Source organism: Brevibacterium linens ATCC 9172, from assembly GCF_900169165.1.
Lineage (GTDB): Bacteria > Actinomycetota > Actinomycetes > Actinomycetales > Brevibacteriaceae > Brevibacterium > Brevibacterium linens.
Map to the genome: position 1 here is coordinate 115,049 of NZ_FXYY01000006.1, position 51,999 is coordinate 167,047.

General features: G+C 66.6%; 48 protein-coding genes (1 of these 48 running past the window's edge). 25 read left to right on the top strand and 23 right to left on the bottom strand.

The genetic code is table 11. The annotated features are described in order from the left end of the window. The 3 genes in view from BLIN9172_RS07080 to BLIN9172_RS07090 are tightly spaced (at most 11 nt apart) and all read right to left on the bottom strand, a layout consistent with a single transcriptional unit that may run on beyond the window. Positions 1-1,185, bottom strand: the 5' portion of a protein-coding gene (locus BLIN9172_RS07080) for a hypothetical protein (RefSeq protein WP_101554415.1). It extends 333 nt beyond the left edge of the window; the window shows 1,185 of its 1,518 coding nt (coding positions 1-1,185); its start codon is at positions 1,183-1,185; its stop codon lies beyond the left edge, outside the window. A gap of 11 nt (positions 1,186-1,196) precedes the next feature. After that, complete coding sequence (locus tag BLIN9172_RS07085) at positions 1,197-1,958, bottom strand: hypothetical protein (RefSeq protein ID WP_101554416.1); 762 nt, start codon at positions 1,956-1,958, stop codon at positions 1,197-1,199. Then, positions 1,955-2,200 (bottom strand): hypothetical protein, encoded by a 246-nt coding sequence (locus tag BLIN9172_RS07090; protein ID WP_101554417.1) that lies wholly within the window; start codon positions 2,198-2,200, stop codon positions 1,955-1,957. Before BLIN9172_RS07090 ends, BLIN9172_RS07085 begins: the two co-directional genes overlap by 4 nt. Before the next feature lie 251 nt (positions 2,201-2,451). Between BLIN9172_RS07090 and purB the strand changes: the two genes are divergently transcribed. Next, positions 2,452-3,885: an adenylosuccinate lyase gene (gene purB, locus BLIN9172_RS07095; protein ID WP_101554418.1), complete on the top strand. Its 1,434-nt coding sequence runs from the start codon at positions 2,452-2,454 to the stop codon at positions 3,883-3,885. Between the two features lie 74 nt (positions 3,886-3,959). Here purB and BLIN9172_RS07100 read toward each other — a convergent pair whose 3' ends face one another. Then, positions 3,960-4,778: a transcriptional regulator gene (locus BLIN9172_RS07100; RefSeq protein ID WP_101554419.1), complete on the bottom strand. Its 819-nt coding sequence runs from the start codon at positions 4,776-4,778 to the stop codon at positions 3,960-3,962. A gap of 167 nt (positions 4,779-4,945) precedes the next feature. After that, positions 4,946-6,325, bottom strand: a complete 1,380-nt coding sequence (locus BLIN9172_RS07105; RefSeq protein WP_101554420.1) for an MFS transporter — start codon at positions 6,323-6,325, stop codon at positions 4,946-4,948. 146 nt (positions 6,326-6,471) lie between these two features. Between BLIN9172_RS07105 and BLIN9172_RS07110 the strand changes: the two genes are divergently transcribed. Next, positions 6,472-7,356, top strand: coding sequence for an alpha/beta hydrolase family protein (locus BLIN9172_RS07110; RefSeq protein WP_101554421.1), 885 nt, complete (start codon positions 6,472-6,474; stop codon positions 7,354-7,356). Between the two features lie 69 nt (positions 7,357-7,425). On the opposite strand, the gene BLIN9172_RS07115 is transcribed toward BLIN9172_RS07110, so the two are convergent. Together BLIN9172_RS07115 and BLIN9172_RS07120 are read right to left on the bottom strand one after the other, a co-directional pair. Further along, on the bottom strand, positions 7,426-8,796 hold the full coding sequence (locus BLIN9172_RS07115) for a D-arabinono-1,4-lactone oxidase (protein ID WP_240811989.1): 1,371 nt from the start codon (positions 8,794-8,796) through the stop codon (positions 7,426-7,428). Continuing rightward, positions 8,793-9,992 (bottom strand): amino acid deaminase/aldolase, encoded by a 1,200-nt coding sequence (locus BLIN9172_RS07120; RefSeq protein ID WP_101554422.1) that lies wholly within the window; start codon positions 9,990-9,992, stop codon positions 8,793-8,795. The genes BLIN9172_RS07115 and BLIN9172_RS07120 overlap by 4 nt, the downstream gene beginning before the upstream one ends. A gap of 49 nt (positions 9,993-10,041) precedes the next feature. Between BLIN9172_RS07120 and BLIN9172_RS07125 the strand changes: the two genes are divergently transcribed. Continuing rightward, positions 10,042-11,643, top strand: a complete 1,602-nt coding sequence (locus BLIN9172_RS07125) for a succinic semialdehyde dehydrogenase (RefSeq protein ID WP_101554423.1) — start codon at positions 10,042-10,044, stop codon at positions 11,641-11,643. A 182-nt stretch (positions 11,644-11,825) separates the two neighbouring features. Here the strand turns inward: BLIN9172_RS07125 and BLIN9172_RS07130 are convergent, their stop codons facing one another. The 4 genes from BLIN9172_RS07130 to BLIN9172_RS07145 all read right to left on the bottom strand — a co-directional run bounded on the left by BLIN9172_RS07130 (position 11,826) and on the right by BLIN9172_RS07145 (position 18,576). Continuing rightward, entirely contained in the window at positions 11,826-13,775 is a 1,950-nt protein-coding gene (locus BLIN9172_RS07130) for a penicillin-binding transpeptidase domain-containing protein (protein WP_101554424.1), read from the bottom strand. Positions 13,776-13,833: 58 nt separating this feature from the next. After that, a complete protein-coding gene (locus tag BLIN9172_RS07135; protein ID WP_101554425.1) occupies positions 13,834-14,568 on the bottom strand; it encodes a response regulator in 735 nt (244 codons plus the stop codon). 55 nt (positions 14,569-14,623) lie between these two features. Continuing rightward, positions 14,624-16,501 carry a sensor histidine kinase gene (locus BLIN9172_RS07140; protein WP_101554426.1) on the bottom strand — a complete coding sequence of 626 codons (1,878 nt, stop codon included), beginning with the start codon at positions 16,499-16,501 and terminating at the stop codon, positions 14,624-14,626. 158 nt (positions 16,502-16,659) lie between these two features. After that, positions 16,660-18,576: an MOSC domain-containing protein gene (locus BLIN9172_RS07145; protein ID WP_101554427.1), complete on the bottom strand. Its 1,917-nt coding sequence runs from the start codon at positions 18,574-18,576 to the stop codon at positions 16,660-16,662. A 113-nt stretch (positions 18,577-18,689) separates the two neighbouring features. On the opposite strand from BLIN9172_RS07145, the gene BLIN9172_RS07150 reads away from it, so the two are divergent. The 3 genes from BLIN9172_RS07150 to BLIN9172_RS07160 all read left to right on the top strand — a co-directional run bounded on the left by BLIN9172_RS07150 (position 18,690) and on the right by BLIN9172_RS07160 (position 21,556). Further along, positions 18,690-18,983, top strand: coding sequence for a metal-sensitive transcriptional regulator (locus BLIN9172_RS07150; protein ID WP_025779107.1), 294 nt, complete (start codon positions 18,690-18,692; stop codon positions 18,981-18,983). 87 nt (positions 18,984-19,070) lie between these two features. Beyond that, complete coding sequence (locus BLIN9172_RS07155) at positions 19,071-19,283, top strand: heavy-metal-associated domain-containing protein (protein WP_101554428.1); 213 nt, start codon at positions 19,071-19,073, stop codon at positions 19,281-19,283. Then, complete coding sequence (locus BLIN9172_RS07160; RefSeq protein ID WP_101554429.1) at positions 19,283-21,556, top strand: heavy metal translocating P-type ATPase; 2,274 nt, start codon at positions 19,283-19,285, stop codon at positions 21,554-21,556. The genes BLIN9172_RS07155 and BLIN9172_RS07160 overlap by 1 nt, the downstream gene beginning before the upstream one ends. A 166-nt stretch (positions 21,557-21,722) precedes the next feature. On the opposite strand, the gene BLIN9172_RS07165 is transcribed toward BLIN9172_RS07160, so the two are convergent. Further along, positions 21,723-22,004, bottom strand: coding sequence for a hypothetical protein (locus BLIN9172_RS07165; protein ID WP_101554430.1), 282 nt, complete (start codon positions 22,002-22,004; stop codon positions 21,723-21,725). Positions 22,005-22,162: 158 nt separating this feature from the next. Here BLIN9172_RS07165 and BLIN9172_RS07170 point away from each other — a divergent pair, with 158 nt between their 5' ends. From BLIN9172_RS07170 to BLIN9172_RS07185, 4 genes are all read left to right on the top strand, one after another. Continuing rightward, positions 22,163-22,918 (top strand): hypothetical protein, encoded by a 756-nt coding sequence (locus BLIN9172_RS07170; RefSeq protein WP_025779101.1) that lies wholly within the window; start codon positions 22,163-22,165, stop codon positions 22,916-22,918. Further along, positions 22,918-23,877 carry a response regulator transcription factor gene (locus BLIN9172_RS07175; RefSeq protein WP_101554431.1) on the top strand — a complete coding sequence of 320 codons (960 nt, stop codon included), beginning with the start codon at positions 22,918-22,920 and terminating at the stop codon, positions 23,875-23,877. The genes BLIN9172_RS07170 and BLIN9172_RS07175 overlap by 1 nt, the downstream gene beginning before the upstream one ends. Positions 23,878-23,881: 4 nt before the next feature. Then, a complete protein-coding gene (locus BLIN9172_RS07180) occupies positions 23,882-25,168 on the top strand; it encodes a sensor histidine kinase (protein ID WP_101554432.1) in 1,287 nt (428 codons plus the stop codon). 225 nt (positions 25,169-25,393) lie between these two features. Further along, complete coding sequence (locus BLIN9172_RS07185; protein ID WP_101554433.1) at positions 25,394-26,452, top strand: M15 family metallopeptidase; 1,059 nt, start codon at positions 25,394-25,396, stop codon at positions 26,450-26,452. A gap of 4 nt (positions 26,453-26,456) precedes the next feature. Here the strand turns inward: BLIN9172_RS07185 and BLIN9172_RS07190 are convergent, their stop codons facing one another. Beyond that, positions 26,457-27,065 carry a DUF1990 domain-containing protein gene (locus BLIN9172_RS07190; protein WP_101554434.1) on the bottom strand — a complete coding sequence of 203 codons (609 nt, stop codon included), beginning with the start codon at positions 27,063-27,065 and terminating at the stop codon, positions 26,457-26,459. Between the two features lie 168 nt (positions 27,066-27,233). Here BLIN9172_RS07190 and BLIN9172_RS07195 point away from each other — a divergent pair, with 168 nt between their 5' ends. Then, entirely contained in the window at positions 27,234-27,686 is a 453-nt protein-coding gene (locus BLIN9172_RS07195) for a MaoC family dehydratase (protein ID WP_101554435.1), read from the top strand. A gap of 108 nt (positions 27,687-27,794) precedes the next feature. Here the strand turns inward: BLIN9172_RS07195 and otsB are convergent, their stop codons facing one another. Together otsB and BLIN9172_RS07205 are read right to left on the bottom strand one after the other, a co-directional pair. Continuing rightward, on the bottom strand, positions 27,795-30,440 hold the full coding sequence (gene otsB, locus BLIN9172_RS07200) for a trehalose-phosphatase (RefSeq protein WP_101554436.1): 2,646 nt from the start codon (positions 30,438-30,440) through the stop codon (positions 27,795-27,797). Positions 30,441-30,475: 35 nt separating this feature from the next. Further along, positions 30,476-31,312: an HdeD family acid-resistance protein gene (locus tag BLIN9172_RS07205; protein WP_180956949.1), complete on the bottom strand. Its 837-nt coding sequence runs from the start codon at positions 31,310-31,312 to the stop codon at positions 30,476-30,478. 124 nt (positions 31,313-31,436) lie between these two features. On the opposite strand from BLIN9172_RS07205, the gene BLIN9172_RS07210 reads away from it, so the two are divergent. From BLIN9172_RS07210 to BLIN9172_RS07225, 4 genes are all read left to right on the top strand, one after another. Then, a complete protein-coding gene (locus tag BLIN9172_RS07210; RefSeq protein WP_025779088.1) occupies positions 31,437-31,979 on the top strand; it encodes an ArsR/SmtB family transcription factor in 543 nt (180 codons plus the stop codon). An 86-nt stretch (positions 31,980-32,065) separates the two neighbouring features. After that, positions 32,066-33,226, top strand: a complete 1,161-nt coding sequence (locus tag BLIN9172_RS07215) for a serine hydrolase domain-containing protein (protein ID WP_101554437.1) — start codon at positions 32,066-32,068, stop codon at positions 33,224-33,226. Beyond that, the gene (locus tag BLIN9172_RS07220; RefSeq protein WP_101554438.1) at positions 33,223-33,600 is read left to right on the top strand and encodes a hypothetical protein; all 378 of its coding nucleotides are present in this window, start codon (positions 33,223-33,225) and stop codon (positions 33,598-33,600) included. Before BLIN9172_RS07215 ends, BLIN9172_RS07220 begins: the two co-directional genes overlap by 4 nt. An 84-nt stretch (positions 33,601-33,684) precedes the next feature. Then, the gene (locus tag BLIN9172_RS07225) at positions 33,685-33,915 is read left to right on the top strand and encodes a hypothetical protein (RefSeq protein ID WP_101554439.1); all 231 of its coding nucleotides are present in this window, start codon (positions 33,685-33,687) and stop codon (positions 33,913-33,915) included. Positions 33,916-33,981: 66 nt separating this feature from the next. Here the strand turns inward: BLIN9172_RS07225 and BLIN9172_RS07230 are convergent, their stop codons facing one another. After that, positions 33,982-34,440, bottom strand: a complete 459-nt coding sequence (locus BLIN9172_RS07230) for a Rieske (2Fe-2S) protein (protein WP_101554440.1) — start codon at positions 34,438-34,440, stop codon at positions 33,982-33,984. A gap of 215 nt (positions 34,441-34,655) precedes the next feature. Between BLIN9172_RS07230 and BLIN9172_RS07235 the strand changes: the two genes are divergently transcribed. The 3 genes from BLIN9172_RS07235 (at position 34,656) to kynU (ending at position 39,604) form a co-directional block, all read left to right on the top strand. Continuing rightward, positions 34,656-35,897 (top strand): MFS transporter, encoded by a 1,242-nt coding sequence (locus BLIN9172_RS07235; protein WP_205751029.1) that lies wholly within the window; start codon positions 34,656-34,658, stop codon positions 35,895-35,897. A 419-nt stretch (positions 35,898-36,316) separates the two neighbouring features. Then, the gene (recQ, locus tag BLIN9172_RS07240) at positions 36,317-38,152 is read left to right on the top strand and encodes a DNA helicase RecQ (RefSeq protein ID WP_101554441.1); all 1,836 of its coding nucleotides are present in this window, start codon (positions 36,317-36,319) and stop codon (positions 38,150-38,152) included. 150 nt (positions 38,153-38,302) lie between these two features. Continuing rightward, the gene (kynU, locus tag BLIN9172_RS07245) at positions 38,303-39,604 is read left to right on the top strand and encodes a kynureninase (protein WP_101554442.1); all 1,302 of its coding nucleotides are present in this window, start codon (positions 38,303-38,305) and stop codon (positions 39,602-39,604) included. A gap of 75 nt (positions 39,605-39,679) precedes the next feature. Here kynU and BLIN9172_RS07250 read toward each other — a convergent pair whose 3' ends face one another. Both BLIN9172_RS07250 and BLIN9172_RS07255 read right to left on the bottom strand, forming a co-directional pair. Next, a complete protein-coding gene (locus BLIN9172_RS07250) occupies positions 39,680-40,444 on the bottom strand; it encodes an MOSC domain-containing protein (RefSeq protein ID WP_240811988.1) in 765 nt (254 codons plus the stop codon). 67 nt (positions 40,445-40,511) lie between these two features. Further along, complete coding sequence (locus tag BLIN9172_RS07255; protein WP_240811987.1) at positions 40,512-41,855, bottom strand: MFS transporter; 1,344 nt, start codon at positions 41,853-41,855, stop codon at positions 40,512-40,514. Between the two features lie 94 nt (positions 41,856-41,949). Between BLIN9172_RS07255 and BLIN9172_RS07260 the strand changes: the two genes are divergently transcribed. Beyond that, on the top strand, positions 41,950-42,519 hold the full coding sequence (locus tag BLIN9172_RS07260; RefSeq protein ID WP_101554444.1) for a cysteine hydrolase family protein: 570 nt from the start codon (positions 41,950-41,952) through the stop codon (positions 42,517-42,519). A 44-nt stretch (positions 42,520-42,563) separates the two neighbouring features. Further along, complete coding sequence (locus BLIN9172_RS07265) at positions 42,564-42,986, top strand: OsmC family protein (protein ID WP_101554445.1); 423 nt, start codon at positions 42,564-42,566, stop codon at positions 42,984-42,986. Between the two features lie 64 nt (positions 42,987-43,050). Here BLIN9172_RS07265 and BLIN9172_RS07270 read toward each other — a convergent pair whose 3' ends face one another. The 4 genes from BLIN9172_RS07270 to BLIN9172_RS07285 form a co-directional block, all read right to left on the bottom strand. Then, positions 43,051-43,911 carry a PPK2 family polyphosphate kinase gene (locus BLIN9172_RS07270; protein ID WP_101554446.1) on the bottom strand — a complete coding sequence of 287 codons (861 nt, stop codon included), beginning with the start codon at positions 43,909-43,911 and terminating at the stop codon, positions 43,051-43,053. A gap of 59 nt (positions 43,912-43,970) precedes the next feature. Beyond that, on the bottom strand, positions 43,971-44,819 hold the full coding sequence (locus BLIN9172_RS07275; protein WP_145997933.1) for a hypothetical protein: 849 nt from the start codon (positions 44,817-44,819) through the stop codon (positions 43,971-43,973). 104 nt (positions 44,820-44,923) lie between these two features. Further along, complete coding sequence (locus BLIN9172_RS07280; protein ID WP_240811986.1) at positions 44,924-45,631, bottom strand: trimeric intracellular cation channel family protein; 708 nt, start codon at positions 45,629-45,631, stop codon at positions 44,924-44,926. Positions 45,632-45,811: 180 nt separating this feature from the next. Next, the gene (locus tag BLIN9172_RS07285) at positions 45,812-46,315 is read right to left on the bottom strand and encodes an OsmC family protein (protein WP_101554448.1); all 504 of its coding nucleotides are present in this window, start codon (positions 46,313-46,315) and stop codon (positions 45,812-45,814) included. A gap of 109 nt (positions 46,316-46,424) precedes the next feature. Here BLIN9172_RS07285 and BLIN9172_RS07290 point away from each other — a divergent pair, with 109 nt between their 5' ends. The 5 genes from BLIN9172_RS07290 (at position 46,425) to BLIN9172_RS07310 (ending at position 51,139) form a co-directional block, all read left to right on the top strand. Beyond that, the gene (locus BLIN9172_RS07290; protein ID WP_101554449.1) at positions 46,425-48,002 is read left to right on the top strand and encodes a molybdopterin-dependent oxidoreductase; all 1,578 of its coding nucleotides are present in this window, start codon (positions 46,425-46,427) and stop codon (positions 48,000-48,002) included. 154 nt (positions 48,003-48,156) lie between these two features. Next, positions 48,157-48,849 carry a fasciclin domain-containing protein gene (locus BLIN9172_RS07295; protein WP_101554450.1) on the top strand — a complete coding sequence of 231 codons (693 nt, stop codon included), beginning with the start codon at positions 48,157-48,159 and terminating at the stop codon, positions 48,847-48,849. A gap of 228 nt (positions 48,850-49,077) precedes the next feature. Then, the gene (locus tag BLIN9172_RS07300) at positions 49,078-49,653 is read left to right on the top strand and encodes a sigma-70 family RNA polymerase sigma factor (RefSeq protein WP_101554469.1); all 576 of its coding nucleotides are present in this window, start codon (positions 49,078-49,080) and stop codon (positions 49,651-49,653) included. After that, positions 49,650-50,501, top strand: coding sequence for an anti-sigma factor (locus tag BLIN9172_RS07305; protein ID WP_101554451.1), 852 nt, complete (start codon positions 49,650-49,652; stop codon positions 50,499-50,501). Before BLIN9172_RS07300 ends, BLIN9172_RS07305 begins: the two co-directional genes overlap by 4 nt. A gap of 47 nt (positions 50,502-50,548) precedes the next feature. Further along, positions 50,549-51,139: a class I SAM-dependent methyltransferase gene (locus tag BLIN9172_RS07310; RefSeq protein ID WP_101554452.1), complete on the top strand. Its 591-nt coding sequence runs from the start codon at positions 50,549-50,551 to the stop codon at positions 51,137-51,139. Between the two features lie 276 nt (positions 51,140-51,415). On the opposite strand, the gene BLIN9172_RS07315 is transcribed toward BLIN9172_RS07310, so the two are convergent. Beyond that, positions 51,416-51,999, bottom strand: a 584-nt coding sequence (locus BLIN9172_RS07315) for a transposase (protein ID WP_180956946.1), incomplete at its 5' end; no start/stop codon positions are given.

Consider the following 51,999-nt stretch of genomic DNA (forward strand, 5'->3'; position numbering starts at 1 on the left):
GTCGATTCCCTCATCGATGGCGAAGTCGGAGACCGGAGCGCCCACCGTCATCAGTGCCGTGACGTTGACATCGTCGAGAAAGGCCGGGTCCGCAGCCAGAGAACCTGCGGTGATCCCTCCCTGCGAATAGCCGACGAGCATGACCTCGGCGTCGTGCCCGATACCGGCGTCGGCGATCGCCTGGCGCACCATTTCGCGCATCACGGTGTCGTTGCCGGCCATCCCCTGCACGTTCGTCGTCAGGTCGGTCGTATTGTCTCCCGGCTTCGGCGACCAATCCGTGGTGGCCGGCACGTAGACGATATAGCGGGTCGTCCCGTCGGGTCCGACGATCTCCTCGATGCGGACCTGTCCGGAATCGGCTCCGCGGTGGCAGTTCGCTTCGCGGAGGAAGAGGTCGTCGACGTCACGTGGCGGCTCTTTGTGCGGCGGCGTCAGTCCTTTCGCCCTCCATACCTCGACATCGGAGGGCAGCAGCAGTCCGAATGCATTCGCACCGGCCAGGACCCAGATCGTCATCGACGTCGAATCGTGCGGCCAGAACGCGTGGTCGCCTTCGGAATCGAGGACGAACGGAGGCAGCCCGAGGAATCCGACGATGAAGCCCGGAAGCACGTGCTCGATGACGGCTCCCGTGACATCCGACTGTTCGAACACGAACGTGATCAGCGCTTCCTTCGCTTTCGCCTTCGTCTTGCCCAGGTCGATTCCGAACTGTTTGGTGATGACGTCGTCGAGTCCGGTCACGTCGAGGATCTTCGTGACCGCAACGACCTGAGCCCCGACCACGAGTGCGACGGGGATGATGACGGGCAGGCTGAGGGCGAGGACCCGTCCGGTTGCGTAGCCGAGAGCGTCGAGCAGTCCGCCGAAGACCTCGCTGAGGCCCTTCTCCGCCTGACGGTAGGCGAAGGCTGCGGACCGAACGGCGAGCAGGGTCGCCTCGAGCTCGAGCACCGAGGCGGTCAGCTGGCTGTGGAATCGGATCCGGCAGGCATCGAGGTTGAGCGCTGTCACAGGGGCCGGGACCTGGGTGAGCAGGGTCGCGAGATCGAAGTCTCCGACAGCTGCGTCGACGGACAGATCGCCGATGTCGGTGATGACGGTCTGCAGTGCGTCTCCGCTGCCATCGGCGCGTTCGTCGACGGTGATCCGCCCACCGCCGCGCGTCGTCGAATCGATCATTGCGTGCCCTTCTACGCCCCTGCCGTCAGTGTCCGGGTGAGCACGGCGCTCAGCAGCGTCCGCACCGCCGCATCTCCCGCAGCGACGTCGTCATCGACGGTGACGGAATCGCCGTCGCGCTCGATGACCGGCCGGAACCACACGCCGCCCTTTCGGCGGAGGAACTCCAGCCCCGTGGCTCCCCCTCCGCACGCCCAGCTGAGCGTGAGCACGCAATCCTGTTCGACGAGCTCGGCGAGGTCCTCGACGACGTGCCCGATCCGTCCCGGTTCGATCCGGCGCAGCAGCTGGTGCTGTGCGAAGTCCTCAAGTCCCTCCCCCTGCAGTGCCAGGATCGCGTGCCCGATACCCGAACCGAGGCACAGCGCCAGGTGAACGGTTTCGGTTCCCGAGGACACGACAACGCTGAGGCGCGTGCTCACCCGGTTGAGCTCGGAGGCGAATCCTCGCAGCCAGGCGGTGAGCACATCGAGATCCCGTGTCGCGCCTCCACCCCCACCGACGCCGCCGATCTCCGAGGCCGCGGCGCCAGACCTCTCACCCGCGCCGGCCCTCCCCGGATCTGCACCGCCCGGGTCTGTGGATTCCGGGGCAGTGCTGCCCTGCCCCACCTCCGCCGAGGCGGAAGGACAGTCCCGTTCGACTCGGCGAGGGAGCAGGTCGGGCGGCCAGAGCCGACGCAGCCGTTCGGGCAGCCGGGTGATCCGGTCGAGGTCGACGACGATCCAACTGTCGATCCCTGCTGTCTCACGTGCGGCGGGGCGGGCGTTCACAGTTGGATCCGCCCGCCTGCCGACACGACCTGCAGGTGGAGGTCGTACGCCTCGGCGAGCTTCTCCGCCCGCTCACCCAACCGGTCGATCGATTCCGCGCATGAGGCCACCCGATCATCGAACAGCTTTCCTGCTGGGGAATCCCATCCGTCGATTCGGCGGCAGCTCTGCGCCAGGGAGTGCAGCACCTCCGCTCGCCGTCTCCACTGCTCGCGATTGCGCTCCAGCTCATCCGTGATCATGCCTCAGTCCTCCCACCGGTCTGTCCGGCATCCGTGCCCGAATCCCTCGACCGTAGGAGGCCGCAGCGCGGGAGAGGAAGCCTCGATTTCGAGGCTGGGGACGAGGCTCGAGCGTCCACAGGGCCGTGATGTCGAAGTCATCACGGAATCCACAGGGGACGACGCTCGAGTCCGGCCCTTCTCCCGCGCCTACCGGCCGGTAGACCCGGACGCGTGCCGGCCCGATTCGCCGCTCATGAGAAAATGAGGGCATGCCGACTGTTTCCCTTGCCGAAATCTCGCCCGCCATCGCTCTCGGACCGCTTGATGGTCGCTATCGCAAAGACACCGCTGACCTCGTCGATCACCTCTCCGAGGCGGCTCTCAACCGCAATCGCATCACGGTGGAGATCGAATGGTTCATCCACCTCGCACAGAACTCGGTGATCGAGGGTGTACGCACCCTCACCCCCGACGAGGTCGACGGACTGCGCGCCTTCGCCGCCGATTTCGACGCCGACACCATCGCCACACTGGCCGCTCATGAAGCCGTCACCGTCCATGACGTCAAGGCTGTCGAATACACAATCAAAGAAGCCCTAGTGACGATCGGCGCCGAGGATCTCGGCGAGCTCGTCCACTTCTGCTGCACGTCCGAGGACATCAACAACCTCTCCTGGGCGCTCGGCATCAAGGGTGCCACCGAACAGGTGTGGCTGCCGCGGGCCAAGGCCCTCATCGACGCTCTCGCCGAGTCCGCCGGTCAGCTCGCCGAGGTTCCGATGCTCGCCCACACCCATGGTCAGCCGGCCACCCCGACGACGATGGGCAAGGAACTCGCGGTCTTCGTCCACCGCCTCCGCCGCCAGTACGAACGCATCGCCGCTACGGAGTTCCTCGGCAAGATCAACGGCGCCACGGGCACCTATTCGGCGCATCTGGCGGCCGTGCCGGGAGCCGACTGGCCGCAGATCGCCCGCACCTTCGTCGAAGACCGTCTCGGGCTGACCTTCAACCCTCTGACCACTCAGATCGAGTCCCACGACTGGAACGCCGAACTGTTCGCCGATCTCGCTCGGTTCAATCGGATCGCACACAACCTGGCCACCGACATGTGGACCTACATCTCGATGAACTACTTCAAGCAGATCCCCGTCGCCGGTGCGACCGGTTCGTCGACGATGCCGCACAAGGTCAACCCGATCCGGTTCGAGAACGCCGAAGCCAACCTCGAACTCTCCTGTGCTCTTCTCGATTCCCTGGGCTCGACGCTGGTCACCTCGCGGATGCAGCGCGACCTCACCGACTCGACCTCACAGCGCAACATCGGTGTCGCATTCGGTCACTCGGTTCTCGCGCTCAACAACTTGGTCAAGGGCCTCGGAGCCCTCGCCATCAACGAGGAGGCGCTGGCCGCCGACCTCGACGGCAACTGGGAAGTCCTCGGTGAAGCCGTCCAGTCGGTCATGCGTGCCGCCGGGCTGCAGGGCGTGCCGGGAATGGACAACCCGTACGAAACGCTCAAGGAACTCACTCGCGGCAAGCGCATCGACCAGGCCGATCTGCAGACGTTCGTCGACGGTCTCGGGCTGCCCGAGGAGCGCGCCGAACTGCTCAAGGCACTGACGCCTGCCACCTACACCGGTGTCGCGGCTCAGCTCGCTGAGTCCGAGGTCGCGGACTGGAAGGCCGTCAGCGAGCGCTGATCCCCGACGCTGACGACTCGTCGAGGCCGGTCTTGCGAATTCGCGAGACCGGCCTCGATGCTCAGACGGCAGGCTCAGCCGGCGGGGATGTCGAAGGTCGTCGTGAACTCGGGGACCTTCTCGTCGGTTCCCATCACCTTGCCGGCGCCGCGTTCGTAGCGGATCGTGTAAGTGTCCTGCTTCTCTTTCGGAACATAGGCGAGCCAGCCCTGATGTGTTCCGCCGTCGCGGCGCGACACATCTTCGAAGGGCTCGAATCCGGCGGCTCGCATCTCGGCTTCGAGGCCGTCGGTCTGGTCGTAGCGGAAGTCCGCACCTCCTCCTGCGGAGATCTTGAACGCTCCCGACTGGATGAGTCCGCTGTATTTCTGTCCCGGGGTGATCTTGACTTCGAGGAGGACGACTTCGCCCCCGAGCTCGATCGCCGAGGCTCTCCTGGACGAATCGAAGTTCCGCACCGCCGAGAGCACCTCGACCTTGTCCTGCATCTCCGGGTCCTCGAAGCTTTCACCGATGCTGACCTGGCCCTGACTCCCGGACGACGACCCCGAATCCGAACCGGTGGACCCGTCGGCGGACGAGGTCGACGATGACGAGGAGTTCGAGGCTGACTGGTCCGAACTCGAGTCCTGACCGCCGGTCTGGCCCTGACCGTTCTGGTCAGCACTCGGCTCCTGCCCATTCTGATCCTGGCTGCCCTGGTCCTGACCGCCGTTCTGGTCCTGACCGTTCTGGTCCTGACCATTCTGGTCCTGACCGTCGGCGTTCGACTGCTGGCCGGTCTGGCCCTGCTCGGGCTGGACGGCCTGGCTGATGAGCGAGCAGCCCGAGAAGGCGAGGGTGCAGCTGAGCAGGGCCGCCGAGGTGAAGGTGGCGCGCTTCATGCGTTTCATGATGACTCCTTGATCGGTCTCTCGCACTCGGAAGCAGGTCGCCCGAATGCGTGTTCTGAAACCAACCTATGAGCTCGCCACGGCCGAGATGTGCGCAGCGTGTGGCAGAACGGCAACGTCTGTCACCGATTCGCCGCAGCCCCCGAACAGCCACCCCGGCCACGTCCTCAAGCGGGCACGAGATGCCTGTCCGCGTCCACCTCGGCGAGGGTCTTCTTGCCCATGCTGCGGGCGAGGATGAGGGTCGGGACTCCGGCGACGATGATGACGACGGTGGCGTAGATCGCCGGCGCCAGCGTGATGCCCGTCGACGACATGAGTGCCGTGGCGATGAGCGGTGAGAGCCCGCCGAACAGGACGGTGGCGACGTTGTAGCCGATCGCCATACCGGAGAAGCGGCTCGTGCCGGTGAACTGCTCGGGGACCATGGCGGCCGCCACCGCGCTCCATCCGGCCGCCGGGATCGCGAGGAACGCCGATCCTGCGATCGCGATGCCTGCGGACTGATTGGACAGCAGCACATACGCGGGAATCGTGGTGAAGACGAAGACGACCATGAGTGCCGCCAGGGCAGGTTTGCGCCCGAACTTGTCCGAGGCGAGGCCGAAGAACGGGGTGACGACGATGGCGACGACAGCCGCAACCGTGCCCAGTGCCAGGGAACCGGAGTTCGGGACCTTCGCCACCTCTTCGATGTAGGTGGGCACATAGGTGATGTTGAGGAAGTAGCTGACCGAGCCGATCGACGAGATGAGGAAGGCGACGAGGATCGCCCGCGGCTGCTCGAGGATCGCGGTGATGAGCGGGGAGCGTTCGAGACCGACGTCCTTCTTGCCTTTGTTGTCCTTCTCCGCCTGCTGCAGCCGTTTGAAGGTCTCGGTCTCCTCCATCATCGATCGAAGCGGAACCATGATGATGGCAAGCACGGCGCCGAGGACGAACAGCAGCCGCCAGCCCCAGGAATCCATCGCCTCGGGAGAGAGCGTATTCGCCAGCAGGGCACCGGATCCCACGGCCAGAAGCGCGCCGACCTCGCTGTTGGCCGCGGCCCAGCTGGCAGCCAATCCGCGCTTTCCCGGTCCCGCCGATTCCATGAGGAAGACCATGATGCCGGTGTACTCGGCACCGACGGAGAATCCGGACAGGCAGCGCAGGGCGACCATGAGGACGCCGGCCCAGATGCCGATCGTGTCGTAGTTCGGGATCACCGCGATCCCGAGCATGGAGATCGCCATGAGGACCGCGGAGATGATGAGCGTCGAACGACGTCCGATCCGATCACCGAGGTGACCGAAGACCATCGCGCCCAAGGGCCGGAAGAGGAATCCCGCCGCACCGACTCCGAGGGTCAGCAGCAGCGAATCCGTCTGGTCGCCGAAGAATTCCTTGGTCAGGGTCGTGGCGACATAGAAGAAGATCGAGAAGTCGTACCATTCGACGACGGTGCCGAAGGCGGCGACGAACATCGACCTGCGCCGGCCTCTCTCCCGCTCTCGACTGCCTGCGTGGGCGTGTGATGCGGGATGATTCCGATCCGACGCTGTCATTCCCCGAGCGTACCAGCACGTTCGGACATGGGATACCGCCGAGGATGTCGGCAGTGATTGCGCCGCACATGTCGGCAGTCGACGCCAACCGGAATTATATTACTGACTGGTAGCATATTGGGGCAGTGGTGATTACCCTGAAAGATATGGACTCACTTCTCAAGCAGGACGTGCGCATCCCGGTGTCGAGCCGGTCCGGTTCCAGCGATCTCGTAGGACATCTCTTCCTCCCCGCAGCCGACCCGCACGCGGTGCTGACGATCCACCCGGCCACCGCGACTCCCGAACGCTTCTACTTCTCCTTCGCCGAGGCGGCGGCTGCCCGTGGGTTCGCCGTGGTCACCTACGGCTTCCGCGGTGTCGGTGACCGGAGGGCGGCTCGCACCCATCGGCACATCCGCATGCGCGACTGGATCTGCGAGGATGTGGCGGCCGCGGGCGCCTGGGCGGAGGAGAGGTTCCCTGATCTGCCGCATACGGCGTTGGGCCACAGCCTCGGCGGGCACGCCCTGCTCCTGGGCAGCGGCGGTCAGCGGCTGTGCGGAATCGTCACAATCGCCACAGCGATGGTGGCGGCCCGCAGCATCGCGCCCCGCAGCGAGCGCTGGCGAGTGGAAGTCGGCCTCGGAGTCTTCGGCAGGGTGGCCACACGAGTGTGCGGGTATATGCCCGCCAGCCGAGTCGGACTCGGCGAGGACATCCCCGCCGCCGCCCTCTACGAGTGGACGGACTGGCTGCGCCGTCCCCACTTCTTCTTCGATGACCCGAGTTTCGACGCCGAGGCACGCGCCGCCCGACTGCGCACACCTGTTCTCGCCGTCGGCACCTCCGACGATCCGTGGGCGACAGATGCCTTCATCGATGCGCTCACCGACCGCCTGCGACTGGCCCCGGTGACCCGTCGCACTGTCGACCCGACAGAACTCGACGCGACGAGCATCGGCCATCACGGTCTCATGCGCCGATCCGTCGCCGCAGACGCCTGGCCGGAGATCCTCGACTGGCTCGAGATGAGAGCAGCCGAAGAATAGGTCACCATCGGAGACTTTCCGCGCCCAGAATTATCCGTTTGCGACCACTTCTCGACTGACGCTGCGCCCTCAGCTGCGGCTGAGACCGAACAGCGAGTCGGTGAAGCGGTTGCCGAACATGGCCGCCGGATCCAGACGGGCCCGCAGCTCGCAGAAGTCCGCGAATCGCGGATAGAACTCGTTCAGGTCGGCGGCCGTGCGGGTGTGGATCTTGCCCCAGTGCGGTCGGCCACCGTGCCGGCAGACGATCTCTTCGACGACGCGAAAGTACTCGGCGAAGTCCTCCTTGATGAAGCGGTGGACGGCGATGTACATCGTCTCCCGTCCCGTCGCCGTCGACAGCGGCACATCATCGGCGGCGGCGCACCTGACCTCGAGGGGGAATGAGATCGCCCACCCCTTGGCCTCGATGGCGCCTCGGATCTCCCGGATCGCCTCGGGTCCGGAGTCGAAGGGCAGGGCGTACTCCATCTCGTTGAACCGCACCCGCCGTGGGGTGACGAACACATCGTGGCCCGGTGCCCGGTACGTCCGGTCTGCCACGACGGACTGGGCGACGCGATTGATCGAGGGCACCACGCCCGGGACCTTCGCCCCGAGCTCGACGGCCAACCGGAGCGCTCCGTTCTCCACCACCTCTTTGTCGAGGAGGTTGAGCCACCGGTTGCGCACCCCCGCCTCGGCGAGGTGGCCCGGCCCGGCCTGCCCCGGTTCCACCCGGGTGTTCGTCTTCGTCAGCACCGAATCGGTGTGCGGGAACCAGTAGAACTCGAAATGGTCGGCCCCGCGCATCCTCTCGGTCAGCCCGTCGAGGAGCTCGTCGAATCCGGCGACCTTCTCCTCGGCGATGAGGTCGAAGGCCGGCACGCACTGGAGTTCGACTTCGGTGATAATACCGAGAACGCCGAGGCTGACCCGTGCAAGGTCGAAGACCTCCGGTTCCGACTCCGCCGACAGCTCCCGCACCTGCCCGTCGGGGCCCATCAGGCTCAGCCCGGTGACGGTCCCGGCGAACCCGGTGAAGCCGATTCCGGTGCCGTGCGTGCTCGTCGAGATCGCGCCCGCCAGGGCCTGCGGATTGACGTCGCCCTGATTCTCCAGGGCCAGACCGTAGGGTGCGAGCAGGGCGGGAATGTCCCGCAGCCGGGTGCCGGCGGCGAAGCGCACCCGCTTGCGCTCCTCGTCGACGGCGATGATGCCGGAGAGTCCGTCGAGGTTGACCATGACATCGTCGCCGGCGGCAACCGGGGTGAACGAATGCCCGGCCCCGACGACCCGCAGACGGTCCCCCGCCGCCGCAGCGGCCGTGACGATGCCCGATAGCTCCTCCGTCGAGGTGGGACGTGAGAATGTGTGCGGATGTGCATGGACGTGACCGGCCCAGTTCCGGAATCTCTGCCGACCGGACCGGTCGCCTCGTCGCGGCTGCACGTCTCTCACAGCACGAGCCCCTCTCCTCGATAGGTTGTCCAGGCATCGCGGATGCGGCCCTGAGACACGATCTGGAAGTCGTTGAAATGTTCGGCCAGCTCACCGGCCTTCGCGTGCCGGAACCACACGAGGTCGCCGATGCGCAGCGAGTCCGTGCCGGGCCCGGTCAGTGGCGTCTGCACCTCTCCGGGCCCCTCGAGGCCGGAGTATTCGAGGCCCGGCGGCCAGGCGATCGTCGGCAGACGGTCGGGGCCGGGGACTCCCGAGGCGATGAATCCGCCCTTGAAGACCGTCACCCAGCCGGGCCCGGGCCTGCGCACGACGGGAGTGACGAAGTATGCGGCGGGCCGGTGCCGGAAGTGCGTATAGCCGTCGAAGAGTCCCGGGGAGAAGAGGCCGGATCCGGCGGCGAGTTCGGTCAGAGTGCCTTCGACGGAGCTGGATTCGAACGAGCCGGTTCCCCCGCCGTTGACGAATTCGAGGTCGGCGACCTCTCTGACGGCGGCGATGACGGCGGCTCGTCGTTCGGCGAGTTCGGCGATCGAGGCTCTCTGCATGAGCCGCACGATCGCCTGCCGAGCTGTTCGTCCGGCGTCGGCGGTGCCAGCGATCTGCCCCTCGTAGAACATCATCCCGACGAGGTCGAACCCGGGCCGGGCCGCGACCTGGCGGGCGAGCGCGACGGCCGCTCGCCCATCCCGAATCGGTGAGCGCCTGGCCCCGATATGGACGCGGTCGCCCAACCAGGATTCGGCCGGGCGAAAGGAGGAGTCGACGTCGATGCACACCCGCACCGAGGCGGCGCCCGCCTCGGCGAGGGATCTGCGGACGTCGTCGATGATGTCGAGGTGGTCCACGGAGTCGATCATCACGGTGATGTTCGACCGCGCTCCCGCCTCGGCGACCATCCGGGTCAGGGCCGGCCGGTCGAGGCTGGGATAGCCGATGACGATGTCGCGGACACCGCGGGCATGGAGGGACAGCGCCTCGGGAACGGAGAAGGCGAGCACGCCGGAATAGGCGGGATGGGCGAGCGCTCGGTCGATGGCCGCGGGCACACGCAGGGACTTCGTGGCCAGCCGGATCGGCAGTCCGCGAGCGCGCTGAGCCAGGGCATCGAGGTTCTCGTCGAAGGCGTCGAGATCGACGACGGCGGTGGGTGCACAGGTCCCTTTCAGCGCACGCCGGAGTCCACTCGAAACCATATTCGGTAGTCTAGCCTGCGATGACCTACGTCACATGGTTAGGAAGCCGATGAGAACAGAGACCAGCGCCCGCACCTCCGAAGCAGGCACCGCGCAGACCGCGTCCGCGCATGTCACCGCGGCACTGCGGGACTTCCTCGACACCGATCCGTATGCCGATGCCTCCGGTTCGGGCGAGGTGATGCGCGGCGTCGAACCGTTCACCGGCCAGGAGGTCGACCGGTTCGCCCGGAACACTCCCGACGACATCGAGGCCGCCTACGCCACGGCCCGCATCGCAGGCGAAGCATGGGCCGCCCAGTCGGTTCAGCACCGGGCGAAGGTGCTCACTCGACTGCATGCCGCTCTGGTCCGGAATGAGGATCTGCTCCTCGACATCATCCAGTACGAGACCGGCAAGGCCCGCATCCACGCCTATGACGAGATCCTCGATACCTTCAATGTGCTCCGCCACTACGGGGTGATGGCCGCCCGGTATCTGCGTCCCGAACGTCGCCGCGGGGCGATCCCCGTGCTCACCCGCACCGAGGTCACGCGCACCCCGCTGGGCGTGATCGGGTTCATCACACCGTGGAACTACCCGCTGACCTTGGGTGCGACCGACCTGTTCGCGGCCCTGACCGCCGGCAACGCCGTCGTCCACAAACCCGATTCGACGACGACGCTGACCTCGGTGTTCATGCGCAGGCTGGCCATCGCCGCGGGTCTGCCCGCCGAGGTGTGGCAGCTCGTGCCCGGCCCGTCCTCCGAGGTCGGACCTGCACTCATGGCCGGTGCCGACGGAATCTCGTTCACCGGGTCGACGGCCGCGGGACGGTCGATCGCCGCCGAGGCGGGGCAGCGTCTGCTCCCGGCCACGCTCGAGCTCGGGGGCAAGAATCCGCTGATCGTGGCCGCCGATGCGGATCTGGAGAAGGCCGTCGAGGGCGCCGTGCGCGGATCGTTCTCCTCGGCCGGGCAGCTGTGCATCTCGATCGAGCGCATCTACGTCCACGAAGACCTCTATGAGACCTTCTGCGCCCATTTCGCCGAGGCGGCCCGCGCCCACCGTCTCAGCGCGGAGTTCGAGTACGGCCCGGACATGGGCACCCTGGCAGGGCCGAAGCAGCTCGAGACGATCACCAAGCATGTCGAACAGGCCCGCAGCGCGGGCGCCACGGTGCTCGCCGGCGGACACCCGGTGCCCGATCTCGGCCCCTACTTCTACGCCCCGACCGTGCTCACGGATGTTCCCGCGGCGGCCGAGCTGCATCGCGAGGAGACCTTCGGTCCCGTCGTCTCCGTCTATTCGGTACCGTCGGACGCCGCGGCTATCGCTGCGGCCAATGACAGCGACTACGGACTCTCGGCGTCTGTATACTCTCGTTCCCATGGGCGTGAGATCGCGCGGCTGGTCGAGGCCGGCATGGTCAATGTCAATGAGGTCTACCCGGCCAGCTGGGGGTCCATCGACGCTCCGGCCGGCGGAGTCAAGGCCTCAGGCATGGGCCACCGGCACGGACCCGAGGGCCTCTTCCAATTCATGCACTCGCACACGATCGCGCAGCAGCGCCTCCACCCGATCGCACCGGCCGGTCCTCTCGATCAGAAGACGTTCGCGAAGGCCATGACCGGCGCGCTTCAGGTGATGCGGTCTCTGCGCATGAGATAGGGCGGCGGCCTTCACCGGCGAATATAGGTCACCACCGGATACTTCTGGCGCCGAAAAGTATCCGATGGTGACCTATGTTTCGGACCGATTGTCCCATTGCGACCTATTCTCCTGCCCGGGCCGGCCGCAGGAGGAGCCCTGCGGCGTCGGGCAAGGCTCAGTTGACAGCTGAGCAGTGGGACTCAGCTGACGGAATCGAAGAATTCGTGCGCCACCGGTACGGCCGCCTCGGCGCCGAATCCGCCGTCTTCGACGAGGACGGCCACGGCCAGATCTCCCTGGAACCCGGCGAACCACGAATGTGTGCGCGGCGGGGTCTCCTCGCCGTATTCGGCCGTTCCGGTCTTGCCGTGGACGGGGTCGCCGGGAACGTCCTTGAGCGCAGTCGCAGTGCCCTCGGTGACGACCTTGCGCATCATCGTCGAGATCTCCTTCGCCGCGTCCGCGTCGAGCGTCGGGGCATCGCCGTCGCTGCCGTCCTTCGCACCCTGACGGCCGTCGCCGCTCTTCGCCTCGTCGAGCGCCTCACCGAGGACGAGCTGCGGGGCGACCGTCTCCCCCGCCTCCACCGAGGCGGCCATAGTCGCCACGGCCAGCGGGCTCGCCTGCACCTTGCCCTGACCGATCATCTGCGCGGCGTGGGTGACCTCGTCATCGTCGGCCGGCACCGAGGCCATCTTCGCGCCGATGGCCGAGGTGTCACCGAGCATGCCGAGCTGGGCGGCGGCCTCGGCCACCTCGTCGCCGGTGACCTTCTCCGAAGAGGAGACGAAGGCGGTGTTGCAGGAGTGTGCGAAGTCGTCGGCGAAGCTGACGGTGCCGAGCACTTCGTCTTCGGCGTTCTTGAAGCTCTTGCCGCCGATGTTCACGGTCTTCGGACAGTCGATGTCGTCATCCGGTTTCACCCCGGCGTCGAGGAGTGCCAGGCCAGAGGCGATCTTGAACACGGAACCGGGAGGGTACTGACCACTCAGCGCTCTGTCCCAGGCCGCTCCTGCCGGGTCGTGGTTGGCCACGGCGAGCACCTGGCCGTCGCTGGGACGGATCGCGACGACGGCGGCCGGTTTCTTCGCGGCCGCCGCCGCGTCGTCCGCGGCGGTCTGGATATCGACGTCGAGGGTGGTCTCGAGATCCTCACCGTCCTGCGACTCGAAGGCGTGGAGGCTCGTCAGCTTCGTCTTTCCGCCCTTGTCGTCGGTCGGATCGCCTTTGGCGAAGACTTCGACGCTGCCGGGTCCGCTGAGGCGGGAATCGAAGGTCTTCTGCAGGCCGGTGCGGCCGACGATGTCACCGGCGATGATCTCGCCCTCGGAGTTCTCGATGTCTTCGGCGCTGGCGGGTCCGGCCGAACCGAGCGTGGCCTGCGCGAACCCGCGAGACCGGGTCAGAGTCTGGGTGTCCTCGGAAAAGAGCACCCCCGGCAGATCGTGGATGGCGCTCTTGACCGATCTGTAGTCGTCTTCGCGCAGGGTCACGACGGGGACGAGCTGATTGCCTGCGGCGTCGTCGACGGACTTCTCGAGGTCAGCGGCGTCGAGGTCGAGGGAGTCGACGCCGTCGTTGAGCCCGCTGACGAGTCGGCCGATGGTGTCGGGCTCCAGGCGATTCGGATGGACGCCGATGTCGATGACCTTCCCCTCTGCCATGAGCACTTCGCCATCGGCGCCGAGGATCTTCCCGCGTCCGCCCGGATTCGCGCGCAGTGCGAAGCGGCCGCCCTTGCCGAGCTTCGGGTGGACGGCCTGCTCCGTGAGATCCGCCCACCAGAAGAGTCCGTTCTTCTCCAGGGGCAGCTGGGAACTGTACTCCCAGGACTCCCCGTCGTTGTTCGCCCAGCTCCAGTCGAGTGTGGCCACGGTTCGCCCCTCGACCTCGGTGATGTCGTCGACGGTGACCGACCGCAGGTCGACTCGCTTGCCCAATGCCTTCGTGACCCGGTCGAACAGACTCTGAGCGAGGTCCTTCTGGTGCCAGACGTCCGAGTTCAGCTGCTCTTCGGCGAGGTCGTGGGCGGCGGCCTCGGCTGCCGACGACTTCGTCATCGGAAGCCGGAAGAGCGCGAAGACCCCGGCGCCGAGCAGCAGAACGAGGACGAGTGCGACGGCCAGCCAGACCCGGGACTTCTTCGACATGGGACCATCCTCTACCGAGAGGTGTCCGATGTCCATTGCGCTGAGCCGAGACCGCCGGTCAGCCTGCGTCGGGGACGACGGTGTATTCGAGGACGGGACGTCCGGCCGAACCGTACCGGGGACGCCGCTCGAGCATGCCGGCGTCGGCCATGGATTCGAGATAGCGACGAGCGGTGACTCGGGAGACGCCGAGGCCTTCGGCCAACTCGGCCGCGGACTGACCCGGGTTCTCGTTGAGCAGCTTCTTCACCTCGGCCTGGACCGCATCGGGCACGCCCTTCGCAGTCGCTGCCACGGTGTGGGTGCGCAGAGCCGAGATCGCCTTGTCGACCTCGGTCTGGGTGACCTCGCCGTCGTTCGAATCCCCGCCGAGGCGGTTGCGGAAGGACGAATATGCCTCGAGTTTGGATTTGAAGACGGGGAAGGTGAAGGGCTTGATGATGTACTGGGCGACCCCATAGGACAGAGCCTCCTGCACGATCTGCATGTCGCGGGCCGCGGTGACGGCGATGATGTCGACGTCGACGCGCTGACCGCGGATGCCACGGCAGACCTGGAGTCCGTGCCCGTCGGGCAGGTTCATATCGAGGAGGACGAGGTGGATGCCGGAGGACTCGAGGCCGTAGATCTGCCCCGTGACAGCAGCCATCGCCTGGGTGGCGTTCTTCGCCACTCCCGCGACGTGATAGCCGTCGATGCGGTCGATGTACTTCGCGTGAGCACGGGCGGCGACCACCTCGTCCTCGACGACGAGCACACCGATGCTCGATTCAGGCGTAGTTGTGTCCGACATGCCGCCAGTCTATCTTCACCTGTTTGACAGCGCCCTGGATCGTGTTGCAGTCCCGTTACATCGAGTGGTGTTCGACTTGGCCTGCACTACCGGGGTCGGGCAGCCACACCGTGAGCACTGCGCCCTTGAATCGGTCGCAGTCCTCTCCACGGCCCTGCACGTCGACGGCTCCCCCGAGGCGGCGGACCGCCTGCACGACCAGGGACAACCCGACTCCGCGGGTCCCCGTCTGCTGACGTCCCTGCCCCTGGTCGGTCTCGACGCCGTCGTGCTTCGTCGACCAGCCGCGTTCGAAGATCGCGTCGAGGTGCTCCTCATCGATGCCCGGACCGTCGTCGCTGACTTCGATCATGAATCCGCCGGGACCGCCGGAACCGGAGAGCTCGACATGGACCCTCTTGTCTTCGGACAGAACATCCTGCCTGCTCAGAGCGTCGAAGGCATTGTCGACGAGGTTGCCGAGGATCGTGGCGAGGTCGCGATCATCTCCGCCGAGGTTGCCCGTGAGGTCCGCGGTGTCCACCGTCATCTCGATGCCCGCCTCGGCGGCTTGGGAGATCTTGGACAGCAGCAGGGCCGAGAGGACGGGGTGGTCGAAGGTCATCGACCCGTCCCCGTCGACCCGGTTGAGATCGTCGATGTCCTTGGCCGCGAAGTCGATGGCCTCGTCGACGTGCCCGGTCTCGAGCAGGGACACGACCATGTGCAGCCGGTTCGCGTATTCGTGGGTCTGCGCGCGCAGGGAATCGGAGAAGGACCGCACGGAGACGAGCTCGCCGGAGAGTTCGGCCAGCTCCGTGTGATCGCGCATGGTCACGACCCACGTATCGCTGGCCGCCTCGGTGGGCTGCTGATTGACGACGAGAACGCGGTCGTCGGTGTAGTGGATCTCGTCGCGGGCCCACCGGCCGGACGCGAGCAGATCGTGCAGCGCCTCGGGCAGGTCGAGTTCGCGCAGCGGCATCTCCTCCGCCGAGGTGGGGCCCGGGTCCGCGTCGTCACCGGCGGGAGGCATGCCCAGCAGTTCCCGGGCCTCGGTGTTGATGAGCACGATCCCGCGGGCTCGGTCGACGAGCAGCAGACCTTCGGAGACCGCCGTGAGCACGGAGGAGTAGAAGTCGAGCATGCTGCGCAGCTCGTCGGCGCCGTAGTCGCCGGTGACCCGGCGCAGGCCTCGCGATGTCACCCACGACGAGCCGATGCCGAGGATGAGGGTGAGCACGGCGATGCCGATGAGCCATTTGCCCTGTGCCATGAATCCCTCGCGGACCGAATCGGCGGAGCTGCCGACGATGACGGCGCCGACGACCGTGTCGGACCTCATGCCGTCGACGCCGACGTGTTCGGCGTAGACCGGGGTGACGACGTACATGGTGCCGTCGGCCGGACCTCCGTCGTCGATGAAGCGCACCGTCGACTTGCCCTCCTGCAGGGCCTGTCCGTCGACGGCCTGGGCCAGCTGATCGATGGAGTCCTCGGGGATCTTCCCGGAATCCGCCGAGGCGGTCTTCGCCTCCAGCGCCTGCTGGCGTCCGGGAGAGCCCAGGGTCGGCGGAGTGAGCAGGAAGTCGATGGGCACGACCGCGGCGATGTCGAAGCCGTATTGGCTGATGACGTTGTCCAGCAGCGTCTGGACATCGTCGCGGGATTCGGTGTCGAGGTAGTCGTCTTGGCCGGCCTCACCGGTGCCGACGAGGCCGAGCGACATCGAGATGTTGTCCGCGGCCGACCGCAGCAGGTCCTGTTCGCGTTTCGTGTTCAGCTGGGAGAGCTGGAGGTAGAGCAGACTCGTCGTGAGCACCATGACGCCCACGAGCATGATCGAGTTCGCGAACATGATCCGCCCTGCCGCGGACAGGCGGACCCACCGACTCAGGCGGCCCACCGGTCCGGCGGGCCCCTGCGGCAGCACGGTGCGCTTCTTCTTCGGCATGGAAACCATTGTGCCACCCGCTCAGGGGCCGCCTGCCGCCTCGGCCTGCCGGGCCGGCTTGCCGCGTCGGGAAGCCAAGTCATCCTGCCGCGTCAGGCGGCCAGATCAGCCTGCCGGGTCGGTCTGCCGCGTCAGGCGGCCAGATGAGCCTGCCGGGGTCAGAGCGCCAGACTGATGGGTCCGGCGGGGACCGCGGAGCACACGAGCACCTCGTCGCTCTCGACTCGGGCGGCGGGTTCGATCGGGTAGAGCACGGACCCGGCGGCCAGGGAGACCGAACAGGTTCCGCAGGATCCGCCGCGGCAGGAGCTCGGCGACCGGAATCCGCGTGCTTCCAAGGATTCGAGCAGAGTGCCTTCCTGCGGCTGCCAGACGAAGCTCGTTCCCGAGTTCTCCAGGGTCACCTCGGCGGGCGAGCACGCGGCGATGGCCTCGCTCATGCCCGTGTTCGGAGAGGCGAAGGTCTCCTGGTGGACCGCGGGAACGCCGGCCTCGTCCGCGGCGGCGAGCACGGCCGCCGTGAAGTCGCGGGGTCCGCAGACCATGACGTTGTCGCAGCCGGCCACCCAGTCGACGAGGTCCCGGTGGCCCGGTCGACCGGCCGTCGCGGTATCGCGGTGGTGGGTCTCGACGGGCACGGCGCCCGAGCGGGCGCGGTCCTGCAGCCGATTCCACAGACATGCGGTGCGGTGGTCGCGGTCGACGTGGACGAGTCGGATCCGATCGGTATCAGGCAGGTCGGCCAGACCGTCGCTGCGTAGCAGTCCGAGGCTCGGGGTGATGCCGATTCCGGCTGTGATCAGGGCCGTTGTGCCGCCGAAGACGCGTGAGGCGGTCATGGTTCCGTGCGGACCGGAGGTCAGGATCCGCTGTCCTTCGTCCAGCGACGCCACGGCGCGCGAGCCCTTGCCCTGGGTGCGCACGGCGATGCGGACGATGTCGTCGTCGACGTCGGTGATCGTATAGGTCCGCCAGAACGGTGCGCCGAGGTCGAGGTGGACGCGCAGATTGGTGCCCGGTTCGTCGAATTCGCGGATCCAGCCGAGGTCGTCACGCAACGCCACCTCGACGATGTCGTTGCAGATCTGCCGGCGGCCGACGACGGTCATGAACCGCGGAGTCCGCGCGACCTTGATCAGTTCGCGCGGGGCCGGTCCTTCGACGGTGATCTCGTCGCCGGCCGTGACGTCGCCGGTCTCGAGGATCTGGCCGTAGATTCCGCAGTGCAGGTGCCCGCAGGCGGAGTTGAGCAGCCTTGGGACGTTGACGTCGACCTCGGTCGTCGTCGGGTTGACGGTCGTCGCCGGGCAGCGTTCGATCGTCGAGCGGATCGCCAGTCGCACACCGCCGAGGCGGATGATCGAACCGATGAGCGCGAACTCCTCGAACGGGGCGAGTCCGTCGACGAGGATGTTGCCGCGGAACCGCAACGGGTCGAGCTCGACTGCATGATCGGCTGCACCAGTCGCACGATCGTCCGGAGTACCCGCGTCAGCCGACGTCGGACCTACCGATTCAGCGCTCAGGCCGAGGGCCCCGCGGCCCTCATCCGTCTCGGCGATCGCGGCGACCGTGGCGGGGTTGATGAGAGAGATTCCCGAGCGCTGCGAGTCGAACATCCCCTGATCGGCGACGGCCAGGCTGCGCGGGAATGTACCCTGTGGGGGTATCCGTTCGGAGAGGAAGCTCGCCGAGGCGGCCCTGCCCTCTTCGTCATCCGTGGAGAAGGTCGTCGACTCCCCCGTCGGGGACGTGAGGGTCACGGTCGCGGAAACATCGTCGATCGCCTCGGCGGGGGCACTCCGGTCATCCGGATCGGGCGCGGTTGCGGATTCGGCGCCGACCGCCTCGGGGAGGGCCACTGCGACCTGCCACTTCTGCAGGTCGGTGTCGTTCTTGAGCACCGTGAAGGCGGAATACGAGTGCCAGGCGTCGACGGGAACGTCGAGGCTGCCGTTCGTGAACGCCGCGATCCGGTCACCGCGGATCCCGCGGTCCTTGACCACTCTGGCCTCGGTGAGCTCCTCGGCGGGGAATCCCTTGACCGGGAACCGGAACAGTCTGGCAACATGCATAATTCGATTGTAGGAGCCGGAGAACACGGAACGGTCGGGATGAGAGCAAACGCACAGCCGCCTCGGCGAGGGCCGATCTTGATTTATACCCTATAGGGGTATACGGTGTATTCGTGACTGAGCACCATGGATACACCCCGCAGAAAGACGCTCTCGCGCGGAGGATGAAGCGGATCGAAGGCCAGGTCCGCGGCATCGGGAAGATGATCGATGACGACAAGTACTGCATCGACATCCTCACCCAGGTCTCCGCCGCGACAGCCGCGCTGCACGCGGTCTCCATCAACCTCCTCGAAGAGCACATCGCTCACTGCGTGGTCGACGCCGCCTCATCGGGCGACGACGAGGAAGCGCGGAAGAAGGTCGAGGAGGCATCAGCCGCCATCTCCCGACTCATCAAGAGCTGAAGCCGCAGACCGCGTCCGCCCCATCGGGGTGGAACGACGCCTGAGGTCCGGACGTCGGGACAATTTCACCGCTGATAGGAGAGCACGATGACGACCACCACCATCACCGTTTCGGGAATGACCTGCGGACACTGCGAAGCCGCGATCAAGGACGAGCTCGGGGCGCTTGCAGGCGTCTCGGACGTCGCGGTCGACCTCAACGCCGGGGGCGATTCCCCGGTCACGATCACATCGTCGGCCGAACTCGACGACGCGGCGATCCGTGCCGCCGTGGATGAAGCCGGCTATGAGGTGAAGTGATGCCTCGCGAGCTCGAGCTCGACATCACGGGCATGACCTGCGCGTCGTGTTCGGCGCGGATCGAGAAGAAGCTCACCCGCCTCGATGGGGTCAAGGTGGAGGTCAACCTGCCGCTGGAGACCGCGCATGTGGTCATCGACTCCGAACTCAGCGACGACGACATCACCGGCGCCGTCGCGAAGGCCGGCTACGGTGCCACCGTGCGCCGCCCCGGCGCGGGCGGTGCTGGAGGCGCCGGTCCGGAGATCGTCGACTACGATCCCCGCCATCTGCGGCCGCGCTTCATCGGCTCACTCATCCTGGCCGTCCCGATCGTCGCGATCTCGATGGTCATGAGCTGGCACTTCGCCGGGTGGCAGTGGGTTGTCGCGATCCTCGCCCTGCCGGTCGTGACCTGGGGTGCGTGGCCGTTCCACTCGGCGGCGTACAAGGCCGCCCGCGGTGGGTCGACGACCATGGACACCCTGGTCAGCGTCGGCATCACCGTCGCGAGCCTGTATTCCTACTTCACGCTGGGCCGGGCCGTCGCCGACGGTCACGGCTGGACGATTCCCGCCGAATACCATGTGTGGTTCGAAGCGGCCGCGGCGATCACGGTGTTCCTGCTCATCGGCAAGCTCACCGAGGACCGGGCGAAGAACCGGGCGACGGCGGCGCTCAAGGCGCTGCTCGACCTCGGCGCGAAGTCCGCAACCGTGCTGCGTGAAGGTGATGCTGCTGAGGGTGCCGCGGATGCGACTGCGGACGGTACTGCTTCCGGCGCTGCCCTCGCTGCCGGCGCGAATGGCGACCGCGTCGAAGTGCAGGTGCCGATCGACGAGCTGACCGTCGGCGATGTCTTCCTCGTCCGTCCCGGTGAGAAGATCGCCACCGACGGTGAGGTGCTGACCGGACATTCTGCTGTCGACGAGGCGATGCTCACCGGCGAATCCGTTCCGGTCGAGGTCGGCCCCGGCGATTCCGTCACCGGAGCCACGATCAACACCTCGGGTGTGCTCGAGGTCCGCACCACCCGTGTGGGTGCCGATACGACCCTGGCTGCCATGGCCGACCTCGTCTCTCGCGCGCAGAGCGGGAAGCCTGCCGTGCAGCGGTTGGCCGACCGGATCTCGGCGGTGTTCGTGCCGATCGTCTTCGGCATCGCGATCCTCACCCTGCTCATCTGGGGATTCGTCACCGGAGACTGGGCGGCGGGGCTGCATGCGGCGCTCACCGTGCTCATCATCGCCTGCCCCTGTGCCCTGGGCTTGGCTACGCCGACGGCGCTGGCGGTCTCCTCGGGGCGCGGATCCCAGCTGGGCATCCTCGTCTCCGGGTCCGAGGCGCTGGAGTCGACGCGGTCGATCGATACGGTCGTGCTCGACAAGACCGGCACCCTGACCACCGGCGTGATGAGCCTGACCGGAACCGAGCTCTCACCCGCGGACTTCGCTGTGCTCGCTCGTCTGGAGTCGCGCAGCGAACACCCGATCGCCCGTGCCATCGTCGCAGCCGCACCCGAGATCGTCGGGATGGGTTCAGCGGGTGCTGCCTCGACCGGGCCATCGGTCACGGATTTCGAGAACATCGCCGGCGGCGGACTGCGGGCCACGATCGACGGCGCCGAGGTGCTCGCCGGGCGCCCGGACCTGCTCCGGGAACGCGGAATCGCGGTCGACTACCCGACCGATTCGGTGCCGCGCGGAGCCACGATCGTCGCACTGGCGATCGACGGGGTCTTCCGCGGGCTGAGCTACGTCTCCGATGAAGCCAAGCCGACAGCCAAGGCGGCGATCGGCGAACTGCATTCGCTGGGACTGAGCACAGTGCTACTGACCGGGGACAATGCCCAAGCCGCCGAGGTGGTCGCCGAGGCCCTCGGGATCACCGAGGTCCGCGCGGATGTCCGCCCGGAGGGCAAGGTGTCCGTGGTCAGCGAACTGCAGGAGCAGGGCCGGGCCGTCGCCATGGTCGGCGACGGGGTCAACGACGCCGCCGCTCTGGCCGGTGCCGACCTCGGCATCGCGATGGGGTCGGGCACGGATGCGGCGATGGCGGCATCGGACATCACCATGGTCAAGTCCGATCCGCAGCAGATCCCGCAGGCGATCCGACTCTCGCGCCGGACCTTGGGACTCATCAAGGGCAACTTGTTCTGGGCCTTCGCCTACAACACCGCGGCGATCCCGATCGCGGCGTTCGGACTGCTCGACCCGATGATCGCCGGCGCCGCAATGGCGTTCTCGTCGGTGTTCGTCATCCTCAACAGCCTCCGCCTGCTCCGTTTCTCGTAAGCACGGCGGGGCCTCCGGTGACGGAGCTGCGGCGAGGCCGGTGCCCACATCTCAGCGCAGGGGCCTAGCGCCTCAGCGCATGGGCCGGAGGCCTCAGTGAAGGGTGCCGCTTCTCAGTGCAGTTCTCAGCGCAGCCCCCGGCGTCTCAGCGCATGTCTGGTGCGGCTCACCGCATGACCGGGTAGGACTGGTTCTGATTCTGCGTGTCCTTGCGCATCACCCAGTTGAGGTAGCTCGTGAAGCCCGACACCAGCACAAAAGCCGCTCCGGCGTAGACGAATGCATAGCCGAAGGCGCGACCGTCCTGCCACGCTCTGGTGACGATGATCGCGAGGACGAGAGTGACGATTCCGCAGACGACGCCGACTCTGATCGCATCCTTGTAGGACACCGTGCTGGAGGGCTTGCCGCCTGTGGACTTCTTCTTCGGGGTGTTCGAGGGCGCCATGCCCTCCATTCTACCGGTCCGAGCTGAGAGCCGAGGTGGCCACAAGCCGCCTTGAAACCGACAGATCCTGCCTCGCCCGGCGGATCCGACGACGCCGGCGACCCGCCTGAGCCGACGATCAGGTGGACTACGGGCTCGGAACAGGCAAAAATGAGGGTGTGCCCGTCACCGTCAGACGCGCCTCCGGGGAGGCGCTGTGCTCATCTCTCTCCAGCCAGGCCCCGCCTGGCCGTGAACCATGCGCAGGCACTGCGACTCGGTCCGCCGTCGGCCCCGGCCCCCTCGACCCTCGCCCTTCGACACCCCTGTCTTCGACGCCCTTCCGCCGCACCGCCCGCACTGCCACGGCGCTCCTCCTTGCGACAGTCATGGCCCTCACCGTCACAGCATGCGGCCCCGATCGCGGTCTCAAGGTCTCCCCCGAGGGCAACCCCTCCCCCTCTCTCTTCGCCCCCAACACCGAGGCTGCGGGCGAAGCGAATGAACCGTTCTCCCTCGACGAAGTCCGCACGGCCATCGAATCAGCGTCGGGAGTTGCGGTCACCGGCCGCGCCACGAAGACGGCCGAGGTCGTCGCCGACTGCAAGGACTGCCTGAAGTTCGCGTCGCCGTTCCTCAGCGGTGAACAGAAGTTCCAGCTGGTCACGGTGGCCAACCCCAAACAGCGGAACGAGATCATCGCCGGTGCGGTCATCAGCGATCACAGGGGCGAGCCCCGCCTCGAGCTCATCGCCACCGGCAATCAGCTCAAGGTCAGCCCCGGCAGAAATGGGACACTGGTGGTGCAGGAGGCCATGTTCGCCGACGGGGACAGAGCATGCTGCCCCTCCGGCTGGTCGGTGCAGGTGTTCCGCATGCACGACGGTAGGTTTGAACCAGGTCAACGCTTCACGCGGCTAAATGGAGAAACGTAATGCACATAGTTCTGGTCGAGGATGACGAAGTCATCCGTGAGACGACGCAGATCGGACTCGAACGCTTCGATTACACGGTCTCGGCATTTGCCGACGGCCGCGAAGGGTACGAGTTCGTCTCCGCCAACGGCGCCGACGTCCTGCTTCTCGATCTCATGCTGCCGACGATGAACGGCGCCTCCATCTGCCGTGCCGTGCGCGAGCGCTCGACGATCCCGATCATCATCATCTCCGCCCGCTCCGACGCCATCGACATCGTCCAGGCCCTCGAGGCCGGAGCAGACGACTACCTCACCAAGCCCTTCGACATGCAGGTGCTCAACGCCCGCATCCGCGCGGTCGTGCGTCGGTTCATCACCACCGGCACCGACAGGTTCGGCTACTCCCCCGCACCCGAAGCGGATGAGCATCACGACACCGTGATCGGCCCCGGCGGCATGGTCACCGGCGACGGCATCCCCGAGGTCCTCGGCGCCAGCCCCGGCATGGACACCCGGGATCGACTGCGAGCGCAGCTCGAATCCGATGACACCTACCTCGGTGCCGGTGGGAAATTCACCACCTCCCCCGAGGCGGACGACGACGAAGAGGCGATCGGCGGAGTTCCCCCTCGCCCGAGCGGCTCCCCCACGGTGGCCGCGGAGACGTCCGATTCCGACGGCGGGCTCGGCCAGTTCCGCACGCGACTGGGGTCCCTGGTCCTCGACACCGGCCGGCTGACGGTCGAGGTCGACGGGGAGGAAGTCCACCTCACCCCGACCGAACTGCGGGTCCTCCTGCTGCTGACCGAGCAGCCCGAACACGTGTATTCGCGGGAGAAGATCGCGTTCACGGTGTGGGGCTACGAATGGGCCGGCGACTCCCGCGTCGTCGACGTCCACATCCAGCGCCTGCGGAAGAAGATCGGGGCGAGCATGATCGAAACCGTTCGCGGATTCGGTTACCGCTTCGCAGGCTGATCGCATGTCGCTGCGCTGGAAGATCTCTCTGCTCATCGTCGCCTCGGTGATCATCGCCGTGCTGTCGTGCTCGATCGTGCTGCGCCAATCCGCGGCCCGGGCCGAAGACGACCGGATGCGCTCGACAGTCACCGAGCAGCTGACGAATGCGACGACCATCTTCTCCGAGACCGGGGTACTCACCCTCAATGCCCGCATCGATGATCCGGAGCTGCCCAAGGAGGCGCGCAGGTCCGCGCTCAAGGGCCAGAGCGTGACGATCCGGTCCGAGGTCGACGGTGAGGAGATCGTGTGGGCCGCGGCCCCCATCGAGGTCGGTTCGCACACCCAGGTGATCTCCGTGCGCGCCTCGACGAAGGACAGCCAGGAGCTCATCGGCCGCATCGACCAGGCGCTGCTGGTGGGCATGATCGGCTCCGCCCTCGTCGTCGGCGGCGTCGGATCGATCGTCGCCGGCCGTATCTCCCGACGGCTGACGCTCGGCGCGCAGGCCGCCAGGAAGATCGCCGCCGGCGACACGACGACGCGCATCGCCGATGTCATCGACGAATCCGATCAGGAGGTGTGGGCCTTCGCCACGGCCGTCGACACCGCCGTGGCCCGCCTGACCGAACGCATCGACTCCGAGCAGCGCTTCACCGCCGATCTCGCGCATGAGATGCGCACCCCGCTGACCGGTCTGGTCAACGCCGCAAACCTGCTCGAAGAGGATTCCCGCCCCGCCGAACTCGTCAAGGACCGGGTCGTGCGCATGCAGGTCCTCGTCGAAGATCTCCTCGAGGTCTCCCGCCTCGACGCCGGCCGCGCCAACCCGGAGTTCACCCGCGTCGACGTCGATCAGGCGATCCGGTCCCTGCTGGGCACGATGGAAGCCTCGGGCGCCCTCGCCGGCCATGAGATCGACACCCATCTGGCGGCGCTGAATTCGACCCTGGTCACCGATGTCCGCCGTTTCGAGCGCATCGTGTCGAACCTGCTCGTCAACGCGATCAAGCACGGCGGAGATCCCATCCGCCTGGAGACGAGCACGCGCAGCATCGTCGTCACCGACTCCGGCTCCGGCTACCCACCGGACATCGTCAACACCGGCCCGACCCGCTTCGTCTCCGCCGGCGGCGGCGGAATGGGACTCGGTCTCGTCATCGCGCAAGGGCAGGCCCGCCTGCTCGGAATCACACTGATCTTCAGTAACGATCCCGTAACAGGGGGTGCGCGGACCGAAGTGATCTTCCCCGAGGACGACGCCCAGGAGCGCGCCCTCCGACAGTACATCGAGAGCCGATCCGAATAATCTCGCCGAGGCGGCCCTCACCTTGGTTCAGGGCGCTGAACTGGAATGACGGCAGGAACTCGAGGTTGCGCTGAAATCGACCTGGGTGTCGGCTGACCGCCCGCGAGTGCGACTCGTCACCAACATATGACAGGTTCGATATATTCCCGTTACACTTTTGTGATGTAGTTTTGGAGTCGTCGGAACGTCGACGGTCTTCGAGGAGTCACAGCCATACGGAGAGTTATGTCAGAGTCATCATCGACCACAGAGTCACCGGTGCGTCGACGGGATCTGCACAGGCGACGCTCATCGTCCCCGTTCTCTCGCACCCGCACCTCGACTCGCAGCACCGGGGCACCGACCGCGCCTGCGTCCGCTGACTCCGAAACCGAGAACCTGTCGCCCAGGCGCGCAGCGATGGCCGCCGAGGCGCGAGCGACTCAGTCGTCCCCGCGCCGGGCCGCACTGGCTCGAGAAGCCGCAGCGGTTCCCACGACCTTCGGCTCAGCGTCTGCCTCGTCGGCCCGTCGGGTCAACGCAGGAGCCGCCGAGAGCCGCGGGTCCGATGGTGCGCTGCTCAAGTCCGTGCGCAAGAAGAAGGTGCGGACCATCTCGACTCTGGCTGCCGTCTCAGTGGCCGGCGCCGCCACCGCAGTGACCATGCTGGTCAACAACCTGGGCGGCGGTGCCGAGGTCAAGACCGACCCGACCGCCGCCGGTGAGCCCGCCGCCATCAATGCTGAGAAGGTCAACGCGGACGTCCCCGAGGTCAAGGGGAAGTCGTCGATGGAGATCGGCGTGCCGAGCGCCAAGCAGAAGAAGGTCGAAGCCGCGTCCCGCGCGGTCGAGAAGAGTGCCCTGCCCGGCTGCGATGAGAAGCAGAACTTCGATCAGTCCGCCGGCAACGGCGAGCTGCCCGATGAGTGGCTGTGCGACCTCGGCAAGGAAGACCACCGACTCCGTGCCGATGCCGCTGTCTCCTTCGCGAAGATGAACGCCGCCTACAAGAAGGACACCGGCAAGGAACTCGAGATCACGGATTCCTACCGTGACATGGCCGGACAGGTCTCTGTGGCCGGCCGGAAGCCGGGGTTGGCCGCCAAGCCGGGCACCTCACTGCATGGTTGGGGCATCGCCCTCGACCTCGGCGGTGGAGTCGCCTCGAAGTCCGGAGCCTGGAGCTGGCTCGTCGAGCACGGGGACGAATACGGCTGGGAGAACCCCGACTGGGCCAAGTCGAGCATGTACGAGCCCTGGCACTGGGAATACACTCCCGCCCGCGACTCGATTCCCGGCAAGTGATCGATCAGCTGCGCAGTGCCCGTCCGTAGCGGCGGCGGTAGACGATCTGAGCGAGCCGAACGAACGGTTCGCCGAGTCTCCAGATGCCCTGCCCCGCCCGCGAGACCGACCTCAGGACGAGGAAGACTCGGTCGTCGGCGGTGCGGATGAGGATGAATGACTCCTCTCCGGTGATCGGATGTCCTGGCTTCGTGCCGTAGGTGAAGCCGCATCGGTCCTCCGTGTCGACGACATCGATGACGCGTGAGGGCTCAGGCAGCCGGAAGGGGCCGAGGCGCACGCGGATCGTCGGCTCCTGCCCCGGCTCCACCCGAGGCGGCCGACCAGATCCCGCGCGAGCGTCGACATCGGCCGTCGACTCCGCTCCGGCCGCTCGACTGACAGTGTCCGCACTTCCGACGTGGACGGCGTCGACGTTCACCTCGATGTCGAATCCGCTGCGGATCTTGACCTCCCAGTGCAGGAGCTCCTCGGCGCAGCGGTCGAACGTCTCTTTCCCGTGGCCGACGAAGTACGCGGATTCGAAGTGGCGGTAGCCGTCGGGACGCTCCAGCCACCTCGGCGAGAGGGGATGCGTCAGCGTCACGGGACGGTTGTCGGAATGGTCGGCCATGCCTCCAACCTAGCGGACGCGGCCCGTCAACCCTACGGAATCGAACCGTGGGACTCACAGTCCGGGCGACGGGGTGGCGTCGACCGGACGGCCACGTATGATGCCAAGAACAGCGGACCTCAATCGAATGTCCGCTCAGCATCTGAGCCAGGATCAAAGGAGAACCACGTGCGCACAATCAACGGCATCGACGAGATCGAATCGCTCATCGGCCAGGGGCTCGGCTCCTCCGAGTGGATGACGATGGATCAGGACGCGATCAACACCTTCGCCGACGTCACCGGCGACCACCAGTGGATCCACGTCGACGAAGCACGCGCTGCCGAGGGGCCCTACGGCGCGACGATCGTCCACGGCTTCTTCACCCTCTCGCTCATCCCGAAGTTCTCCGCTGATGTATTCACCATCGAAGGCGTCTCGATCCGCGTCAACTACGGCCTCAACAAGGTCCGCTTCCTCCAGCCCGTCGTCGTCGGCTCCCGACTGCGCGGGACCATCAGCGTCAAGGACGTCATCCGCGGCGACAAGGGCACTCAGGTCATCCTCGAACACACGATCGAGATCGAAGGCCAGGACCGCCCCGCCTGCGTCGCCGAGGTGGTCACCCTCCTCGTCGAGTGAGCTGAGCGCCGCCTTCTGTCGGCGGGTTAAGTGGGGGTCAGATTGCACATTTCCGCGGGTCGAAAATGGCAATCTGACCCCACTTAACTCGATGGAGCTGTTCTGCCCTCAGCTCGGGCGGTGGGCGTCGAGGAGCTGGGCGACGCGGATATAGCCGAGGTGTGAGTATGCCTGCGGGTGGTTGCCCAGGTGCATCTCGGCAACGGGGTCGTATTCCTCGGACAGCAGCCCGGTGGGCCCGAGCAGAGCGTCGACCTGCCGGAACAGATCCCAGCCATCGTCGATGCGGCCGACCTTGATGAAGGCCTCGATCAGCCACGTCGTGCAGATGTGGAACCCGCCCTCGAGCCCGGGCAGTCCGTCATCGTAGCGGTAGCGGAACACCGTCGGGCCGACCCGCAGCTCGCGTTCGATCGCGTCGACGGTGGACACGAACCTCGGGTCGTCGGCGTCGAGCAGTCCCGAGAGTCCGACGAACAGAGCCGCCGAATCCAGGTCCGTCTCACCGTAGGCGACGGTGAACGCTCCGACCTCCTCGTTGTAGCCGTGGGTGAGCACGTCGTGGGCGATCTCCTCGCGCAGCTGTCGCCACGCACCGGGCGGCTCCCGATCGAACCGGTCCGCGATCCGCAGCGCCCGATCGACCGTCACCCAGCACATCACGCGTGTGTACACGTTGTGCTTCGGTGCGCGCCGGGCCTCCCAGATCCCGTGATCGGCCTCGAACCACCGTTTGCCCACGGCTTCGACCATCTGACAGGTGAGCGTCCAATAATCGTCGGGCAGCTCGCCGAGGTGGTCGCTGAGTTCGTCGAGGAGTTCCGTGACCGGGCCGAACACGTCCAGTTGGACCTGGTGTTCGGCGGCGTTGCCGACCCGCACCGGCCGTGATCCGGCGTATCCGGGCAGGTGGTTGAGCACCGCCTCGGTGGTCAGGGCCGAACCGTCGACGGCGTAGAGCGGATGGAGCTGTTCGGGAGAGACCGTGTGCTCGAGGATGCCCGAGAGCCAGGAGAGGAATCCTTCGGCCTCACCGGTGGAGCCGAGGGCGAGCAGGGCGCGGACGGTCATCGATCCGTCGCGCAGCCACGTGTACCGGTAGTCCCAGTTGCGGACTCCGCCGATGCCCTCGGGCAGGGAGGTCGTGGGGGCGGCGAGGACTCCGCCGGTGGGTTCGTGGCAGAGAGCGCGCAGGGTGATCGCCGACCGGATGACCTCGTCGCGGTGGTGGCCGGGCAGGGTGAGCGAGTCGACCCAGTTCGTCCAGAAGTTCAGGGCGCGTTCGCGCACATGATGCTCTCCGCCGGTGGCCATATATCCGGCGTCTCCGGAACCGGTCCCGCAGGCGAGGACGAGGACGATGGATCCGCCGGGTTGCTGCGAGGGGATGACGGTCGCCTCGGCGGTGTGGGAGTCGCCGTTCTCGACGATGTCGAAATCGATTCCGGGGGCGTGGAGTTCGATCGGCTCCGCGGTGCCGAGCACCGCCACACCGTCATCGGTCCTGGTCATGCGGGTGGGCACCGTGGCGTAGTCGAGCCTGGGTGCGAACCGGATGCGGGTCGGGGTGTCGCCGGTGAGCACGCGGACGACGATCGTGTCGTCGCTGTGCCCGTCGACGGGTGCGAGGTAGTCGACACAGCTCAGTCCGGCCCACCGGGTCTCGAGCAGGGTCGAGTTCCCGAGGTAGCGCTGCGTCAGCGGAGCGGCTCCGTTGGCCGGTGCTACGGCGAAGAATCCGGCCGCCTCGGAGCCGAGGATCTCGGAGAACATCGACGCCGAGTGCGGCAGCGGGTGCGGCATCCAGCAGATGCTGCCAGTCGGGTCGATGAGCGCGGTCGATTGTCCGTTGCCGATGAGGCTGTGCCGCTGGATCGGGGTGGCGCGACGGCCGAAGAGCCAGGACTTGCGCAGTTCGAACAGGGCGCCGAGGACGATGGAGACCTCGTCCGGTGAGTCGAGGCGGAAGTCGGCGTGTGTGGGCGTGTTCCCAGTTCCGACCTTGAGCCCGAGGTCATCGGCGCCGAGGGTTTCGAGAGCGAATTCGTCGGCGGTGTCATCGCCGATGAACACGACGGCTTCCGCTCCGGTCTGGCTGCGCAGTCGAGTCAGCGCATCGGCCTTCGACGACGGTACGACGGAGAGGTCGATGACCTGTTTGCCGCGGGTGGGGTGGATCGGGTGGGCGGCCGCGAGCTTGTCGACGGCGGCTTCGATCTCGCGCCGGCCGGCCTCGTCGAGTCCGCGCAGGTGCACGGCCGCACCGGTGGTCTTGTGCTCGATGACGTCGCGCGGCAGGGCGCGGGTGAGGTCGGCGCGGAAGTCGGCGAGGACCGCCCGCTGCTCTTCGGTGAGCGTATCGATGGTGAATGTGTCGGTCTCACCGCCGTGAGACCCGAAGAGGTGGACCTCCCTGGGCAGGCGCGACATCGCCGCGAGGTCGCGCAGGCTGCGACCGGAGATCACCCCCGCCGAGGTGGACGGCAGCAGGGCGAGCGCGCGCAGCGAGTCGACCGAGCTCTCCAGGGGAAAGGCTTGGCTGGGGACGTCGACGATGGGGGCGATCGTCCCGTCGTAGTCGGTCGCCACCAGCAGGGATGGGGAGCGGGAGAGCGCGAAGAGGCGCCGGAAGAGGACGGGGTCGAGTGCTCTGCTGGCTTCGGCCAGGTCGCCCAATAATTCGGAGGACCTCACCGAGGCGGCGATGGTGGCCAATCGGGATTCGGTTGCGCTCTCGTGCTCGACAGTGCTCATCTCACCTCTGGTGTCTCGGTTGGCTCGGGTGCCGGTCAGGGCTCTTTCTTCACTGGGGTGTCGCTGTCCGGATCGTCGGGAGATTCGGGATCGGCCGTGCGATCGGCTTCGCCGGCGGCGTCGGTTGGGTCGGACGTGTCCGCGGCATCGGACGAGTTCGTATCGTCGGCGACGTCAGCGGCACCCGAGGGGGCAGCGTCGGCGGGCTCGGCCGCCTCGGCGGGGGTGTCGATCTCCTCGGGGAGGGCACCGCGCTTCGCCAACTGGCGGCCCTTGCTCAGGCGGGAGTAGCCGCCGATGATGAAGATCACGCCGGCGATGAGGGTCGCCGCTCCGGTGAAGCCGAGGATCGACAGGGCTTCCATGCCGTCGCCGAAGACGAGGATGATGCCGAGCAGGACGTGGACTCCCGAGGCGATGAGGAAGTCCGAGGCCATGGGCTGGGAGCGCAGCTGCCGGTGGGCCCAGAATTCGAGGGCACCGTGCAGCAGGGCCCAGATGCTCAGGGCAGCGCGCAGTTCGGCCGGTTGGTCGGCGAGGAAGAGGAAGACGATGGCTGGGATCGCGATGACGGCCTGGCCGAAGATCGCGGTGCGCACGTTCAACGGCGAGCGCACGGCCTGGAAGACCAAGGCCAGGGCGAAGAGGATGAGGTAGCCGATGGCCAAGTGGTCGACGACGTCGGTCGGCAGGCTCAGCTGCGCGGGGTTGACGGCGTCGCGGGGCCAGAAGACGGTGACGATGCCGAAGGCGACGCCGAGGATTCCACGCACGACCATGGGCCAGCCGAGCCGACTCGCTGCGGCAATGGCCTGCGGGGCGGCTTCGTTACGCGGGGGCGTGGATTCGGTGCGCGGTTCTTCGGTACTCATCACGGCACCAGTCTAGGTCGCCTGCCTGAGTCTGTCCGGTCAGCGTCGACTCAGGCGCGGGTGGGCGGCGCTTCTTTGCGTCTCATGTATTTACGTAATTACGTATTGGTTGTATTATCGAAGTATGGAATCGACACCGTCGGCAGACGATCGCCTCTCCGCCCTCGAACAACGAGTCGCCGAACTCGAGGCTGCGGCCGCCTCCATCGCGCCACCGCGGCCCGCCGCAGGCGAAGCGGCGACCGCCCTGCCGGGCGACGCGGAGACCTTCTGGGCGCTGCATGGGCTCGTCGACCACCTCGGCGAGGAGGGCGGAGTGACCTACACCGGGTACACGACTCCCCCGGGCGGCAGCGGTCCCGTGGCGTGGCAGATGGGCCTGAGCAGCGCGGGCCTGGCGCAGATCGACTTCGCCGAGGCGGCCGGATCCCTGGCAGCCCTCGGCCACCCGGTCCGCCTGCAGCTGCTCCAGGCGATCTATGAGGGCACGAGCACCGTGGCCGAGCTGGGCAAGGACGAACGCTTCGGCACGTCCGGGCAGATCTATCACCATGTGCATGCCCTCGCCGGCGCCGGCTGGTTAGAGAGCGCCCGCCGCGGACACTGGCGGGTGCCCGCTCAGCGAGTCGTTCCGCTGCTCACCCTCGTCCTCATCGGCACACACTGACGAAACCTCGCGTCCTTGAGCCATCGCCCACCGCACGACCCGTACCCGACCACCACACTTTCCACCCCTGCTGACCAGGAGGAACGATGACCGTCACCGACGACCACCGCACATCTGCGGCCGCGGGACGGCCGCCTCGGCGACTGGGGATTGCCTTGCTTGCTGCCTCACTCACGGCCGCCGTCCTCGCGGCGATCACCCCGTGGCCGCGCGGTTTCCAGGGCGCGCCTACCGGGGATCCCGAGCTCATGGCTGAGCTCGAGGACGCACTCGGCAGCCGGCATTGGCAGCACGTGGCGGCCGCCCGCGTCGACGGCGACGAGGTGACTTTCGCGGGCACCGGAGCCCATGAGCACACCGAGTTCGAGATCGGATCGATCACGAAGACGTTCACGGCCGCGCTCTTCGCCGAGGCGATCGACCGGGGCGAGGTGAAGGCGGACACCCGCCTCGGCGAAGTCTGGCCGGACCTGGACGGGAAGGTCGCCGAGGTGACGCTCGAGTCGATTGCGATGCAGCGGTCGGGGCTGCCCTCCCAGGAACCCACTCCGAGCTTCAGAGACGGAGTGATGAGCGTGCTGTCGAATTACATCCACACCGACCCGTACCGCGGGGACGCCGGGGACATCGTCGCGAGCCTCAACGATGTGGAGGTCGGCGAACCGGAACCCGAGTATTCGAACTACGGGTTCGCCGTCCTCGGCCAAGCCCTCGCCGAGGCGGCCGGTCAGGACTATACGGACCTCGTCCGCGAGCGGATCACGGAACCGCTGGGCATGGAGGAGACCTTCGTCCCGGATTCCGCTGAGGGGCTGTCCCACGGATACACGGCCTCGGGACTGCCCGCCGCACCGTGGACGCTCGGCGGGTCGGCACCGGCCGGGGCGATCCGGTCGACGACGCACGACATGTCCATCTGGCTGCGGGCAGTACGCGACGAAAGTGCCCCCGGCGCCGAGGCGAGCCACCCGCGCAAGGCCTTCGACGATTCGGATCGGATCGGCTGGGCCTGGTTCACGACGACAGATCGCAGCCCGAACCTCACCTGGCACAACGGAGGCACCGGCGGCTACAGGTCGTTTCTCGGCTTCGATCCGAAGTCCGAGCAGGGGATCATCGTGCTGACCAATTCCGCTAACTGGGTCGACGCGGCCGCCGATCTGGTCTCCGCGCCGGCCACCGACCGGACAGAGTCAGCCTCCGAAACGACGACCTCAGCGACCGAACGCACAGGAGCCCGATCATGAATTCCGAACTCATCTCCGCTGTGGTGGGAGCGGTACTCGTCGCCTGGGCGGCCTATTCGGCCCTGCGGGCGACATGGTCGGCGACGAGGATGCGGCTTCTCGGCGGCCTCATCGCGGCGGCGGCGTTCGTGCTGCTGATCCGCCTGATCTCATCGTTCGGCGGTTGGACTGACTGGTTCGTCTACGCCTGGCTGGCGGCCATGGTCGTCTGCGCCGCGGCCGTATTCCGCACTGTCCTGGTGTGGCCGGATCTGCCGCGGCGAGCAGCGGAGGCAAAGGCTCGCCGGGCCGAGGTCGCCACCATCGGAATCGAGAGCGTCCTGACACTGCTGATCGCCGGTGCACTCGTGATTCCGGGGCTCATGCTCGGGTGAGCGCCCGCACTGCAGCACGAACTTTTCGCATTCAGTTCACCAAGCAGCGACCCACATGTCTTCGTTCGAGGTTAATTTCGTCGTATGAGCCAGCCCGGAAACTCTCGTGTCAACTCGCGTCTGTGGCTGTTCGCAGGCATCGGCGCAGTCATCGGTGCAATCGCAGGGTTCCTCATGGGCGCACCGCTGACCATTCCGTTCTTGATCCTCGGCTTCACATTGGGTACGGGTCTCGGTTGGATCCTGCCTGTCGCGGATTCATCCGCCGCGGATTCCGCCGCCGAAGACAGACCCGGTCCCACTGACAACTCCTGAGGTTCGTGCGCCTGAGCCCGGGCCGGCGACTGTGCCCGGTCGGGTGCCTGAGGCCAGGCAGGCGCCCTACTTGCCCTTGACGGTCAGCGTGCCGCCGCTTTCGGAGACCTCGTACTTCGGCAGCGGCTCCTCGGCCGGACCGGAGATCACCTCTCCGGTGGTCACCGAGAAGTTCGAGGAATGGCACGGGCAGATGATGGCCTCCTCGGTGATGCGAGTGACCTGGCAGCCCTGGTGGGTGCACACCGATGAGAATGCGAAGAACTCGCCCTCCTTCGGCTGAGTGATCACGTAGGTGTCCTCGATGACGGTGCCGGATCCCACGGGCACGTCTGAGGCCGACAGGCTCGAGTCCTTGGTCGGCTCCGCATCCTCGTCGGACGAACACGCCGAGGTGGCCGCCACCGAGCCGCCGATGACCGCCACCGTTCCGGCCACGCCCGCTGTCTTCATCACACGTCGTCGGGTCGGATCCGCCGTTGCGGTCGATTCGACTTCGGCGGGGCTGCTCGGGGTCGTCGTCATCGGAATCTGCTCCTTCTCGCGGGTGCGCACAATCCGCCATGCCGCCAACAGACATGGACTCGTAAGTTCCAGCGTACAATCGCAGTCGGTTCACCGCCTGCAGGTACCTGTCAGGATCGAATGGCACCAGACCGGTCCTCGGACGATCGGGGCGGCGATGGGTGCGGTGGGCCGCCTCGGCGAGGGACGATTTCAACCGGAAAAGGGGCGCGGCAGTGGCCGACGAGACGGCAGCACACCAGCGGCGCCCGGATCCGCGCATCGCGACGGGATGGGGCCTGGCCGCCTCGGTGTACGTATTCACCGTCGTCATGATGGGCACCACGATGCCCACGCCCCTCTACCCGCTCTATGAGGAGCGGTTCGGGTTCGGCACCGCATTCACCACTCAGCTCTTCGCAATCTACGTGGTCGGGGTCATCGGCGCGCTCGTCCTCTTCGGTCGCCTCTCCGACGGACTGGGTAGACGGCCGGTGCTCAGCCTCGGGGTGATCTTCTCGATCGCCTCGGCGGTGCTCTTCCTCATCGGATCCCACATCGGCCTGCTGCTGACCGGCCGAGTCCTGTCCGGTCTGGCCGCGGGGATCTTCACGTCGACCGCCACCGTCACCGTGCTCGAGAACGCGCCCGCCGGGCGCGAACGACTCGCCGGATCCTTGGCCACGGCGGCGAATATAGGCGGCCTCGGACTCGGGATCCTGTCGTCCGGACTGCTCGCCCGCTTCGCCCCCGCTCCCCTGCTCACGCCGTTCCTCGTCAACGCGCTCATGCTCGCCATCGCCGGGTTCGCGCTCATGCTCGTGCGGGACCGCACGCGGGGCGGGGCAACCTCCGTCCGGTTGCAGCTGCCGGGGATTCCCGCCTCGGCGAGGCACATGTTCCTAGCCGCCTCACCTGGGGCGATCACCGGCTTCGCGGTGTGCGGGCTGTATTCGGCGATCGCGCCGAGCTTCATCGGTCAGACCCTGCACGTGACGTCGACCGCGGTCACCGGTGCTGTTGTGTTCCTTCTCTTCGGCGCCTCGGCGACGGCGCAGGTGCTGCTGCGCGGGTTCAGCGACCGTCGACTCATCGTCGGCGGGACCGTGACCATGATCGTGAGCATGGGTGCTCTCGTCTTCGCACTCATGGCGGGGTCGCTGCCGGTGCTCATCGCCTCCGCAGCGTTGGCCGGTGCCGGGCAGGGGCTCGTGTTCATGACCGGGATGCGCGCGATCATCGCGGTGACCGCGCCCGAGCACCGCACCGAGGCAACCACCTCGTACTTCATCCTCGCGTACGTGTTCATATCTCGGTGCCGGCGATCGGTGCCGGATTCCTCGCCGCCGAGGTGGGACTGGCGAATGCGACCGTCATCTTCGCCGTCGCAGTGGCCGTGGTGTGCGTGTTTGGACTCGTCGCGGCACGGAGGTTCGCGGGCCGTTAGGTGGAGGGCCTCCGGGTGCTGGGGTGTCTGAGCCAGGTCCCTGGACCGTCGGGTGACGGGTAGCTGGACTGGCGAGGCCGTTGGGGCCGTTGGGCCTGTTGGGCCTGTTGGGGCCGTTGGGCCTGTTGGGCCTGTTGGTGCCGGGTTCGCACGGAGCAGCGCGGCGGACGTCGGCCAGAGGCCTGATTTCCGGAGATCTGCCTCCCCGCTCCCGAGAAATGGTCACTTTCGGATAGTCCCCGGAAAATGTAGGTCATCATCGGATACTTTCAGCGCTTCGAAGTATCCGATGGTGACCCATATTTCTCGGCTGGTCCCATCTCCGCTCTCCCACACCTCGACTTGTCGCACCGGGACCTCGGTTTGTTTCCTCTGAGGTCTCAAACCCCTTCTCCGTAGTCCCGTCTCCGATGGAGGTTCGGGTCAGTGACGTGAACTAGGGTGGGTGCCATGACCTCCGCAGCCACGACCTCCGCCCTCGATGTCCTCCACGATGTCTTCGGCTATGAGGAGTTCCGGGGTCAGCAGGCGGCCATCGTCGACCAGGTCGTCGGCGGCGGGGATGCGGTCGTACTCATGCCCACCGGCGGCGGAAAATCCCTGTGCTATCAGATTCCTGCCCTGGTCAGGCCCGGTACAGGTGTCGTCATCTCCCCACTCATTGCGCTCATGGCCGATCAGGTCGCGGCGCTGGAGAACCTCGGCGTGCGGGCGGCCTATCTCAACTCGTCCCTCGATTTCGAGACCGCCCAGCAGGTCGAACAGCAGCTGCTCGCCGGAGAGATCGACCTGCTCTACCTCGCGCCCGAGCGTCTCGTCCTGCCGCGGACGATGCGACTGCTCGAGCTGGCACAGATCTCCCTGTTCGCCATCGACGAAGCCCACTGCGTGTCCCAATGGGGACATGACTTCCGCAGCGACTATCTGGGACTCGGCGTCTTGGCCGAACGATTCCCAGATGTCCCGCGCATCGCACTGACGGCCACGGCCACGCCGGCCACCCACGCCGAACTCACCGAACGACTCCACCTCCAGGATGCCGAGCACTTCGTCGCGAGCTTCGACCGACCCAACATCACCTACCGGATCGAGCCGAAAGCCTCGGCGAGATCGCAGCTGCTCAACTTCATCACCACCGAACACCCCGGGGATTCGGGCATCGTCTACTGTCTGTCCCGGCGCGGGGTCGATCAGCTGGCCGAAGCACTCGTCGCCCGCGGCCTCACGGCCCTGCCGTACCACGCAGGGCTTCCCGCCGAGGTGCGCGCGGAGAACCAGGCGAGGTTCCTCCGCGAGGACGGCATCGTCATGGTCGCCACCATCGCCTTCGGCATGGGCATCGACAAACCCGACGTCCGCTTCGTCGCCCACCTCGACCTGCCGCGGTCGGTCGAAGGCTACTACCAGGAGACCGGTCGAGCCGGCCGCGATGGACTGCCCGCGGATGCGTGGATGGTCTACGGCCTCGGCGATGTCGTCTCCCAACGCCGACTCATCGAATCCGGCGAGGGCGACCAGGTGTTCAAACGCCGCCAGATGAGCCACCTCGATTCGATGCTCGCCCTCTGCGAGACAGTCGACTGCCGACGTGTGCAGCTGCTGCGGTACTTCGATGAGGAATCCGCACCGTGCGGCAACTGCGACACCTGCATGACACCCCCAGTGACCTGGGACGCGACCGTGGCCGTGCAGAAGCTTCTGTCCGCCGTCATCCGGCTCGACCGGGAACGCGGGCAGCGCTTCGGTTCGGGCCAGGTCATCGACGTGCTGCGCGGCAACGACAACGACCGTTCCCGGGCCTCGGACCATGCGAGCCTGAGCGTCTGGGGCGTCGGCGACGACCTGTCCGAGAGCCAATGGAAGACCGTCATCCGCCAGGTGCTCGCCCGCGGACTCCTCGACTCCCATGGCGACTACGGAGTGCTCGTAGTCGGTGAGGCGGCCGGCCCCGTCCTGCGGGGAGAAGAGGAGATCTCACTGCGCGTCGACCCGGTGAAGAAGTCCGGAGGCAAGAAGGCCGGATCACGTCGCCGGGGCGACCCCGAAGTCGAACTCGACCCCGCCGATGCCTCCCTGTTCGAGGCCCTGCGCTCCTGGCGAGGAGAGCAGGCGAAGGAGCAGGGCGTGCCCGCCTATGTCGTGTTCCCCGATGCCACGCTCTACGGCATCGTCGAAGTCAAGCCGACGACGATCAGCGAACTCGGTCAGGTCAGCGGAGTGGGTCTGAAGAAGCTCGACCGCTACGGCGATTCCGTGCTCGAGGTGCTCGCCGCCCACGCAGGCTAGACGTCGTCAGCCCTCCTCACCTCCCATTTGCTACCTGACGGCGGCCCAGCAACCTGGCGCGAGGTTGCTGGGCCGCCGTCAGGTAGTTCTGAGGCGGTAGCCTGGAATGCAGACGAACCCACCGGTTCCCTCACCACGTGGAAGGCGACGATGACGACCCCTGACCGGACAGCCACCTCGGCGAATCCAACAGCAATCACCCGCGCGGACTGCGAACAACGCGATGCGAACGATCCCCTGCACGGCTTCCGCGAAGAGTTCCTGCTCCCGGAAGGCACGATCTACCTCGACGGGAACTCGCTCGGCCCGCGGACAAAAGGAGCCGCAGACCGCGCCCAGGAAGTCATCACCGACGAATGGGGCACCGGCCTCATCGGTTCATGGAACACCGCCGGCTGGTGGGACCTGCCCGCGAAGCTGGGTGAGAAGGTCGCCGGGCTAGTCGGCGGCGGGGCCGGGTCGACCGTCGTCACGGACACCACGTCGATCAACCTGTTCAAGGCCGCCTCGGCGGCGCTGAAGATGCAGGCCGAGGACTCCCCGAACCGGCGGGTCATCCTCACCCAGCGGGAGAACTTCCCCTCCGATATCTACATGCTTCAAGGTTTGGCCGAGCAGCTCGGCGACGGATACGAAGTCCGCCTCGTCGACGATGAGGAGGTCACCGCAGGATTCCCGACCACGATGTCCGACGAGGTGGCCCTCGTCGTCCTCACCCATGTCAACTACCGGACCGGTCGGCTCTTCGATATGGGCACGACCACCTCGGCGATCCAATCCGGCGGAGCCATGGTCATCTGGGATCTGTGCCATTCGGCCGGTGCTCTGCCGATCGATCTGGCCGGAACCGGTGCGGACATGGCGATCGGCTGCACGTACAAGTTCCTCAACGGCGGACCCGGCTCTCCCGCGTTCATCTGGGTCGCCGAGGCGCTGCAGAACCGATTCAGCCAACCTCTGTCGGGGTGGTGGTCGCATGCGCAGCCCTTCGATATGGCTCCGGACTATCGGCCGGCCGACGGTATCCGCCGGTACCTCACGGGCACGCAGGGAATCCTGTCGATGTCCGTGGCCGAGCTCGGCCTCGACATCCACTCGCGGGCGGACATGGAACAGGTCCGGGAGAAATCCCTGGCGCTGTCGGACCTGTTCATCGACCTCGTCGATGAGCGTGTGGCCGATCACCCGGTCGAGGTCGTCACCCCACGTGAGCACGCCCATCGCGGATCCCAGGTCTCGATCCGGCATCCGGAGGGGTTTGCGGTGATGAGCGCGCTCATCGAACGCGGAATCATCGGCGACTACCGCGAGCCGGAGGTGCTGCGGTTCGGACTGACTCCGCTCTACATCGGGTTCACCGAGGTGTGGGACACCGTCGAGGCCCTGCGCGACATCCTCGACAACCGGCTCTGGGACACCCCGGCGCACAAGGTCCGCGGCGCCGTCACCTGATTGCTACCCGACGGCAGCGCAGCAACCTGGCGCCAGGTATCTGGGCCGCCGTCACCGGCGTTGGAGCATGGCTGCTCAGGTGTCCGGAGCCGCAGAGGTTTCGACAGAGGTTTCGATGACCTCGGCGTTGACTCCGAAGTACGGTTCACCCGCCTCATTTCGCGGGCGGCTGGCGGCAAGCGTCTTGAGCAGATTGCTGCCCCGCTCCCCAGTGATCGGGTCGAGATCGAGGATGGCACACCGCGCAATCGGATCTCCGATCCGCACACGCAGAGCGCCGACGTCCGGCACGTTCACCGTCACATCCCGGCCTCGCCATGTCTCTTCGATGAAGGGTTCGTCCGCGTCGAGAACGAGGGTGGCACGGAAGCGGGCGGTCTCATCAAGCAGCTCGTGGTGACCGGACCGATCGGCGAGTTCTCGTATCGAAGCAGTCGTGACGATCGACAGGCCAGCTCCGTAGATCACATCTCCACGACGTGCGCGGGCCAGTCGCACCGGCTTTCCCAGCCACTCGGAGGCGAGCTGCGAATGCGGACCGTCGGTGAGTTCGAGGTCGACCGGTCGCTTCCAGTAAGAGCAGGTCAGGCGCTCACCCTGCCCGACTGACACTCCAGAGGCAGAGCGCCCGTCGGGCAAGGTGATCGTCAGTGTGTCGTCGACGAGGGAGGTGGTCATGCGAATGAGCCGTGGGTTCTGCACGGTCTTGAGCACCTGTCGTCGTTCGACATCGACGAAGCAGAACTCACGATCGCCGATCGGGCCGTGAGCGTCGACGGCTGCTCCAGGTCGGGCCTCGTGTCGTGTGCCTTTGACGTGGGCGAAACCGAGCGATGGCACACTGAATTCCGACGCCAGCGTCGGTGACGGCGGCGCAGATACCTGGCGCCAGGTTGCTGCGCCCCCGTCAGGTAGTAATTGCATGGGGGTTGCGGCCTCCTGTGATGGCGTAGGCGCCGATGGCCACCGCTCCGATGGCCAGGACCGTGCCGCCGATGATGACGGCTCCGGGAATCGTGGCGATCGTGCCGAGCACTCCCACGGTGACTCCGGAGAAGGTCTGCATCCCCGGCCCGAACGTCGCATAGGAGCCGATGACGCGACCGCGGATCTCAGGCGGCGCTTCGAGTTGGATGATGGCCATCTCGGTCGACTCGGCCGTGATCTTCGAGACCCCGGCGATGACGAGCAGGATGACCGCCACCCACAGGTGCGAGGTCAGGGCGAAGAGCAGTGCGCTCAGGCCCATCGCCGAGGCGGCCAGTGCCGCCGCAGCTGGGACGGCCCTGATCCACCCGGTCGCCTCGAGCCCGAACCCGCCGAGCACTCCGCCGGCGCCCATGGCGAAGAGCAGCACACCGTAGGTGAAGTCGCTGTCTCCACCGACCGGATTGAGGATGTCGCCGAACACCGGCATCGCCGTCTGCAGCACCGCCCCGATCGTCGTCGAGGCGAGCGCCGCCAGCAGCAGCATGCCGACGATCGCACGATTGTGGCGGACATCGATGAGCACCCGCAGCGACTGGATGAGGGTCGTCCGCGCGGTGCGCACACCTCCGCTGCGCAGATGTCCGGTGAAAGGGGTGCGGATGAGGAAGATCGTCAGCGGCAGGTAGAAGAGGATGTTGATGAAGATGCCCCATGTGGCGCCGACCCCGAGCAGCAGGGCGGAACCGACGACGGGACCGAAGAGGATGCCGAGGCTGCGGAAGGTCGCGTTGAGGCGGACCGCGCTCGGCAGCTCTTTCCGATCGACGAAGTCATGGAGCATCATCTGTTCGGCCGGGCCCCACAGACAACCGGCGAGTCCGTGGATGACGAGCAGCACGCAGGCCTGCCACAGCTGCAGGGAGTCGGTGAGGAAGAGGATCCCCCAGCACAGGGACACGACCATGAACATGATCTGCCCGATCTGGATGAGGCGGCGGCAGTCGAAACGTTCGGCCAGGGATCCCGCATAGACGGACAGCAGCAGGAACGGCAGCCAATGGCTGATGAGCTGGAACCCGACGAGCGCCGGGGATTCGAACTTCTGCCACAGCACCCAGTAGGTGATGACGTGCTCGATGTTGTCGCCCATCATCGCCGTACCCGACCCGACCAGATAGGGCGCAGTCTTCCAGCTGCGCAGGACGCTGAAACGGCGCGGACCCGCGGCACTGCCGCCACCCGCTCTGCCCGCGCCCGCTCTGCCCGCGCCAACCTTGCCGACGCCCACCTCGTCGCCGGAGATCTCGGAGGAATCGCTCACTCGCCTATTCTCACACCCGCAGAACAGACCGGCGCCGCGCTCTTGCCTGCTGGGATCGGAGCGAGGACAATGATCCTTGATCAAGGAGGATCATATGCCCACCGCTCAGCCGCCGTCATCCACTCGTCCGAACTCCGCCCTCGTCGTCATCGACGTCCAGAACGGGGTGATGCAGGCCGGTTGGAACTCCGAGTCAGTCATCTCCACGATCTCCGATCTCGTCGACCGCGCCCGGAACACCGGCACCGAGGTGGTCTGGGTCCGGCACAGCTCCGGTGAGCTGCCGCTCGATTCCCCGCAATGGCAGATCGTCGACACGCTCTCCCCCGCCGACGGCGAATCCATCATCGAAAAGACCCACGGCAACACTTTCGAGGACACGGACTTCGAGGAGGTGCTCGCCGGCAAGGACGTCGGCCATCTCGTTGTCACCGGTGCCCAATCGGACGCCTGCATACGGTCGACGATCCACGGCGGCTTCGCCCGCGGTTATGACGTCACCCTCGTCACCGACGCCCACACCACCGAGGATCTCACCGAGTGGGGCGCTCCCCCTCCGGAGCAGGTCGTGTCCCACACGAACCTGTACTGGCAGTTCGAATCCGGTCCCGGCCGGCAGGCACGGGTCCAGGAGTCGAGCGAGGTCGACTTCGCCAGACCGTGATCGACCCCGCTCCTGCAACCCCGCAAGTCTGCCATCATTGAGGCATGAGTGAAGACATCCGCAGCATCGAACTGACCCGCATCTCCGAGAACCACTACCGCGCCACCGCCCCAAGCGGAGCGAGCATCGAATTCGGTCGCGGCGAGGGCCTCATGACCCCCGTCGAGCTGCTCCTGGCCGCCGTCGCCGGCTGCTCATCGATCGACGTCGACACCGTGACCAGCCGTCACACCGAACCGACGAAGTTCGACGTCGCCGCGACCGCGGACAAGATCGACGAAGACGGGGCTTCCCGTGTGGACAACGTCCACCTCGACTTCGATCTCGCGTTCCCCGACGACGAGGAGGGCCGGAAGGCCGATGCCCGCATCGAACGCCTCGTCGGGCTCTCCCACGACAAGTACTGCACGGTCTCCCGCACCGTCGAACACCCCACGAAGGTCGACTTCAGCATCCGTCGCGACTGACGTCCCGATTCCGCGCGGCAGATCCTTCGCCGAGGCGGCCCGCCGTTCCTTGCAGACGTGATCGTCAGCTGTCGGCGAGCCGCTTCTTCTCGACCTCGACGTCGAAATCGGCGGCCGGCCACTGCGGGTCGATGTCGACCAGGGCGTCGAGCAGCAGCCGCTGCACGGCCAGCCTGGCGTACCATTTCCGGTTCGCGGGTACGACGAACCACGGCGCCGCCTCGGTGGAAGTGCGGTCGAAGACTGCCTGGTAGGCGTCCATGTAGTCCGGCCACAGGAGTCTCTCATCGACGTCTCCGGGGTTGTACTTCCAGTACTTGTCGGGCCGGTCGAGGCGTTCGGCCAGGCGCTCCTTCTGCTCGTCCGGGGAGATGTGGAGCATGACCTTGACGATGCGCACCCCTGCCGCGACCAGTTCGGCTTCGAAGTCGTTGATTGCTGTGTAGCGGCGCTCGATCTCGGCCTCGTCGGCGAGTTCGCGGACGCGGCCGATGAGCACATCCTCGTAGTGGGAGCGGTCGAAGACTCCGATCATGCCGGGCCCGGGCACGCGGGGGCGGATGCGCCAGAGGAAGTCGTGGGCGAGCTCCTCCTCGGTCGGCTTCTTGAAGGCGGCGAGTTCGACGCCCTGCGGGTCGACGGCACCGACGACGTGACGAACGATTCCGCCCTTGCCGGCAGTGTCCATGGCTTGGAGAACAAGGAGAACGGCAGGCCCGGAGTCCTCGTCATGGTGCGCGGCGAAGAGGCGCTCCTGCAGATCGCTCAGCTCGGTCGACAGCGCCTCGAGATCCTTCTTCCCCGATTTCTTGTCCCCGTCGTAGCCGGGCGTCGACTGCTGGTCGACCTCGCCGAGGCGGAATCCCTCCCCCACGCGCAGGAGTGGGGCAGGGTCGGTCGTCCAGTTGCTTCTCGGCTCACTCATGCGTTCATCTTTCCAGGTGGGAAAGGCCCCGTCTATACCGATGAGTCACCGTTGGACGTTCACCGCCTCGAGCCCCGCGGCGGACGCGGCGGCCGCTGAGGCCCGTCGATGCCCGGCAGCGGGCTCTCATTCGTCAGTCCACGCCGACGCCGATCCTCCAGGTACCTTTGGTAGTCCGCTTCGCGTTCGGCGGCGGTCATCTGCGGCGTGGCCTTGTCGATGACATTGCGCAGCATCGAAAGCACCGTCAGCGCCGCCAGCCCGAACAGCGACACAGCCACCCAGATCATCGTGGTGAGCAGGCTCGGCGGATTGTCGAAGACCCTCACACCGGCGAAGAGGATGAGGAAGACGAATCCGAGGTACGGCAGCAGGAGCCACAGCGCGACCTTATAGCCGCCGATCATCATCGGCATCATCATGCTGGTGCTCCAGGCCATTCCCCCGATGAAGAAGAGCAGGATGAGGAAGCAGCTCGCAGGATCGGTGTTGAGTTCCGCCGCAACCGTTCCGGGAACGGCCCGCTCGCCGAGGAAGAACGGCCAGACCAACGCCACCAGAGTGACGATCACGGCGGAGGCGACCACGCTGAGAAGGATCAGCGGGATGAGACCGTCACGCCGGAACCCGTCGTCTGAGCGTTTGTACTCCGTGAACAGGAACGGGAAGAGAAAGGCCATCCCGCCCGCACAGACCCCCATCCATACCGCGTCGGCCTCGATGACCTGGAAGTTCTGCTGCAGCATCAGCCCGGTCGAGGCGAGCCAGATGAGGAAGGTGAAGAAGAGCGCACCGAAGAATGAGATGCCCAAGACCCGCAGAAAGTCACGCGTCCATGTCGGGACCGGCTCCACCTCATGCAACGGAAGCGGTCCTGGTGGAGGCGGTCCGGCTGGTGTCTCGCTCATGATTTCATCGTCGCACAAGCACGGGCGACCGATGCCGGTATCGATGTTTCAGATCCGCCATCGCGGAACTCAACCGGTCAGACACCGTCCGACAAGCCGCGCCCTCAATCCGGTTTCCGGAACACTGACGGCAGCTTCTTCTTCACTCGACGACCGGTGTCCCGGTACGACCATTGCCGCATCGGCTGCGGCACCCGCCACTGCAGCTTCCAGGCGAGCATGCGGAAGCCGAAGGCGGCGGCCGCGATGATGAGTGAGGCGATGGCACCCAACAGCCCGGTCACCTCGGCGATGATCGTCAGTCCCGAACCGAACAGGGCGGGGATGAGGTAGAGGTCGGTGCCGCGGAAGATCGCCGGATCCTCACTGGCCACGGCGTCGCGCATGAGCCCGCCGCCGCACGCGGTCAGCGCCCCCATGAGCAGCGCCGCCGGATAGTTCGTCCCCGCCGAGAGCGCGATCGTCGTCCCGGTGACGCTGAAGAGGCCGAGACCCATCGCGTCGAAGGCGACGATCCAGATCCGTGCCCGGGAGATGTGGGATCCGATGATGTAGATGAGCAGGGTCGCGATCACCGGCGGAGCGAGGTAGATGGGTTGGCCGATGGCGTTGGGCACCCGGTCGAGGAGCACATCGCGGATCATTCCGCCGCCGATTCCCGTCATCGTGCCCAGCACCAGTCCGCCCGTGATGTCGAAATCGCGGCGGGCGGCCAGCAGCACTCCGGAGACCGCGAAGACGAACGTGCCGGTGAGGTCGAGCGCGAGGAACAGGAAGTCCTGCAGGTCCATCTCCACCTCGGCTCCTCTCATCGATCCGTGCCCGGCCCGGTGCCGAACGTGCTACCAGCCACTGTAATCCGCCGTTGGGCCCCCTGGACCTTTCTTCCCCGCCGAGGTGGCCGCGGAGTCCGACCGGCAACGCCCGAGTGCCGACTGAAGAGGCCCCGACTTCGCAGCCGGGGCCTGCTTTCGCCGAAGTGGGTGGAGAGTTCAGCTGAGCTGGAAGTTGTCCGGGTTCTTGTACGGTTCGATCTCGACGACCGGGGTGCCCTTGCCCATGAGCAGTTTGGAGATGGGGCAGCGAGCGTGGGCGCGGGCAGCGTACTTCTCGGCGTCGGTGTCCGAGACCCCTTCGATGGAGATGAACGCCTTCGGGGCGAAGTAGAAGCCGTTGCCGGAGGGTTCATTGTGCAGCTCGACCTCGACGCGCACGCGTGAGAGCGCCTCGATCTCATTGACCGCGAGGACGACCTTGAGCGTCTCGCCGAGGCAGGTCGACCAGGCCATGGCGAGGAACTGTTCCGGGTTGTTGCCTTCTTCGACCCGTGAGGTCGGGGCGGTGGGCAGGGTCTGGCCGTCTTCGACGCGCACCTCGCCCGAGGTGCCGCCGAGGTTCTCGACCTTCGCGGTGTAGATCGGCGCACTCGGGCTCTTCGGCTCATCCGCATCTCCGGTCGGAGCCTGCGGCTGGGCGTATCCGGGGTTCTCAGTCATTGCACCATGCTACGACAGGCGCGCAACAAGGTCACTGACGATTCAGTGAATGGTCAGTAACGAAAGCGCACAGACCCATCCACCGCGCCCGCGGCTCCGAATGATCACTATGAATCGGACAACCCGTGCAACCCACCGTTTCCGCGGCGCCGTGGCAGGCATCGTCGCCACCGTCATGATGTTCGGTCTCGCGGACCTCATCGCGCGTGCCTTCACCCCGAGTGCGGCACCCCTGCTCACCCTCGGTCAGGCGATCATCCCCCTGGCTCCCCCGGCAGCGATCAAACCCGTCATCGCCCTCTTCGGCGACAACGACAAGCTCGTCCTCGTCCTCTCCACCGGGCTCGGTGCGATCGTCCTCGCCGGTCTCATCGGAGCCCTGGCCGCCTCCCGCCGGCGTCTGGCCACGACGCTGCTGATCGTCGCCGGGCTCGTCCCGGTCATCGTCATCATCATCCGCCCCGAGGCGGGTGCCCTCGACCTCGTCCCCGCGCTCATCGGCTTCGCGGTCGGCATCACGGGCTTCATCCTGCTGCTGCGTCTCGGCCTACCGACATCCCCCGCCGAGGCGGCCGACCGTGCCGATGTCACGCGCGGTTCGCGGACGTCGGATCCCTTGAGCCGCCGCCGTTTCTTCGGCCTGGCCGGAGCCGTCGGGGCCATCGGGGCCGTCAGCATCGCCGCTGGTCAGACCATCGTCTCACTCACACAGGACGCCGGCGCCGCAGTGGCCAAGCTGGTCCTGCCTACCCCCGCGAAGAAGGCGGCCGCGATCCCCGCGGCCGCGAGCACCGACCTCGACGGCACTGTCCCCTTCGTCACCGAGGCCAAGGACTTCTACCGCATCGACACCGTGCTCTCACCACCGGTCATCGACCCGCAGCAGTGGTCCCTGCGCATCCACGGCATGGTCGAGAACGAAGTCACCCTGACGATGGACGAGCTCCTCGATCTGCCGCTCGAAGAACACCACATCACGCTCACCTGCGTGTCCAACCCCGTCGGCGGGGAACTCGTCGGCAACGCGACCTGGCTCGGCTATCCGGTGCGCGAACTCCTCGCCCGAGCCCGCCCGAGCGCTGATGCCGATATGGTCCTCTCCCATTCCTTCGACGGATTCACCGCCTCGACTCCCCTCGGTGCGCTGACCGATGACCGCGCCGCCCTGCTGGCGGTGGGAATGAACGGCGAACCGCTCACCCCGATCCACGGTTTCCCCGCCCGCCTCGTCGTTCCCGGGCTCTACGGTTTCGTCTCCGCAACGAAATGGGTGACCGAACTCGAGGTCACTCGCTTCGATGAGAAGACCGCCTATTGGACCGACCGTGGGTGGGATGCGAAGGCGCCCATCCTCGTCGCCTCCCGCATCGAGGTGCCGAGGCCCTTGGCCACGGTCCCGGCCGGAGACATCCAGGTCGGCGGAACCGCCTGGGCGCAGCATTCAGGGATCGACCGTGTCGAGGTCAAGCTCGACGACGGTGACTGGACGCAGGCGGATCTGGCCGAGGAGGTCACGATCGACACCTGGCGGCAGTGGCGGGCCGAATTCGCCGAGGTGGCTGCGGGCTCCCATACCCTCACCGTGCGTGCCACGGACAAGGACGGCACGGTGCAGACTTCGAAACGTCGGGAGTCGATCCCGAACTCGGCCACCGGGCACCACCACATCCAGTTCCGCGTCGAATGACCCCGCAGCCGCCTCGGCGAAGAAATTCTCATATTTCTTCCCCATCCACCCATCCGAACCCGAAACCGCACCGAATACCCAGTACACAGCGAGCAATGGAGACCACTTCACAGCTGTGGGATCATCCGCATCACTGTTTCTAAGGAGAAGAACAATGAAGACTCTGCTTCGCACACGCACCGCCACCATCCTCTCGGCCGGCGCCATCGGCCTGTTGGCCCTCAGCGGCTGCGGAATGGATTCAGGATCCGGCAGCGACGACTCCGGCTCGGAATCGGGCAGCTCCGAATCCCAGCCCGCTGACTCGAGCGAGTCCGAGATGCCCGACGAGTCCGGCGACTCCTCCATGGCCGATGCCGACCTCGTCGGCAAGGGCTGCTCGGCCTACGCCGAGGCGAACCCGGACGGGGCCGGATCCGTCGAAGGCATGGGCCAGGACCCGGTGGCCACTGCCGCGTCGAACAATCCGATGCTGACGACCCTGACGAAGGCGGTCTCGGGCGAACTCAACCCTGATGTCGACCTCGTCGACACCCTCAACGGTGACGAGTTCACGGTCATCGCCCCGGTCGACGACGCCTTCGCCGATGTGCCCAAGGACGACCTCGACGCCCTGGCCAAGGACTCGGACCAGCTGACGAAGGTCCTGACCTACCACGTCATCCCCGGTCAGCTCTCCCCCGATGAGATCGCCGGTGAGCACGAGACCGTCGAAGGATCGAAGGTGACCGTGACCGGTGAGGGCGAGGACATGAAGTTCGACGATGCCGGACTGGTCTGCGGCGGAGTCAAGACCGCCAACGCCACGGTCTACATGGTCGACTCCGTGATGATGCCGGAGAAGTGACCGGAACCTCCACAGTGAGAGAGCATCACAATGCAGCGGCCGGGAATCGATCAGCAGCACCAGGATCGGCTCCCGGCCGCCTTCGCATCCTCGACGGTCCCAGCGGCTTCGCACGAACGCCGGCTGACCGTCTCGGCAGCGCACGGCCCGACCGTTGCGCGCACCTCGTTCGACTCGCTCACCTGGGAAAGGTGTGATCGGTTTCTGCATGCATGGCATGATTGGGCAATGAGCTCTGATCACCAGCCGGCGGAAACCGCCGATCCCGGCGGAGCCCTGCTGATCCGCATCGCCGAGGGCGACCGGTCCGCATTCGAAGAGCTGTTCACCACGCACTCCCGCATCCTCATGGCCGTGATCGTCCGGATCGTCAAGAGCCGAACACTCGCCGAGGAGGTCCTGCAGGACTGCTTCACCGAGGTGTGGACGCGGTGTTCGGGATTCGACCCGACCCGAGGGACCGGCAGAGCATGGCTGGTCGCCCTGTGCCGCAGACGCGCCATCGACTGTGTACGCAGCGTTCAGTCCCAGCAGGACCGTGACCTCGCCGACGGACTGCGCACCTCCACCGAGGCGGTGGAAGGAGTCGAGCAGACCGTGCTCGACCGGGCGGAATCGGATCGCACGGTCTCCGCGTTGAAGATCCTCCCCGAAGATCAGAGCAGGCCCATCGTCATGGCCTTCTACCAGGGTCTGACCCATGCTCAGATCTCAGAGGATCTCCAGGTGCCGCTGGGTACCATCAAGTCACGGATCAGAGACGGAATGAAGAAGCTGCGAGAAGAGTTGGAGGCAAGCCGATGAGCACCGATCGTGACTATCTGGCGGCCGGGCTGGCCCTCGGCGGGCTCAGCGACTCAGAACTCGCCGAGGCTCAGGCGCTGGCCGATGCCGACGCCGAATTCCGTTCCGAAGTCGCCGCGTATGCCGACGTCATGGCCGACGCGGCCGAATCCGATGACCCGGTCGATGTCAGCTCGGCGACTCGAGAGGCGATTCTGTCGATTCCCGAGAGCCACCGGCAGGAGTCTGCACAGGTTTCGTCCCCCGCTGCCGAGTCTGAGACCTCCCCGGTCGCTGCGGATGCTGACAGGGACGCACCACCCGCCCCGACATCGCTGAGCGACCATCGGGAGTCCCGCCGATCCGACGCGCGCGCCCATGACAGCGATGAGCTGCGGTCCGGCCGCGGCTCCTGGCTGCCCTGGGCGGCGGCCGCGGCTGCGATCGTCGTCGCCGCAGGTCTCGGTGCGACCGTCTGGCAGCAGAATCAGCGGCAGAACGCTCTGGAAGAGGAGCTGGCAGCGACTCAGCAGCAGTTGGATGATTCTGCCCGTCTCATGGAGGCCAGTGATCTGCGTACGCACACCGAGAAGCTGCCCGAGGGCGGCTCTGTCACTGTTCTCTCTTCCAAGAGCGAGCAGCTCATCCGCCTCAGCCCCAAAGACATCGGACAGCCACCGGCCGGAAAGTCGATGCAGATGTGGGTCATCGGTGCCGACGGCCCGGAAAACGCCGGCCTGATGGCGGATGAGCCGGTGACCATCACCGGCGAAAAGTTCACCGACGGCAGCGTCTTCGGTATCACCGTCGAACCCGAGGGCGGTTCGAAGCAGCCGACCACGGATCCGATCGTCGCCATCGACCTCTGACAGCCGCGGGGAGTAAGCTTCCTGGCATCGGCGGCGAAGGAGCTGATATGTCCGATTTCGAGTGGGACCCGGAGACCTACCTGGCGCTCATGGCCGAAGAGATCCCAGACTACCCGCGCCTGCAGACCGAGGTGGCCGCTGCGGCAGCCACCGGAGCACCTGCGTCGATCCTCGATCTGGGCATCGGCAGCGGGCTGACCGCACAGCGCGTCCTCGAGGCACTCCCGGAGGCCGAGCTGCTCGGCATCGACGCGAGTTCCGAGATGCTTGCAGCCGCCGAAGCGACCCTCAACCCCGAACGCACCGAGCTGCGGATGGGTCGCCTCGAAGAACCGTTGCCGGACGGGCCTTTCGATCTCGTCATGTCGACTCTCGCCGTCCATCACCTCTCCGGCTCCGGCAAGGCCGACCTCTTCGTCCGCATCGCCGCGGTGCTCGAGCCCGGTGGGAGGTTCGTCCTCGGAGACCTCGTCGTGCCCGCCGATCCGGCGGACGTCGTCACTCCGATCGACTGGATCGATGACACTCCCAGTTCCCTCGATGAGCAGCTGACCTGGTTCGCCGAGGCGGGACTGACCACCCACGTGCACTGGCAGCACCGTGATCTGGCAGTCGTCGTCGCTGAAAAGCAGAGTTGAGAGACAGCGCTGAGGTCTCGGTTCCCCTGCTCCACCACCCGTGGGAGCACCACTCCGCGAATTCCCCACTGCGGCGGATACCGGCGGGGCACGGCACTGTCTAAGCCTTGATCCACCGATTCGCTTGATGGCAAGGGGCTCACTCGGATTCGAGTGCGAACGCGGTGCGAGGGCAGGAAGTAGTGTCCCGGTCTCTCACCGGTCTCTTCCACATAGATGATTCCCCGGGGTCTCCTCCAGACCCTGCGGCGTCGTGCTCGAGCAGGAGCGAATCGGTCAGGACAATGATCGTGTAGGTGGGCTCAGAGCCGCGTGCCAGAGTCGTGCGAATTCCGTCGCCCACGGCCACCGTCTCGGCAGGTGCACAATCAGCTTCCTGGCCCGGTGAGCGATCCGGGCCGGGATGCCGATGATCCGTGTCCGCAGCGTCTGAGCGCGCACTTTGCTCATCCGTCCACCGATGAGTCCGGCCGCAGCCCGCATCAGGTTGTGTGTGATCGCTGCGACTGCTACCCAGGCGGCGTTGGCGTTGAACACCCCAGAGGGCATATGTGCCAGGGCACCGTTCTTCAGCTCCGCATTGATCTGCTCGATGATCGCGTGCTTGCGGTGGATGTGATCAGCAGCGACGGTGTCGAAACGGTCTTTGTCCACCGTGGTGAAGAACGCGTGATAGCGGAACAAGTCGAACAATGGGTCCTGCCCGGCAGTGCGTTTGGTCTCGTTGAGTTCAGGGATGCGGCGGACCACCAAGCGGCCGGCGGCGTGCAGGGACTTCTTCTTCGAGGTGAATGCGGTGAACGGGACCTCGGCGACTTCGGCCTTCGAAATCCAGGCCCTGGTCTCTTCGTCGTAGATCG

Excerpts from the sequence above, each read along its gene's own strand:
- BLIN9172_RS07100 (WP_101554419.1), bottom strand. The coding sequence starts at position 4,778 with ATGAAACGCATGAAGCGCGCCACCTTCACCTCGGCGGCCCTGCTCAGC.
- BLIN9172_RS07135 (WP_101554425.1), bottom strand. The coding sequence starts at position 14,568 with ATGTCGGACACAACTACGCCTGAATCGAGCATCGGTGTGCTCGTCGTC.
- BLIN9172_RS07105 (WP_101554420.1), bottom strand. The coding sequence starts at position 6,325 with ATGACAGCGTCGGATCGGAATCATCCCGCATCACACGCCCACGCAGGC.
- purB (WP_101554418.1), top strand. The coding sequence starts at position 2,452 with ATGCCGACTGTTTCCCTTGCCGAAATCTCGCCCGCCATCGCTCTCGGA.
- BLIN9172_RS07285 (WP_101554448.1), bottom strand. The coding sequence starts at position 46,315 with ATGACTGAGAACCCCGGATACGCCCAGCCGCAGGCTCCGACCGGAGAT.
- BLIN9172_RS07300 (WP_101554469.1), top strand. The coding sequence starts at position 49,078 with ATGAGCTCTGATCACCAGCCGGCGGAAACCGCCGATCCCGGCGGAGCC.
- BLIN9172_RS07310 (WP_101554452.1), top strand. The coding sequence starts at position 50,549 with ATGTCCGATTTCGAGTGGGACCCGGAGACCTACCTGGCGCTCATGGCC.
- BLIN9172_RS07270 (WP_101554446.1), bottom strand. The coding sequence starts at position 43,911 with ATGAGTGAGCCGAGAAGCAACTGGACGACCGACCCTGCCCCACTCCTG.
- BLIN9172_RS07120 (WP_101554422.1), bottom strand. The coding sequence starts at position 9,992 with ATGGTTTCGAGTGGACTCCGGCGTGCGCTGAAAGGGACCTGTGCACCC.
- otsB (WP_101554436.1), bottom strand. The coding sequence starts at position 30,440 with ATGAGCACTGTCGAGCACGAGAGCGCAACCGAATCCCGATTGGCCACC.
- BLIN9172_RS07180 (WP_101554432.1), top strand. The coding sequence starts at position 23,882 with ATGTCGCTGCGCTGGAAGATCTCTCTGCTCATCGTCGCCTCGGTGATC.
- BLIN9172_RS07205 (WP_180956949.1), bottom strand. The coding sequence starts at position 31,312 with ATGAGTACCGAAGAACCGCGCACCGAATCCACGCCCCCGCGTAACGAA.
- BLIN9172_RS07295 (WP_101554450.1), top strand. The coding sequence starts at position 48,157 with ATGAAGACTCTGCTTCGCACACGCACCGCCACCATCCTCTCGGCCGGC.
- BLIN9172_RS07140 (WP_101554426.1), bottom strand. The coding sequence starts at position 16,501 with ATGCCGAAGAAGAAGCGCACCGTGCTGCCGCAGGGGCCCGCCGGACCG.
- BLIN9172_RS07175 (WP_101554431.1), top strand. The coding sequence starts at position 22,918 with ATGCACATAGTTCTGGTCGAGGATGACGAAGTCATCCGTGAGACGACG.
- BLIN9172_RS07210 (WP_025779088.1), top strand. The coding sequence starts at position 31,437 with ATGGAATCGACACCGTCGGCAGACGATCGCCTCTCCGCCCTCGAACAA.
- BLIN9172_RS07160 (WP_101554429.1), top strand. The coding sequence starts at position 19,283 with ATGCCTCGCGAGCTCGAGCTCGACATCACGGGCATGACCTGCGCGTCG.
- BLIN9172_RS07225 (WP_101554439.1), top strand. The coding sequence starts at position 33,685 with ATGAGCCAGCCCGGAAACTCTCGTGTCAACTCGCGTCTGTGGCTGTTC.
- BLIN9172_RS07290 (WP_101554449.1), top strand. The coding sequence starts at position 46,425 with ATGAATCGGACAACCCGTGCAACCCACCGTTTCCGCGGCGCCGTGGCA.
- recQ (WP_101554441.1), top strand. The coding sequence starts at position 36,317 with ATGACCTCCGCAGCCACGACCTCCGCCCTCGATGTCCTCCACGATGTC.
- kynU (WP_101554442.1), top strand. The coding sequence starts at position 38,303 with ATGACGACCCCTGACCGGACAGCCACCTCGGCGAATCCAACAGCAATC.
- BLIN9172_RS07155 (WP_101554428.1), top strand. The coding sequence starts at position 19,071 with ATGACGACCACCACCATCACCGTTTCGGGAATGACCTGCGGACACTGC.
- BLIN9172_RS07145 (WP_101554427.1), bottom strand. The coding sequence starts at position 18,576 with ATGCATGTTGCCAGACTGTTCCGGTTCCCGGTCAAGGGATTCCCCGCC.
- BLIN9172_RS07215 (WP_101554437.1), top strand. The coding sequence starts at position 32,066 with ATGACCGTCACCGACGACCACCGCACATCTGCGGCCGCGGGACGGCCG.
- BLIN9172_RS07090 (WP_101554417.1), bottom strand. The coding sequence starts at position 2,200 with ATGATCACGGATGAGCTGGAGCGCAATCGCGAGCAGTGGAGACGGCGA.
- BLIN9172_RS07185 (WP_101554433.1), top strand. The coding sequence starts at position 25,394 with ATGTCAGAGTCATCATCGACCACAGAGTCACCGGTGCGTCGACGGGAT.
- BLIN9172_RS07265 (WP_101554445.1), top strand. The coding sequence starts at position 42,564 with ATGAGTGAAGACATCCGCAGCATCGAACTGACCCGCATCTCCGAGAAC.
- BLIN9172_RS07260 (WP_101554444.1), top strand. The coding sequence starts at position 41,950 with ATGCCCACCGCTCAGCCGCCGTCATCCACTCGTCCGAACTCCGCCCTC.
- BLIN9172_RS07275 (WP_145997933.1), bottom strand. The coding sequence starts at position 44,819 with ATGAGCGAGACACCAGCCGGACCGCCTCCACCAGGACCGCTTCCGTTG.
- BLIN9172_RS07305 (WP_101554451.1), top strand. The coding sequence starts at position 49,650 with ATGAGCACCGATCGTGACTATCTGGCGGCCGGGCTGGCCCTCGGCGGG.
- BLIN9172_RS07125 (WP_101554423.1), top strand. The coding sequence starts at position 10,042 with ATGAGAACAGAGACCAGCGCCCGCACCTCCGAAGCAGGCACCGCGCAG.
- BLIN9172_RS07130 (WP_101554424.1), bottom strand. The coding sequence starts at position 13,775 with ATGTCGAAGAAGTCCCGGGTCTGGCTGGCCGTCGCACTCGTCCTCGTT.
- BLIN9172_RS07165 (WP_101554430.1), bottom strand. The coding sequence starts at position 22,004 with ATGGCGCCCTCGAACACCCCGAAGAAGAAGTCCACAGGCGGCAAGCCC.
- BLIN9172_RS07190 (WP_101554434.1), bottom strand. The coding sequence starts at position 27,065 with ATGGCCGACCATTCCGACAACCGTCCCGTGACGCTGACGCATCCCCTC.
- BLIN9172_RS07110 (WP_101554421.1), top strand. The coding sequence starts at position 6,472 with ATGGACTCACTTCTCAAGCAGGACGTGCGCATCCCGGTGTCGAGCCGG.
- BLIN9172_RS07230 (WP_101554440.1), bottom strand. The coding sequence starts at position 34,440 with ATGACGACGACCCCGAGCAGCCCCGCCGAAGTCGAATCGACCGCAACG.
- BLIN9172_RS07220 (WP_101554438.1), top strand. The coding sequence starts at position 33,223 with ATGAATTCCGAACTCATCTCCGCTGTGGTGGGAGCGGTACTCGTCGCC.
- BLIN9172_RS07280 (WP_240811986.1), bottom strand. The coding sequence starts at position 45,631 with ATGAGAGGAGCCGAGGTGGAGATGGACCTGCAGGACTTCCTGTTCCTC.